A 57671-nucleotide genomic window follows, 5' to 3' on the forward strand; every position below is an offset into this window, starting at 1 on the left:
CGATTTCAATCTCAAAAGGACGGCTCATGAGTATTCAAATTTATCAAGTTTGCTTCCCTCTATTATATGCAGCTTCATATTAAATTGGTATAACAGATGAAGGTAAAACTATCCTGAACTGGAATTCCTATAAAGGCTATAATTTAGAGCATCCTTTTCATATTGACGATCCTGAAGTAGTAGAAAACTTTTTAAGGTAATTCAAAGTAAATTCTTAGAAATTTTTCACCCTTATTACACCACAGCTCGTTGCTATCGCAAGTGGATCTGATTTTAACTTATTTATCCTCACACATTTAGGTTTGCTTTTCAGCCAAAATACAAGTTGCGACGGGATAATCTGGATGATAAGCGTCTAATTCTTCAGCTGTCAGTTCTTCTACAGCTATTCCATGATAACTAGCTATTACAGTGGTAGGATTGCCATAGACATACAATTTCTGTTGAGAGAAATTTTTAAATATCCAGGCGAAAGCATCAGGTAAAGGTCGCCAATAATCAACGGGAGTAGCATGAACTCTAATCGCACTTGGTACCATCGCAAAACATTTACCACCAGGTTTTAGCCAAGTGTGGATGTTTTCTACTACTATCCAAGGGGCATAACAATGTTCTAAGACATTAAAAATTATCACTGAATCAAAAGATTCTGGTTTGATAACAGATACATCGTGAACATCCCCAACTATATCTACTCCTGGGCCTGCTTCTAAGTTGAGAATCTGATATGATGTGCCTGGATTAATTTGATAGAAATCTTTGTCTTTTGGTGTTCCTCCTATTTCCAAGATATTACCCCCAATTTGGGCTTGAATTTCCTGAAGAAATTTGCTGAGATAGTATCTATCGACGGGTTTACCTCTTGTCAATCCAAAGGCTTGACAAATGGGAACTTTTTTTTTCAAATCACCCCAATCTATTGAACCTGTCGCAGGGGATAGGAAACCAAGATTTTCTAGGCGTTCTACTAATTTACGAAAGTCTTCTATATTATCAATAGATTCTAGGTCATCTTCTAATTGATATTGAGAAAATAATTGTGGCAGGATTTGGTAAGTTTCTCTACTTAATGAACCAAGTTCAAACTGCATTTTCTTTTCGATAAAACTCCGAAAGCCTTTACCAAAAATTGTGAGGCTGCCATCTGCTAAAAAAACTATAGCATCTTGAAGGATTTGCTCATATTTATCTAGTTCTTGAATGACTTTATCGGCTATGGAAGCTGATTTAACTTTTTGAAATATTTGGTAAGCATTCTCTAATAAATGTTCATGAATAAATATTTCTAGTATTATTAACCACGATTTTGCTGGAATAATTTCTGCGGTTCGCTGACTCCAAGCAAAAATTGCATATAATTTTGAATCTTCAACTTTTAAAAAGGCGTTAGGTACATATTGTTTTGTCATACAATTAATCACTTAAAAGCTTTTAATAATGAGGATAACTTAGGTATTATAAGATATTTTTGAATTTATCTATAATGAAAGTTCACAGTTTATAGTGAGCAGTTACCTTGTGTAATGATACTGAAAGACTTCCTTGATATCACCGAAGATAGAATAATTTTCTATTTCGTATTCCATTAATTTTTCCAAACCACACTATAGTTCGTTGCTACCATGAATGAATCTGATTTTAACTTAATAAGGATGCGCGATCGCTAATATTCCCGCATCCCCATCTAAAGTTACCTCTACACCCACTGGTAAGGCTGCATTGGGATTATCATGGCCAAAAGGTAAATCGGAGACAATCGGAATCCCCAAATCGCCCAAGCGATCGCGCAATACTTCTTCTACACTAAAACTAGATATAGTTGGTGGCGCTTCACAACGAGTAAAACCGCCCAACGCAATACCGCAGACTTGAGACAAAGCACCACTCAAACGCCACTGCGTCAGCATCCTGTCAATCCGATAAGGTGCTTCGGTAACATCCTCCAACGCCAGAATTACACCATCCAGATGTGGCAAGATTGGTGTACCCAAAAGGTGAGTAGCCACCGTCAGATTACCTGGTAATAAAGTACCATGAACCACACCACCACCCCAACCACAACCTTTAAGAGGGGTAAAAGAACTACCTTCTACCCAATCGAATAATCGCTTAATAGACCAATCTGACTCATCTGCTAAAGTTGTCATTACAGGGCCGTGAACGCCGGAAATTCCTGCTGTATAAAGACTCCATAATAAAGCTGTGATATCAGAAAAGCCTATAAGCCACTTGGGAAGCCCTGAGTTTGGCCAATTCCAATTTTCTAAGATGCGGGTGCTGCCAAAACCACCTCTGGCACAGAGAATACCACGACAATCAGGATCTTGCCATGCTGCTGCTAGCTGTTGACGACGGGTTTCGTCTGTTCCAGCTAGATAACCCCATTTGTCATCTATCTGGGGACTGACTTTTAATTGATAACCACGCGATCGCCAAATTTCTAGACTCTGTTTAAATTCCTCGAATTCTCGTAAAGCACCACTAGGGGCAATTACTCGTAGTAAGTCTCCAGGTTTTAGGGGCGGTGGTAAGATTTTGGCTGGCATGAAACAAGTTAAGAGTGAAAAGTATAATAGACTTCTGGCAGAAGTGGGGAAAAGGTTAAGGGTTAAAGGGTAAAGGTATAGAATTTTCCTTTACCCTTTAACCTTTAACCTTTCCCCAATATCTTGGCATTTGTTACTTTTGCAAGATGTCTAATATTAACAATGCTGCAACTGTGTTAACAACACAACAACTTCATCAATTGCCTGCCGTATAACTGTTGCAGACTGATTTGACTGATTGACGATAATACTAAAAACTAGCGGCTCATATTTCGGCGCATTCATATATCCCGATAGAGAAACTACACCCGTTAACGTACCTGTTTTTGCTTGCACAATGCCCTCAGCAGGTGTACCTTGAAAGCGGCCTTTCAGAGTTCCACTTTTACCAGCCACCGGTAAAGATGCACGATATATATATGCAGTTGGAGTTTTTGCCATTCCCCGCAGAGTTTGGACAAAAGCTTCTGGTGTCACTAAGTCACGACGTGATAAACCTGAACCATCGACCAAAATGTAATTAGCTGGATCGACCCCCAATTTAGTTAAACTTGCTTTGACAACTTCTAAACCGACATCAGCACTAGTCTGATTTTTCAGTCTGGCCTTTTTCACAGCTAATACTCTCAGCAATGCTTCAGCATAAAGATTATTACTATTTAAATTAGTTTCTGCTAATAATTCAGCTAAAGGTGGCGACTCTACAAATGCTATTTCCCCTTGATTCACACCGCCATTTACTACTAATGTTTGTCCCAAGTTAATTTTTTCTGTTGCTAAGGCAGTACGGAAACGTCGTAAGAAGTAATAATTAGGGTCAACTACAGGCAAATCTATTAAAGATTCTTCAGAATTAGTTGCCAGTTGTCCTTGAATTCGTAATACTGTTCCTGATAATTCGCGGGTGACATTGACGTAGCTCGGTTGATTTTGGGGAACGGTTATTGACTGATTAATTATCCGCCACTGTTTCGCTTCGCCAGCATCAATCCACAGCACTTGTAAAGATTTACCTACAGCCTGTGGTACAAGTTTAAAGCTAAAAATATTTTTATTCAGAATAAAGCTGCTGACTGGTACGCCATCACTTGACTGCACATCTTCCCATTGCCAGGTGGGATTAACAATATCACCTTGAATATAACTATCATCAGCACTCAACTGCTGAATTTGGGTAATCCTTTTCTGTTTTAACTGCTGTGCCAATTTTTGCAGTTCAGTATCACTTAAGCTAGGATCTCCCCTGCCGACAACACGTAAAATACCATTGCCATTCTGATAAATAGAGGTGCGAATCCGAAAATTAGCACCCAATTCCTGCAACGCGGCTGCTGTTGTCAGCAATTTGAGGTTAGACGCAGGAGTAAAATATTTTTGAGCATCTCGACTGTAAAGAGTTGTCCCCGTTGATAGAGGTTGTATCAAAATTCCCCAGCGCCCCCGACTAAATAAGGGACGATTTATTACAGCATCTATCGCTGTTCCCAGTTGGCTAGAGCAAATTGATTTTGTGGTAGTTCTTGGTGCAACTGGGGTTTGTGCTTTTGCAACCCTAGAACTAAATCCTATCTGGCTAGTCAAAAATATTAATAAAATACCCAGTGGTTGATTTAAAGTCTTAAGTCTCACCAATTTTCCTTATCCCAAAGACAGATATTTTTACCTTGCAAACAATTTCTTTCCGGAGAGAGAAGAATTGGCTCAGTAAAGTTACTTAATTAGTATAAGGAAGATGTTCACATATTTCATACATAGGCGATTGCACAAACATAATTTATGGGACTACAAAATAGAAACCCAAGTCAACCTGCATATACAGAAATACGAAATCGAGGCAATGGTGTGAGTACATTTTTATCTGGTGTAGCTGTATTACTCTCTACTTTGGCTTTGGGATGTAGCGGCTATGTAGCTTATGAAGTTTTTACGTTACGGCAGACACTAAATGCTACTAGTACAGCCAGTAACACCATTCCCACTCAAGTCCCAAGTCTGACAGCTACAACTTCTCCACAAGCAACAGTATCACCATCCCCAGCTAGCGCTACAACATCAGCCATTAGTCCTGGTCAATTTGTGCAGCCTGCTTTTGGCAAAAAGGCAGAAGTTGAGTTGCTTTCAGCAAAACGAATTAAAGATCCAGAAACTGGAAACCGTGATGTGGTAAATCTGCAAATGCGGATTCGTCGCCTTGCCACAGACGGAGTTGTTGGTAACGATATTATCTCGGTGGCTAGTACAACAGCCCGCAATCCTGACACTAGCGTAACCTACAAAGGAGTTGCTCTTAATCGCTCAACAGGAAGCGTTTCTTTGTTCCAAGTACGTCCACAAGCCTCCGCAGATGCTTATATCTGGCTAAGAGTTCCCGATGGTATCAATAATTTGGACATTTTTGTGCCAGATACAGCTGCATTTAAAAATGTACCAATTTCATTTTAGCTAGCTAACTGATATAGCAGTCCTAAATCATTCGTGAAAATTATATCTCTCTTTCTTCTTTCTTTCCTTTGCGTCCTTGGCCTCCTTGGCGGTTCGTTTTCTAATCTAGATTTTTCACAACTAAAATAGGATTGCTATATCAAATAACTCCCCATCTAGGTGAGCTATTGTCGTTGATTGTACAAGATAATGCTTTACTTATCTAAACAGTAAGCCTGCAACTGTAAGCAGCAGTCTGAGAAATAACCAAATTTCCAAAACCCTTTTTAATTATTTTCTCTTTCACTACAAAAGCAATTTTGCTGACTGCCATTGATGCAGTTTTAGTATTGCTTATAACTGTGTTTTAAGTTTTTTATTAACCCTTGCTAAAAGCGTATTCTAAAATAATTTTAAATATAAATAATAATTCTAACATTACAAAGTTAACCAATAGATACAGCGGCTTCTAATTAATATCAATTGTCCAGTATAGAAAATAATCGGATGCGCTAATATCAGCAGTTTTGCAGCATAACTGTGATTTTCAGCATTAATTAGGGAAATATAAGTTTGATTAACTTTGCAATTATCGCAATGCTGATTCGGGGTGTTATCAGAAATGTTAACTCAAGGTTAAGGATTTAAAGTATGTTATCTATACATACCATGACGAATGCTAATAATCTGAACTTGCGATTAGAGTCTACTTTGCAAGAATTACCACTTTGGTCTGTTTACGTCGAAGCAGATAGTCCAGCAAATGATTTGAATACACTCTTTAAGCAAGAGCCTTTACTACCAGGTATTATCCTGGTGAAAAATCATGACTATCTGGGGATGATTTCTCGACAAAGATTTTTTGAACACATGAGTCGTCCCTATAGTTTTCCACTATTTTCTAAACGACCTGCAATCAATCTGATTAATTTTCTTCAGCCAGATGTATGTATAATTTCTGAGGATATGCTCATTGTAGAAGCAAATAAGGTAGCATTACAGCGAGAACCTCAATTTGTATATGAGCCGATTTTAATACAAACTCAGACAGGTAGTTATAAGCTACTCGATTTCCATCATTTACTTTTAGCGTACTCTCAAATTCATATTTTAACATTAGCTCAACTAGAGCAAGCACAAGAACAATCTAGAATCACCAAAATAGGTTTTCGTACCCTTAAGAATAACTATGCGCGATTAATTCAAAATGAAAAAATGTCTGCTTTAGGACAACTTGTTGCTGGTATTGCACACGAAATCAATAACCCTGTAAACTTTATCGCTGGCAACCTTGTTTATGCACTCAACTACACTCAAGATTTACTACAATTAATTAGCTTATACCAACACCATTATCCTGCACCAGTGGCAGAAATTAAAGCTGCGATCGCAGAAATGGAACTAGAATTTTTAACTGCTGATTACCTCAAGCTTCTTGATTCTATGAAGTTTGGTACTGAGCGTATCCAAGAGATAGTTCTTTCATTACGCAACTTCTCTCGCCTGGATGAATCTGATAAAAAGATAGTTGATATTCATGAAGGTATTGATAGTACTCTAATCATATTACAAAGCCGTCTCATAAATCAACAATCAGGTCAAATAATTACTATTGATAAAGAATATGGAAATCTGCCTTTAGTAGAATGCTATGCCGGGTTAATAAATCAAGTCTTTATGAATATTCTATCAAATGCAATTGATGCTATATTCGAGACTTTTGAATCAGCTGATTCAACTCTAAAATCACCTGTAATTCGTATTCGTACTGAAGTTACAGATAATCAGCAAGTAGTTATTCGCATTGCCGATAATGGTACTGGAATTCCCAAGGATATACAAAAGCGATTATTTGATCCATTTTTCACTACTAAACCCGTCGGTAAAGGCACTGGATTGGGGCTATCTATCAGCTATCAAATTGTTGTAGAAAAACATTGTGGTCAACTACAATGTATATCTACTGAAAAAGAAGGAACGGAGTTTATTATTACAATTCCTGTCGAACTTAATTCCTGACAAGTTAGTTAAAAAATCTCTATTTTGGGTAAATACTAATCGCTTTAGGCTTTTTTACGAGTACTTCGACGCGTAGGTGCTGGGGTAGCTGGTTCATAAGCCTTGAGTCCCCCATCGCCCGTAAAAATTTCTACTTGAAAGGTGCTACTGGTTTTGGCGTAATATTCGGCCACAGTCTTAATTGTCGCATCTCCGATAGAAATTTTTCTAGAAGCTAGAGTAGGCCATTCAGTAGCCAGTTGTTTCAATTGCTCTGAGTTCCAAAGTTCACCTACTTGAGTTTCAAAAACTCCCCAAGGTATAACTCCATCTGCTACTTTCACTAAAATATTACCGAAAGCTTGAGCAATTTCATATCGCTTAGAGTTAGCTTGGGCAATATGATTACCAGTTTCTATAATTGTTGCTATTGGTAGTATAAACTTTGCACCTTGTTTTTCTTCTTCCTGAAAACGGGCTTCAACTCTTTTTTTATCCCATTTATCCTTATCAGAACCACAAGTCTCTTTACCCGGTACACCTAAGTAAACGCAAAGTATCGATGTGTCAATAATCAAAACCTTTCTCATATTTAATTTTACTTATTATCAGAAAGGCTCTTTTCAATTGCACCTTTAGTTGCTAGTTTGCCTAAAGTACCTGATGCTAACAAAAGAGGAAGATTTTCAATATCTTCTAAAAGAGTAAGTTTGCTTTCTCCAGTTTCAGAATCGCGGTGTGCAACAACTACAAAAGGAACTATCTCCGGGCCTAAAGCATCGAGTAAAGCTGGGTTATGGGTAGTAATTAAAATATCAATTTTTCTTTTGCTGCCAATCTCTCGCAGTATTCTTACAAGTAATTCTGCACGCGAGGGATGAAGACCATTATCTATTTCTTCAATTACTAGTTGACTTCCTTCTGGCCGCGTAAGTAATGCTGTAAGAATTGCTATAAAACGGAGAGTTCCATCTGACATAGTTCTAGCATCAATTGATGTAATATGATCAGGTTTCCATTTTTCCTCACAGTAAAGCATGGCATCAGTGGCAAATTTGCCAACTTTTTCTGCCCATACTTTTTGAATATCGCCTTCTGGTAAATCTTTGATATATTTAGATAGATTTGATTCTACTTCTGTTTTGTCTTTTTCTGGTAATGTTGCTAATACACCGGCAATATTTGAAGCATCGCTTTCTAAACTATCAGATAGTGGTGAATAATTCCGCATATTAGAAGGAATAGGATTTAGGATTAAAATATTTTTTAGACTTGAAATTACAAAATCTTTAACTTGGTTTATACGAGGTAAATACTGATTATTTAATATATTTATAAAATCCACGTCTTTATATAGTGGTTTATTATTTTCACTTTGATTGAATTCCATTAATTCACGAATATCAATACGAGAATCTGTGGCTGTTAAACCACTTTTATTAGGGAAAAAAGAATTTTTAACAGTAAAGAAGCTTTCTTTGTCAATTTCAATATTTTCACTTGAATTTTGACGTGCGATATATTCTTCTATAACTTTAACTTCAGGGAGTATTTGTATTTGTATTACATATAAATAATCAGTTGTATCATCCTCTCCTTTAACTAATGTTTTCAATCTAAACTTAGTTTCCGGTTTAAAAGCTGCCCACTCTACACCGCCTCGAATAGATGTAAGTCTTTTATCGCCTCCTAACGCTGATTCAATATTTTCACCTTGTGCTATTCTTTGTAAAAATTCCAAAGCCTCAACCACATTAGACTTACCACTTGCATTTGTCCCAATCACAACAGTCAATGGGTCAAGTGGAAGCTCCGCATAACGGAAACTTTTCCAATTTTCCAGGATGAGTTGCTTAAGCATGATCAACTCCAAAACTCTACCTACTTAAATTTAGCTCCTAACAGTGGCGTTGGCAAAGCCCGCCGCAGGCATCGCACAATTTTTTTATCCTTCAACATCTCACCCAAAAAACAGCAAAGCCAGCAGACAAAGTAAAAAATTGCGTAATTACTCTATCTAACTGGCTACATCTCACTGTACTTTTGAAGACTTATTTTTCTGGCGGTAAATCTACACTGTAAACAGTCTTCCCAGCCAAGTTACGCAATGTTACCGTCATTACCTTTGTATTTCCATTAATTTTGACTCCTCCAAAGAATTGCAAACCTTCACTTGGTGGTCGATTTGCTTTTGTACCTGGAGGGAGGCTTTGAAATATCAATTGTGGCCCGAAGGTATTCTCTAACTCGTTTGGCCCAAATGTACCAGAGTTAAGCGGCCCGGCAACGAACTCCCAAAAAGGCTTAAAGTCAGTAAACTTTGCTTTAGCGGGGTCGTAATAGTGGGCTGCTGCGTAATGTACATCAGCAGTTAACCAAACAACATTCTTGATATTCTTGTTTTTGATAAATCGTAGTAAATCGGCAAGTTCTAATTCTCTTCCTAAAGCTGGGCCATTTCCATTAGCCCAAGCTTCAAAATCAGTGCTACCGTCTCTAACTATAAGTCCCAAAGGCATATCACTAGCAATCACTTTCCATGTTGCTTTTGATGACAGTAATTGCCTTTTCAACCATTGCACTTGTTTTTTGCTCAAAAAGTCTGTTTTTTTACTTGGTACTGGCTGATTATTAGGGGAATTTGGCCCTCGGTAGGTACGCTCATCCAGCATGAAAATGTCTAATAATGGGCCATAGTTGAAAGAGCGATAAATTTTCGCTTGCTCTGGATTATTGCTTTCATATCCAATAGGCAGATATTCTAAAAAGGCTTGTCTTGCCCTTTGAGCTAGCAAGTTAACATCCTTAACTGTATAACGGTCATCGCTTAGAAATTCACCAGGATACCAGTTATTTGTGGTTTCGTGGTCGTCCCACTGCGCCAATATGGGAACTTCAGCATTGAAACGCTTGATGTTTTCATCCAGCAAATTGTATATATAGTTGCCACGAAATTCTGTGAGGGTTTCTGCTACTTTGGATTTTTCTGGTGTAATGATGTTTTTCCAAATAGTGCCGTCATCTAAAGTCACTTCTGATTGGATGGGGCCATCAGCATAAATATTGTCGCCTGAATGGATGAAAAAATCGGGATGAAGTTGGCGCATAGTTTCGTAAATTTTCATTCCACCGAAATCAGGATTAATCCCCCATCCTTGACCGGCGGTGTCTCCACCCCAAACAAAGAATATATCTCGTCCAGATTTGGGAGGAGTTCGGAAACTACCATAAAAAGGAGCGCTGCAAGTACGTTGATAATCTAAATCTTGGAAAATCACCCGATAAAATAATTTTTGGTCTGGTGGTAGATTCTTCAGATAAAGTCGTGCTGTAAAGTCGCTATTCTTTAAAGCATTAGGCCCGACAACTCGCTGCACATTGCGAAAAGATTCGCTGGTAGAATATTCTACAATCATTTTGGCGGGGCGATCGCTCCGACTCCAAATCACGATGCTATCGTTAGATATATCTCCACTAGCTACACCATAAGGTATGCCAGGACGCATTTTATCAGAGGTGATAATTGCAGGTGCTTCGCCAAAAACTGGTGATTTAGCGACAAAATTTGTCGAAATAATTCCACCGGCTGTGATAGCTGAATGTAGCAAAAACTGACGCCGATTTAGCTTCAATGGGTGATGAGATTCCATACTAAATAACAGCAACCTTAAACTAAAGTATTACAGGATAAGTGTTTACCACACGTTGTTATGTCAACAAGTAAAGATTGAGTTATCTAAGGGTTAATAAAATATATTTAGTTTGATGTAATCAGAATGGTAGTCTTAATTAATAACTACTGTGAGCAAATTTATCCATGACCGAACAAAAAAGGATACAGAGCAACTAAATTTATTTATAGGACTAGTATTTGATTTCTGAAAAAACTCAGTACAACTAGGAAGGCTTCTTTCCCCTTGCCTATTGCCTATTGCCTATTGCCTACGCAAATCAGTTCAAAAATCAAATCGGATTCCTATATGAGCTGGTTAATTTTTAATTTTTAATTTTTAATTCGGAGCGAAGCGACGTGACTGCTGCTGTCTTTATAGAAAACGTCTACAAGTTTTACAACAATGTACCTGTAGTTAATGACCTGTCATTCCAAATTGAAGCGGGGGAGATATTTGCTCTACTTGGCCCGAACGGTGCGGGTAAATCAACCACAGTTAGGATGCTGACTACACTCACGAAACCGTCCCAAGGACGCATAGAAGTAGGTGGATATGATGTGATAAGGCAAGCAACGTTGGCAAAACAGAGTATTGGCGTAGTCTTGCAACAAGTCAGTGTGGATAACGATTTAACCGTCTGGGAAAATATGGAACTGCACGGGAGACTACATCACATTAGCAACCCGCAGCGACAAAAATTGATTAATCAATGGCTAGAGTATGTTGAGCTAGCAGAAAAACGTGATGATTTGGTAAAAACCCTGTCTGGGGGTATGAAACGACGGTTGCAGATTGCGAGAGCTTTATTGCATCAACCGCAAATTTTGTTTTTAGATGAACCAACGGTAGGACTAGACCCCCAGACTAGGCGACGCCTCTGGGAAATTATTCGGGATTTAAATAAACAAGGGATGACGATGCTACTGACGACCCACTATATGGATGAGGTCGAATTTTTGTGCGATGCCTTTGGTTCTACCAAGCCAGGACGCATCGGTATTATGGATAGCGGTAAGCTGATTTCTTTGGGAACTTTACAACAGCTGCGTTCTGCTCACGGTGAAGGTTTGGTGATGAAACAATTAGGTGTATCTAATGTGGGAAGTGATGGCGCTCGTAATTGGGAATATCTGTTTTTCCCATCCTTGGAAGCAGCAAATATCTACTTGAATGAACAGCCCGATAAAACCGGAATGATGGTGCGTCCCTCTAATCTGGAAGATATTTTTGTGGAATTAACGGGACGCCAGTTAGATTAACCTCATCCTCCTAACTGCCGCAGCATGGCTTCTACCCTTTCTACGCCATCTGAGTCATTGCGTCGTTTGTACAAGTCACGGGCTTTCTGAAGCAAGCTGTTTGCTTGTTTAGCTTGTCGTCGCTGTTTATACATCGAACCCATCAACTCATAAGTCTGGGCGTTGTTTTTATCCAAATCGATTGCTTGTTGGTATGCCCAGGTAGCGGCATTATAGTCTCCCATACGCGATTGGGTTACAGCCAATCCTAAATAGGCGTTGACGTTGTTACGGTTCAGCTGTATTGCACGACGATAACCTTCCTTTGCCCCACGTGTGTCGCCCAAATTGGCTTTGATGTAACCCACAGCGTAGTAAAAATCACTATTGTTAGGGTTGATACCGATCGCTTTACGATAAGCTGCCAATGCTGCCTGGTAATTTCCCTGTTGAGCGTATAAATACCCAATACCTGAATGGATTTTAGCATTCTTGGGGTCTATACTAGCTGCTTGCTGATAAACAGCGATCGCACCACCATAATCCCCAGCATTCACTAACCTCCGTCCTTCCTCCAGTAATTGCTTTAACTCTGGGTTTTTGGCTTGCGCCACTAATACCTGAGCTTGAGCTACTGAAGGTATGGTGAAAGTAAAACATCCTAGTAACACCACGCTAAACACGAATGATGTTGGCTTGTACACAGTAAATTTCCTGAAATTTTAGAGGACTTTTTTCTTGTACATTAAAACAAAAATATGGACTTTTGAAAACTGTATTTCTTCGTATTGATTCAGATGTTAATAGTTCATTTTCTTTTCCTTTACATTTAGCACTACATAACAGAGTTTTTACTGAAGGATGAAGTGTCAACGATCCAAGGCAGGTGAAGATACCCTACATATAAACCAGTACTATAGCAAAACTACACATTTTTTAATCAGTAGTTATACGTGTTACCCAGAAAAACTCAACAGGAATCTGACTTAATCCTAGATTCTAATACAGCAAGCTTATAGGCTTTGACATTTATTCCTATTTTTATTTCATTTAAAAGCTTGCTGACTCTGTGTCCAATTTTATGACATTTGTAATCCTTGATACTACCCTTTGAGAAGTTTTCATTCAGCCATTTACATCCTTTTTTGGTCATTCAAAGATAAGATAAATTTAAACTGTAAAATGTTGCATTAATCTGTTTAGGACAAGACTAACCCCAAAGCGCAATCTAAAATTGTATGAGAGGATGTTTATCAAACCTGTATTCTGTAATAATAGTTACAATTATTAAAGTGTTTATCAAAATACTTTAATAATAAATATTAAGATATATCCCAGATAGGAGGTTAATTTATGATTATAACTACCACAGATGTCATTCAAGGAGCCGTGATTGAATCATATTTAGGCATTGTGACAGCAGAAGTCGTCTATGGCAGCAATTTCTTACGAGATTTTTTGGCTGGGATTCGAGATATTATCGGTGGACGCACTGGTAGCTATGAGCGTCTATTTGAGCAGGGTCAACGCAAGGCACTAGAAGAATTAGAACAACGCGCACAACGTTTAGGAGCAAATGCTGTAATTGGGATTGAAATTGATACTGGCACAATAAATCTTGACCAGTCAGGAGTGCTTTTGCTAATTACTGCCACAGGCACTGCTGTGAGGATGCGTTAGTTTTTGATGATTTTTACTTTTGACAATCATTACAAAGTTTTAATTAGATTAAGTCCAGTTCATACATAGCTAAAGCTGGTCTATGATAGCTATCTAATAGATAATAGCTAGCTAATATTTGCAATTTTAAGTTAAGAATTTTTATTTTATTTATATAGAAAATTTAGAAAAAATTATTAATGCATAAATAAGTACTAAATTATATTAAAAGTTGTGAAAGCAAATCTATTTTTTCTCACTAAAGATAGACCTATTAAATCTTTCTATCGATAGAGATTAAAACGGAACATTTAGTTATTTAATTTGAAGCATAAAGATGAATATACCCGAGCAGGAACTTTGCTGAAACAGCACTGGAGAACATAAGCGATGTCATACGTAAATCGGACAGGCAATGACGTTATATCTACTGATACTGTGGTAGCAGGTCGAGTAGCTGAATATCACGACCGTGTTCGCTGGGGGCCAATTATTGCTGGTTTGTTGGTTTCTTTAGCTACACAATTAATTTTGAGTTCTATCATTGCTGCGGTTGCGGCAGGCACGGTTGCAGGTTCAGGTGCACCTAGAACAATTGCTCCTAACGCTGCGGGTAATGCGGGGCTTTGGTCAACTATCGCTTTACTAATTTCCCTGTTTACTGGTGGTTGGGTTACAGCCCGCGCTTGTGGACCGATGAACCGCAATACAGCTCTTCTTAACGGCGCAATTCTTTGGGCAACGACTTTGGCAGTTAGCTCATGGCTTTTAGCAAGTGGAGTATCTGGTGCTTTTGGTGTTGCTGCTTCTAACGCAGGAGAAGTCATAAACCAGGTACAACAGCAAGGTGGTGTTAATGTACCACAAGCAAACATAAGTGCCCAACAAGCTCGTGATACGGCAGCTAATATACGTTCGGGATTGTGGTGGTTTGTGTTTGGTTCTTTGTTGGGTTTAATAGCCTCAATGATTGGAGCCGTAACTGGCGCTCGTAGTCCTCGGACTAACACTTACAATGCTTAAATAATTGTTTGACAAATAAAATGTTATTTATTTTCAAATATAAGCACCTTTTTCAAGGTGCTTTTTATTTATTATTTAAGGTTGGCGTTTTTAATATCCGATTAATTCTTATATCGTAAAATTACTCTTTACTGATACCTTTAGTTGTATATCCAAAGTTAAGTATCAGTATCGAATGTTTCTTTCCAAAGAGTCATGAATATCGAATATTTGATTAGCTAATTTAAAAAGGTCAATTAATTGATGAAATAGAAAACCTAGACCAGGTTTTCGCTTGCTAAAAAAGTAAAAAATTTTAGTTACTTACAATGAGTACTATCATGGCAGACACAAGCCAACGTGGTTTTGCTTCAATGGATGATGACAAGCAACGCGAAATAGCAAGCAAGGGCGGACAAGCTGCCCATGAGAAGGGTACCGCTCACGAGTTTACATCTGAAGAAGCTCGTGAAGCTGGACAAAAAGGTGGTGAAGCCGTAAGTCAGGATAGAGAACACATGGCTGAAATCGGTCGTGAGGGAGGCAAGAGTTCTCACAGGGGCGGTCAAAATCAAGATAGTGATGATGGCGATAGTGAAGAAAAGGGTACTCAAGGAGGTACACGAGAACAACATGTTGAGGCAGGGCGGCAGAGTCACAAAAATCAATAAATAGACTCATCGTCGAGTATCTAATAGGTTCTCACTCTCAGATTGGACTTTAGGAAAAATTGCCAACATATATTATCTGTAAATATCGCGCTTTTAAGAAACATTTCTGTTCTTTAAAAGCGCGATATTTTGTATAGTTATTTCTTATAAAAAAATACAACTAAAACTTTACTACCGCAGATCACCATTTCAGATATGAACCTTCAATTCCCTGTTCGCGTCTAATTTTGCCATCTTTTTCAAACCAGGCAATTACTTGCTGCGCTGTCAAATCTTCAATAGCAACACCGTACTCTTGGGCAATATGCTTCAAAAGCTTCAGCGATGAAATTGTCAATCTTGTTAAAAACTTTTCTGGGGAAGACAACAACGCTGCGTCTACTTTTGCTGACTCTTCCAAAGTTAAAAATTGTGCTGATGGTTGCTGTGGTGGTACATCCATAAATGCTATCTCAAACTTAGTTGATTATTGATAATAGATAGTTGCTATTCAGCTATTATCCATTACCAGGGCTAGATGTAAACCGAGTTTATCTATGATAAATTTACTGACGAATTTGCACTAAATAACCACAACGGTGTTCGCCATCAATAATCCAGTGGGTGCGCTCTACGTTACAATCGGGTAAGACGGCTGCAAACATTTCTAATTCGTGACCACAGATGCTGGGGAAAGACTCGGCGACGTTGGAAATGGCGCAGTTATGCTCCATTAAGATAAAGCGATCGCTCTCAAAGGAGTCATTTACATCAACAGCGTGATACTCCGCCATGAAGCCTTCCGCTTTTCTTAACTCTACTAAGTTGGCTACACGTTCTCGCAGTGAACCGTTACCGACGCGATCGCGATATTCTTTAGCTTTGCGCTGCCACTGTTTCTCTAAAATCGATTTAAATTGGTCGTGTCCTACCGTTTCGGCTAAGGTGTCTAGTAACGAAACCGCAAAATTTCCGTGGCCATCACCAAAGCGATCGCTCATTGTTCGATGCAAGCGATCGCGTCCTTGACGACTCAGTTCATAAAGATGCTGCGGACGCCCCATCCCCGCCGCCTGCACTGATGTCGAATACAAAACTAGCTCCTCCGTCTCCAAATCTTTGAGATGGCGACGAATAGCTTGGGGGGTAACGTCTAAAACTTCAGCTAGCTCCAAAGCCGTTGCTTTTTCGTGTTTGTGCAGATATTCTAGGATATCTTGCTTGGTTGAGGACTGGTGGGTAGTCGCCATCTTCATATGGTGCGAGACGTTCAGCGAACGCCCCAAAAATTAATTTCTTTGAAAATTTGACCGTGCCGATTTTGGATTTTGGATTTTGGATTTTGGATTAAAAAAGTTTTCTGGTATATGCCCCGCTACGCTATCGTCAATCTAAAATCCTTGAGCCAAGCACCTTTGTGGTCTCTTTCAATCCAAAATTGCAAATCTAAAATCCAAAATTGTTTGACTTTGACAACATTGTTGTTGTTAATTTAGCGTAAAATGAAGATAGATTAAACAACATAGCTGTTGTTTTACTCTCCACCACTATTCTAGCAGCCGTGTAACCATTCCGTAACGGTAGATGGGAATCGGCTAAAGAAACCCCGTCTCCCATCCTTATAGAGAGATTCAAGTTCCGAACACGAGAGATTATTACTGATGAGTGCCACTGTCAAAACCTTAGTCAACCAACCCTACAAGTACGGCTTTGTCACGGACATTGAGGCCGACACTATTCCGCGTGGACTAGACGAGGACGTTATCCGCTTGATCTCCTCTAAGAAGAACGAGCCGCAGTTCATGCTGGACTTTCGCCTCAGAGCTTATCGCCAGTGGCAAAAAATGACGGAACCAACTTGGCCGAATGTCAAGTATCCGCCAATAAATTATCAGGATATCATTTACTACTCAGCGCCGAAACGTAAGAAAGAAAAACTAAACAGCTTGGATGAAGTCGATCCAACCCTTTTAGAAACCTTCGAGAAGTTAGGCATTTCTCTATCCGAACAGAAGCGGCTGGCAAATGTCGCCGTTGATGCAATTTTCGATAGCGTTTCTGTCGCCACTACATTTAAAGAAAAGCTAGCGGAAGATGGCGTTATTTTCTGTTCGTTTTCGGAAGCGTTGCAAGAACACCCAGAACTGATCAAAAAATATTTGGGTAGCGTTGTTCCTATAGCTGACAATTATTTTGCCGCCTTGAACGCCGCCGTATTTAGCGATGGTTCTTTTGTCTATATTCCTAAAGGCGTGAAATGCCCAATGGAACTGTCTACCTACTTCCGCATCAACTCTGGTGACACGGGACAATTTGAGCGGACTTTGATTGTCGCCGAAGAAGGTAGTTATGTTTCTTACCTTGAAGGTTGCACCGCACCGATGTATGACAGTAACCAATTGCACGCCGCAGTTGTGGAACTCGTCGCCCTCGACAATGCCGAAATTAAATACTCTACCGTACAAAACTGGTACGCTGGTGATGCTAACGGTAAAGGCGGTATTTACAACTTTGTCACCAAGCGCGGTTTGTGTCAGGGCGTAAATTCCAAGATTTCCTGGACTCAAGTAGAAACAGGTTCGGCAATTACTTGGAAATATCCTAGCTGTGTGTTGGTGGGTGATAACTCTGTGGGTGAGTTTTACTCCGTGGCGCTGACAAATCATCAGCAGCAAGCTGATACGGGTAGTAAGATGATTCACGTTGGGAAGAATACCCGCAGTACAATTATTTCTAAAGGAATCTCCGCAGGTAATTCTAGTAATAGCTATCGGGGTTTGGTGAAAGTCAATCCAACGGCGAAAGGGGCGAGAAATTATTCTCAGTGTGACTCAATGCTGATTGGGGATAATGCCCATGCCAACACTTTCCCTTATATTCAGGTGCAAAATAACGGTGCGAAGGTGGAGCATGAAGCTTCTACTTCTAAGATTGGGGAAGATCAGTTATTTTACTTTGCTCAACGGGGTATTTCTTCAGAAGATGCTATTTCGATGATGATTAGCGGCTTCTGTAAGGATGTTTTCAATCAGCTACCGATGGAGTTTGCTGTGGAAGCTGATAAGTTGTTGAGTTTGAAGTTGGAAGGCAGTGTTGGATAAGTGGAAGCAAGGATAAACACAGGGACATCGGCGTTCTGTGTTTATCTTTTGGAAGAATGACGAACCGCAGAGGCGCAGAGAGCGCAGAGAAAGAGAAGGGAGAGAAGATGATTATTGAAAATAGTGAAGTTGTGCTGTCAGTACGGAATCTGACGGCTAATGTTGATGGGACACCGATTTTGAAAGGTGTGAATCTGGAGGTGCGATCGGGTGAAATTCATGCGATTATGGGGCCGAATGGTTCTGGTAAGAGTACCTTTTCTAAGGTGTTGGCTGGACATCCGGCGTATGAGGTGACTGGCGGTGAGGTGATTTTCCAGGGGCAAAATCTGCTGGAATTGGAACCGGAAGAACGCGCAAGAAGTGGTGTATTTTTGGCGTTTCAGTATCCGTTAGAAATTCCGGGTGTGAGCAATTTAGATTTCTTGCGGGTGGCGTACAATTCCCGTCGCAAGGCGCAAGGTTTAGAGGAAATAGACGCTTTTGATTTTGACGATTTGATTGAGGAAAAGCTGGATGTGGTGAAGATGAATGCCAGTTTTCTCAGTCGGAGTTTGAATGAAGGGTTTTCTGGTGGTGAGAAGAAGCGGAATGAAATTCTGCAAATGGCGCTGCTAGAACCAAAGTTAGGAATTTTGGATGAAACTGATTCGGGTTTGGATATTGACGCGCTCCGAATTGTGGCGAATGGGGTAAATCAACTGGCAAGTCCAGACAATTCGACAATTTTGATTACTCACTACCAACGATTACTCGATTATATTGTGCCTGATTTTGTGCATGTGATGGCGCAGGGGCAGATTATTACGAGTGGTGGTAAAGAACTGGCGCTGGAATTAGAGTCTCGCGGTTATGACTGGGTGCTAGAAGAATTTGCAGCTGCTGAGGTGGGTGTGTAATGAATATTCAAGTATCTCCTAGTCCAATACCTAATTCAAATGCAGTCAGTTTGACATCAATGTTAGATAGAGATGATTATCTAACTGGGTTGTTAGATCAAGTAACAGCAACTAAGACAGAAGGTTGGTTGCAGGAATTACGCCAAAGTGCTGCAAATTGGGTACGTCACTCAGTTATCCCGACTACCCGCGAGGAAGAATGGCGATTTACTGATTTGTCGTCTCTACGAAAGGTGCAATTTAATGTAGAGACGCGAAATTTCGCGTCTGTCGCGTCTGTAGAATTTGATATTTTGCTAGAGGCGGCTAATAGTCGTCTGGTATTTGTTAATGGTGTTTTTGCACCGGAGTTATCCGCAGTTTCAGATTTGCCATCTGGAATTGTGGTAAGTAATTTGGCTGGTTTGTCTGGGGTTGAGCAACAAGCTGTACAGCAGTATTTAGCTCAAGCTGAGGGAGCGCAGGAAGTTTTTACGGCTCTCAATACGGCTGGAATAACTGATGCAGCTGTGGTGTGGGTGAAGAAGAATGTGGTAGTTGAAACGCCAATTCATTTGGTGTTTATTTCAGGTGAAACGGCAACGATTTCACAGCCGCGTTGTTTGGTGGTGGCGGAAAGTGGTTCGCAGGTGACGTTGGTTGAAGAGTATACGAACCGCAGAGGCGCAGAGAGCGCAGAGAACGGAGTTTATTTAACTAACGCGGTTACGGAAGTTTGGGTTGGTGACAATGCTGAGGTGAGTCACACTAGGGTTGAGTGGGAAGGTGCAGAGGCTTTTCATATTGGGAAAACTGCGATCGCACAGGCTCGTGATAGTCGATATACTTGTCATGCCATAACTTTAGGTGCAAAGTTGTCACGGCACAATTTGGAAATTTTGCAAACTGGTGAGCAGACACAAACTACTCTCAATGGTTTGACGATAATTTCTGGTAAGCAGTTGTCTGATACTCACAGTGCGATCGCACTCAATTATCCTCACGGTACAAGTGACCAATTGCATAAATGTATTGTAGGCGATCGCGCTCATGCGGTATTCAATGGTAAAGTTTTTGTACCCAAACCAGCGCAGTTAACAAATGCATCCCAGTTGAATCGCAATTTGCTGCTATCGTCTAAAGCCAGAGTTGATACCAAACCCCAATTGGAAATTACGGCGGATAATGTTAAATGCGCTCACGGTGCTACCGTTAGCCAATTAGAAGATGACGAAATATTCTATCTGCAAAGTCGGGGAATTGATGAAAACGATGCTCGGAAGTTGTTAATTAACGCCTTCGCTGCTGAAGTTATCAACAAAATACCAGTTCCTTCTCTGCGAGAAATCCTTTTAAACACAGTGAATAATCTCAAGTCCCTGACTAATGAGTAATAACGTAATCTACCAATGACTTTTACTCCTACCAAAACCCTTGCTGATAAAGTTCGCGCTGACTTCCCGATATTGCATCAGGAAGTCAACGAGAAACCCCTGGTTTATCTCGATAATGCTGCGACATCGCAAAAGCCCTTGTTCGTATTAAATACCCTGCGGGACTATTACGAGCAATATAATGCCAACGTGCATCGAGGTGCCCATTTTCTGAGTGCTAAAGCTACTGATGCTTATGAAGGTGCTAGAGATAAAGTTGCCAAATTCATCAATGCTGCATCCCGTCAGGAAATTGTCTACACGCGCAACGCCAGTGAAGCGATTAACCTAGTCGCTTATAGCTGGGGAATGAATAATTTGCAGCCTGGGGATGAAATTATTCTGTCCGTGATGGAACACCACAGTAATATTGTGCCTTGGCAATTGGTGGCACAAAAAACGGGTGCAGTACTGAAATTTGTAGAATTAACACCAGAAGAAACTTTTGATTTGGAACAGTTTAAAAAACTGATTTCCGAAAAAACAAAGTTAGTGTCGGTGGTGCATATTTCTAATGCTTTGGGTTGCATTAATCCAGTGGAAGAAATTGGTGCGATCGCTCACAGTTACGGTGCTAAATTTTTAGTTGATGCTTGCCAAAGTGTTCCCCACTTCCCTGTCGATGTACAGAAAATAGATTGTGATTGGTTAGTAGCATCCGGTCACAAAATGTGCGCCCCAACTGGGATAGGATTTCTGTATGGCAAGTTGGAATTGTTAGAATCAATGCCCCCATTCTTTGGTGGTGGTGAGATGATTGCAGAGGTATATTTAGACCATTCTACTTATGCAGAATTACCGCATAAATTTGAAGCTGGTACACCTGCAATTGGAGAAGCGATCGCACTTGGTGCTGCGATCGATTATCTTAGCAGTATCGGTATGGATAAAATCCACGCCTACGAAGCAGAATTAACGGCTTATTTGTTCCAACAATTAGAGCAAATTCCCCAAATTAGAATTTACGGCCCTAAACCAAATGTAAAAGGTGAAGGTAGAGCCGCTCTTGCGTCTTTCACAGCCGGAGAAGTCCACGCTAACGACTTATCTACATTATTAGATCAAGAAGGCGTTGCAATCCGTTCTGGACACCACTGTACTCAACCATTACACCGTTACTTAGGTCTTGCTGCAACCGCACGAGCAAGTCTATCTTTCTACAACACCCGCGAGGAAATTGATATTTTCATCAAAGCACTGAAAGAAACTCTGGACTTTTTTGCAGGTTTCCTTGCTTAAATTTACAAAATATTCAGATCCTAATTGTGCCAATTATCAACAATATAACTTGCTAATAATTGGCACAATTTAATTATTTGGCTTTTTTACAGGAGCGAACCTAGGGGCGCAAGGCCTTGCGCCCCTGGCAATGTACAAATAATTTGGGATAATTTATTTTTTATCAGTCACTTATATATAGTTAGATAAACCTTTAATTTAACAGAGTAAAAGATAAGATCGGCAAGAATTTTAATTGCTGCGTTGGGATGTGCAATAAGACACCAAGGGTCTTTCTTGAAAATTGCTGTAACTGTGGCTATGGCATTCACGGCATCCATACCATAATTCATAAAGAAATCTACCGTACCCCCATCAACAATTGAGTACCACTGAGAACCTATAAACCACTCATTTTGATAGTTACATCTAAACTGTAGTATTTGTAAATACCAGTGGCGTAGGCGCAGCCCGTGTAGACATCGCTTAGTAAAATCCACCATGTTCTGCTTGTGCTATCTAGTTTGTACTAAAGTTAACTTTATTCAACCGAGAGTTGTTAGTTGACAGTTGGTTGCTGTTAGTACAAGCAGCAATGACGCTGCTATTAATTCAGATAGAAGTGTATTGAATAAAATTATGGCGACTAAGGCGATGAATTGTTGTTGATGAGGATGATAACGGATTCATAAAACAGTATGATGCTTTCTCCTATCTGCCGTTGTAGCTGAATCTAAATGTACATTCTAGAATCAACTTTTGATTCACTAGAGAATAGGGCTGAATTTCTAAAGCACGTTGAAAAGCTCGGATAGCTTGACTATACTCTCCTAGTGCTGCATAACATAAGCCCATACCATGAAGCGCCCCAAAATGTATTGGATTTATCTGTATAACCATCTGACAATCTGCCAGAGATTTTTGATAATCGCCAATACTGTAATAGAGGAAAGCTCGACGATTCCAAGCTTCGGCAAAATCTGGCTGGTCTTTAATTAATGCCGTCAGCGATGTTTCAGCTTCAGCAATTTCACCTGCATCTAGTAACTTTTGACTGCGGTCAATTATTTCCAGCCCATAGATTCCCTTTTGCTGAAACCAGATCCGCCAGATTTTTCTGGTTGCCTTGTCGCGCACTGTGGCATCCGGGTTTTTCAACTCTTCAAGTAAGGAATTGATAAATAAAGAATCCATGAATTTGAGATCAGTGAATATACCTTTGTATTAACTTTCTCACAAAATATCTCGATTAAATCATTTTTAAAGTCATCTTTAAATTAACCGTGATTAATCGCTAATTATGAAATTTCTGTGTGATTTATTGTGTTCAACAATACGACTAATACCACACTAGATATTTAGAGTCATAAAAATAAAAACTGACTAGAGGTAGCTAACAGATCCCTTTGGTGCTATTACTCAAGCTCATATCAATATGCCAGAACTGCAAAATGCACTAGACAAAGGTTGTTTGCAGATAGATGGCAAGATACCGAAAAGTGTTGGAATCACAGTTGCTTCGACCGGACAGAATGTGTCGCCAGAGTGGAAGATATGGGCTTCTAAGAATTAATGCCAAATATGTTGTATTTGTTTTTCACAAATTGTCTCAGTGGCTAACACACTCTTTATTAAGCTGTTACGCATTTAAGTTACACATCAACTGGTGAGGTTGTCCTAAGTCAATTGTCCAAAGTCCAATTGGTAAACACAAATGACTAATGACTAATGACGGTCTACACGGAAAATAGTGCAATATGTAGGCGCGTTAGCTTAGAACCTAAGTTTGTCTGCTTATTCGCTGTACTGGAAGGTATAGAGAGTTTTGTAATGTACATTACACTCTGATGTGACGCTGTATGCAGCTGCCATTGATGACCATTTGGATTAACATGGCTATTATTCCTGGGTTCGGAGATGTAGGCATGGCGGGCTACGCGGGAGCTTATTTGGCACAAAATAAGCTAATTACCTATGAGCAAATGACGCTCAAATCCAGTTATTAGCTGAACACTGCATAAATCGTTAGTTAACAAATTTTACTTCGCCAAAATTGGAAATATTCTTAAATAAATGCATACTAAATACATCACATTGGTACACTAACTTCATATAAAATAGTGATTTATTTTATCAGACTATTCCATAATCATCTACTATAATATTGGATACTTCAATTTTCAGATTATAGCAATAAATATTACATAGTAGGTACTAATGGTACAACCGACTATTGGACAATTAGAAACAAAAATATCACAGCGGATTATAAATTTATATAATGATAGGCTAGGTAAGTCTCCTAGCCAAATCATTTGTCATTTTTTTGATACTGAAATCGTAATTTCTTTAGAAAACTCTGTTACCCAAGCTGAACAAACTTTACTCAATGGTGGTTATGATACTTTAGCTGAACAAGTACGATTATATTTAGAGAAAATAATTAAACCAGATTTAAAAAATTTGATTGAGGAAATTATTGGTCAACCTGTCCTTTACCTGATGACAAACACCAATTTAGCAACAGGCCGTACTGGGATTGTTGTAATTCTCAAGGAATTACCTGAACTTCGTAATCCCGAATCTATTCCTAAGATAAATGTTAGGAATTTAGCTGACTGATGTGGCGACTAATTACCACTTCTAATTGATTAAAATCATAGGGTTTAGTAATGCAATCATCAAATGCTGTGAGCATCGTGGAGCGATCGCCTTGTACCGTTCTTAGAGGTGTGACTGCAATGATTGGAATGGTAGCAGTTTTTGAGTCATGCTTGAGATCGTCAATGACTTGGTTCGCACTCAAGTTAGATAGCTTCATATCTAGCAAGATTAAATCTGGTTGATGAGTTTGTGCCAACATCACAGCCCTCACCCCTTGTTTAGTACAAATACATGAAAAATTTAATATTCCTAGATGAGAATTAAGTAGCTCTAAATCATGTAAACTCTGTTCAACAACCAAAATTAAAGGCTGTCCATTCATAAGCAGTTAGTCCTGTGCAAGAAAAGCTGTTCATAAAAACTCCACCCATCAGGAAAACCTGAAAGTCTTTGTTTCTAATAAGTCTTTAATTTAATGTACGAGAGTATCTTCAGGCAACCAACTAAAGCATAAAAATGAATAGGTTAGTGTATAATTCATTCGGTTGTCCATCGGCGCTAAATTTTAGGAAATAACATAGCAAAGCATTCCTAATATCAAGCAAATAGTAGCATAATTGATGTATGTAATTGCAAGAATTGACTATAAAGATCGATATTTTATGGTAAGTAGGGGATATTTAAAGTACTTGAAGTTGCAGATTTATTAGCCTTAGCCAGGAGTGCCAAAATCGCGTAGGCATAGCCTTTGGTACATTACCATAAATTAATTAAGTATATTTAACCATCAAGTAACTGACGTGCATAAGCGATCGCCTCTGCTGGTGTTGAAAGTTTCCCCTCAGCTTGTGCTACACCAATTTCAGTCAGCAGTTGGCCGATAATTGGCGAAGCTGGAATATCTAATGCTACAATCAACTCCTTCCCACTTACTAGGGGAGTGGGATGAGCGATCGCATCGTTAGGGTTGAGGTAGCGGTCGATCAAAGGTGCTAAGGCTTGGTAGCTCATTGCTTTAGTTTTCACTGCTGTGTGTAGTGGCTTGTCACCAGATATTGCCTCTACCAAATTATTAATTGCTACAGCTAGCACTGCCGTAGCGGGGAACACAATATCTGCGTTATGAAACAAAAAGTATTGTTCTCGTAATGACATATCAACTACTTGAAATTGCGGTAACAATTTCAGAGCAGTAGTTACACCTCGGATTTCGGCACGACTATAAGTTAGTTCCTGTAGCTCTATTTCTACTAATTCTGGATCTGGGTTGACAAGACAAGCAAGTTTGGCAATACCTAGCCAAGTAGTTTTAATACTATCGCGGACATATTCTTGCAGTTGCGATCCTAGTTGTTGCCACGTTTCTGTAAGTAAGGCGGCGGCTGTGTCAACTGCTGCTAGTTTGAGCAAGCTTTCACGGGTGGCATTTTTGAAGAAAGGGGCAAGTAAACCATCTTCCCAAGCTGTTGCGATCCAAGGAGTACCCTGAGAATTTGCCAGTAGATAGCCAATTTCTACCCTAACTCTTTCGGCTGCAACTTTGCTGATATGCGATGCCAAAGAACGAATTGCGGCTTGGGTAGCTGGCTCAATAGTAAATCCTAGTTGGGCGGCTTGGCGATAACCTCGCATTAACCGCAAAGGGTCATCTTCTAGGTTCGCGGGTGACACCATTCGCAAAATGCCCTGTTGTAAGTCTACATAACCTTGTAGAGGATCGATAATTTCTTGCGTATGGGGATTATAGGCGATCGCATTTACTGTAAAGTCCCGTCTGTGCAAATCAACTTCTAAACTATCTCCTTCCTGTTGGGCAAAATCAGCCGTGGCGTTGGGAAAAACCACACGCGCAATTTGTCGTTTTGCATCGAGTAACACAAAACCAGCTTTGTAATGATGAGCGATCGCTCTTGCTACCTTTACCGCCTTGGATGGTATAACAAAATCTAGATCCAGATATTCGCGAGTTCTGCCCAGGATCGCATCTCGGACAGCGCCACCTACCATATAAGCGGGTTGTGGCAAGAATTCCAAACTAAAAGGCCAATTTTCGGGAGCTAGGGTAGAAGGAATTGATTCGTGCATTGTAATAAAAATCAACCCAGTAACTCATGAATAACAGTTGGGCTTACGTTAGATTAACAATAAAGGCCCCTGGAGTTGGTTCTATTATGTGTATTTGCGTGAATTGCCACTATGTAGACAGCTGTGTTACCTATCATGCCGTAGAAGGGCAGCACCAACAGCCTCACTTGACTGAAACACCAGATTTTGATCCCAATGAACCTTCTATCAATGTCAACATTCGGACTAAAGATGATGTGATTGAAATGGAATGGGATGTTGTTGGTTGTCTGAGCTTCAAGCGAGAAATGGGTAAGTGGTCGAAATTGCGTCCTGGTGAATTAGTGCCGACTTGAAACGTCAAAAGTAGTATGTTATGTTTGTGCCCATTAATAACAGAACGTTGACAATTCAATCCCAAGTTTGCTATTGAAAGCAAAAGTATTTATTTTGACTTTACACACGTAAGTTTTTCGCGGGGGTATAGCGATCGCTAAAACCATTTTTCCTTCGTTAAACCCCACGAAATGCTTGCGGTGCAAGGAATTTGAGGAGCGTAGACTTTTATATTAACTTATTGCGAATAATTTAGGCTTACTGACAGATAAATTAGACCCAACACTAAAATGACCACTTCAAAATCATTCATAGTAAGGGTTCTAGAAGGGTAGAGTTTTTTAATTGCTTTCCCTTGTGAGAATGGAAACAAAGTGAAAATTCAGAACTATCATGTGCTTGAATAGATATATAAAGTCAACTATAGAAAAATCAATAAATATTTTAATTAATTTTGACCACAGAACTAAAATCTCTAACAACCACAAAATACGCTCTTTCCCTACACACCACCACTCCCGAATTAGGACTAGCAATTAGTAATTTTGCAGACGATACTCGCTCTCAAATTTGGAATTTGGGACGTGATTTATCTAGCTTAGTACATCAATATTTAATTGAATTTATCAAACCGCAAACTTGGACAGATTTGTCTTTTATTGCAGTTGCAAAAGGCCCTGGCGGCTTTACGGGAACTCGGATTGGTGTTGTTACTGCTCGGACTTTGGGACAACAGTTAGATATCCCTGTATTTGCGATTTCAACTTTGGCTGCGGTAGCTTGGTCAGAAGTAGGTAAAAGTCAAAATTTAAAAACTTTTGCTGTGGAAATGCCAGCACAACGAGGTCAAATTTTTGCTGCTATTTATCAGTTTGAGTCAGATACTTCTAAACTAAAAGTGTGTTTGTCAGATAGAGTGTTGACACCAGAAGTGTGGCAGAAAACTTTAGCGAATTGGAACACTAATTATCAGCTGATTCAAGCTAAATCTGGTCTAGCAGCGACAGTGACAAGTATTTTGGAACTAGCTAATCTCGATTGGCAAGAGGGCAAATTTCCTAATTGGTCAGAGGCTTTACCATATTATGGGCAACATCCAGTACAGGATACATAATGTTTGTAAACTAGTTATTTAATGACTAATTTACTGATTTTGAGCATGGTTTGAGCATTATGACTAACAGCGGTAAAACACTCAACAATAAAGCTAAGAAGGGTCAAGTAACAGTCAGATATAGTTACCACATGGTTATCAACATATTTTAAACCTCAAAAAATAATTTATCTAGCAATTGACCGCACAAATTGGGGTTGTATAAATCTATTCATGGTTAGTGTAATTTGGGATAAAAGAAGCTTCCCAATATATTTTTATGGCTCATTGTTGAGAATTAGTCATAGAATTAATACGATTGAATCCTAATAAGCGAAAGTGTTATCAACAAGGACAGAGAGCTATGAATCTTATTTTATCTTCATCCTAGCTATTTTTGTCGCCCCATCAGTGGTAGAACACCATCTCTAAGAAAAGCCCCGGCGATTGAAATCGCGGCTATACAGACAAAACCCACCTCCGTGGGTTTAAAAGCGTTGATTTTGTATTAGTCCACGGAGATGGACTTTGCTTGTGTAGCCGCGACTTCCAGTCGCCCAATCCTTTAAAACTCCACTTCTAAAGGAAAAATTGCGGTGAAAGTAGAACCAACGCCTACCTGTGAGGCTAGGTTAATTTGACCTTGCAATAGTTTTACTAAACGCGAGACGATCGCTAACCCCAATCCTGTACTATCAGGAAGATAGGGGCGATCGCTAGAACTCACGCGAAAGTAGGGTTCAAATATCTGGGCTTGGTTTTCGGGTGCAATGCCAACTCCAGTGTCAGAAACTGCGATAGCCCATCTCTGATTCTCCAACACCTGACACATGATAATAATAGTCCCCGACTCTGTATAACGAATCGCATTACTAATAAGATTTGTAATAATCTGTTGCAACTGAAAAGAATCTGTAATTAATTTTTCAGGGATGCGATCGCAATCGACTAGGATTTGTAAATTTTTTCCCGCAGCTAAAGGTTCCAACATTTGACAGACATTATCGATTAATTCCCGCACGTCGGTAGGCGCTAATTGGATTTTTATCTGTCCTGCCTCATAGCGCGAAAGTTCTAGTACATCATTGATTAAATGGAGTAACTGTCTACCATTACGTAGTACCCGCTCAATATGTTCTAAATTAGTATAGTTGTCTTTTATATCAGCCTTTCGTCGTTGTTGGCGTAAAAACAGATCCGAATAACCAATAATAGAAGTTAGAGGATGTTTTAATTCGTGGGCTAGTTGGGAAAGATACTCTTGATTGGCGCTAATTAACCGCGTGAGCTCCTCATTATGGAGCATTAGTGATGCTTGCAACTGCTGTAATTCCCGCAAGCGTTCCTCAACATAACTCTTGAAACATCGAGCGATCGCTTCGTCTAGGATAGCGTCAATCAAACGCATAGAACGAATTATCTCTACAGCTGTCCCCTCCAATAAATCTGCTTGTAGAGCATCAAATATTATTGTTCGCAGCAGATGATATTCTCTGGCGATTTCTGCTGGATCAAAGCCTTGTTCGGCTCGAATAGCTCCATGCTGAAAACTGGCTGTAACTATTGACTGAATATCATTATCCTGAAATGTTGAAAGCACCGTCACCATAGCTTTCAAAACATCAGGGACGTGATCCTTTACTGCTGTATAAGATAAGTCATCAGCACTTTCAATCCGTCTATCCTTGCGAACCGCTAAAATCCATTTATCGACGATGGTATCCGTTTTCTCAGCCAGTACTTGACTAAAATCCATTATGTTAAATTCAGCTAGGAGATAGATGAGTAAACTTCCATATCCAATTAGTTTAGCGAGTGCGGTGGTGTTTTACCAAATTTAACAATTTAGTTCACCTACCAAAAGGAATAGATTATACATGTTATTTTGTTTGCTGATTAAGTAGTCTGTATATAAAATTTTATCGGTATATTCTGTTTTGTATTAAAAAATATTAATCAAGCACGTAACATTTTTAATACTTTGCTTGACTATATTGTTTAGCTGTCTGTGCAAGGAGTTCACTCACAACACAACTAAAAATACGAGTATTATTTATTGCTCGCTAGTACTTGTTAACACTTAATTTAGGTATTAAAATAAACAATATTCGTCATAAGATAGATGGCTTTTACTGAGGATCGATGTTATATTGTGCATAATTTAGTATCCATTAGAGTAAGTCAGCCTAATTCAGCGTGTCACAGTGCATAACGCTGGAGCGGAGGAACCAAATTGTGGGGCGTATCTCATAGAAAGTCAGGAGTTGGGAGTGAGGAGTTGGTTTACTAAATACTTAACTCATAACTCATAATTCATAACCCCTAAACCATAACTTTCTTCAGAAGGGCATCTCTCAGCCCTAGCCCGTCAGCTAACTTCGTAGGCATTGAGAGGAGACTGAAGAGACGGCATTATTTATAATGTTCCGATCTCATCGGTGTCCAAGGCTGGTACTGCTCGGATTTTTTGTACCTGCACTTAAATCTGTTGAGGTCGTAAATGATATTTCAACTTAATTTGGCAGCGATCGCGGCGATCGCTGGACAAGCTGCTTGGAAAAAGGCAAAACCTGTCGTCGTTAGAGATGTTTTCTTTCTACCTGTGTTGGGGTTCTTGGGAATAATTGTGCTGTGGTGGATTGTTGCACTTGCAAACCATGAATTGATGCCCACTCCACCAGAAGCGCTAATCGCTAATCTAGACTACATCTTAAATCCTTTCTATCAGCGAGGCCCAGGCAACTTAGGAATTGGTTGGCTGTTGATCGCAAGTCTGCGCCGGGTATTAATAGGCTTTTTGTTGGGTGCGGTAGTAGCGATTCCTTTGGGGTTTCTAATTGGCATGTCCAGACCGGCAATGTTAGCGCTTAATCCGATCGTGCAAATTTTTAAACCTGTATCGCCCCTAGCTTGGCTACCCATCGCCTTAGCAATTTTCAACTTAGCAGATCCTTCAGCTATTTTTGTCATCTTTATTACCTCCTTATGGCCAACAATTATTAACACCGCCTTAGGAGTTTCTAGCGTTCCCCAAGATTATTTAGATGTGGCACGAGTTATAGAAATGCCACGTTGGCGACGGATTACAAAAATAATTTGGCCTGCAAGCTTGCCATATATTTTTACAGGTTTACGAATTAGCTTAGGGATAGCTTGGCTAGTAATTGTTGCCGTAGAAATGCTTACAGGCGGTATTGGCATCGGCTTTTTTGTTTGGGATGAATGGAGTCGGTTAAATTTGAGTTCAGTCTTTTTAGCTGTGTTCATAATTGGCTTAACTGGATTAATTCTGGATTACGCCGTGGGTAAAATTCAAGAATTAGTAACCCACCGACCTAAAACTTCCAACTAACAAAATATCGGCTGCGATCAAAACAGCAGAGACTCTGCGCCTGGAGCGCGAGCAATTAATCACCAATGGAGCTACAAGAATGGGTGATATTAACTGGACTCGACGAGATATTATTAAGGGAATAGGAGCAACAACGGCGGGAATGGCGCTGTCCTCCTGTGGGATTTCAGGAGATAGATCGGCCAAAGGACTAACTGAAGAAGCCTTAGCTGTGCAACCAGTAGTTAAAAGCGGCGACTTAGAAAAAGCCGATCTTACAGTTGGTTACGTTCCCGTTAATGATTGTGCGCCATTTGCGATCGCCTGGAAAAAAGGCTTCTTTCGCAAGTATGGTTTGAACGTTACACTCAACCGCGAAGCCAGTTGGGCCACCTCCCGTGACGGTGTAATTTTTGGTCGCTTGGATGCTTCACCCGTGGTATCTGGTGCAGTTACTAATGCCAGAATTGGTGCCGAAGGCGCACGCCATGCCCCCTTGTGTGCAGCCATGACCATACACCGTCACGGTAACGCCATGACAATGAACAAAGCCATGTGGGATTTTGGGCTGCGTCCGTGGTACGAGTATCAAGAAAAATATGGTGATGGTGCTTTAGAAGCCTTTGGGCGCGATTTCCGAGGTTACTTTGACAACCAACCGCCAGAAAACAGAGTTTGGGCAGTTGTTCTAAGTTCCTCCATTTACGAATACTTTATCCGTTACTTATCCGCCGCCGCTGGTGTCGATCCGCTTAAAGAGTTTCGCGTCATCATCGTTCCGCCACCCCAAATGGTAACAAACGTGCGGATTGGTGCCATGCAAGCTTACATGGTTGCAGAACCTTGGAACACAAGGGCAATAACAGGTAACGAAAACATCGGCTTTACCTTCGCACAAGGTAAAGAAGTCTGGCTAGGACACCCAGATCGTTTGTTGGGAGTGATGGAATCTTTTATTGAGAAATATCCCAAAACCTATCGTTCTCTAGTCAAGGCGATGATTGAAGCCTGTCAGTATTGCAGCAAAGCAGAAAATCGCCAAGAAGTAGCCGAACTGATTACAGACCGTTCTTTTACAGGTGCTAGACCCAAAAAGAAAGGTGCGCCAATTGCAAAGTTTACAAGTCCGGCAATTCTCGGCAATTACAACTATGGCGGCTTTGACGGCAAAGATCGCACCATTAAAGCTGCTGACACCACGATTTTCTTCGATATTCCTGACAACCTTCCCAAACAGCCAGGAGAACACTCGACATTCTTATGGAGATCGAGAAGTATCTGGTTGATGACACAAGCAGCACGATGGGGACAAATTAAGGAATTCCCCAAAAATGCAGAGAAGCTAGCCGGACAAGGCTGGAGAACAGATTTATATCGGGAGATAGCATCTGAAATGGGCATCCAATGTCCCAAGGATGATTACAAGGTCGAACCACCAGAGGTATTTATAGATAAGAAAGGCTTCGACCCCAGCGATCCGGTGGGTTATCTGAATAGTTTTGCCATCAGGGCTAACGCTCCCACTCGTTTTTTCATGTCTTAAATCCCAAGTTTAAATATTGATTGACTAAATTCTTCCCGGAGCCTTTGATGATGGAATATACCTCATTACCTGTTAATACCCAGACCGAAGTTCTGCCTCGCGCTGGATTTTTAGAAATTGAAAATTTAGTCAAGTCTTATCCGACACCTGATAAAGATAACTTTGTCGTTTTAGATGGAGTGAATCTAACGATTGGTGAAGATGAATATATTTCTGTAATTGGTCACTCAGGTTGTGGAAAATCAACTCTCATAAAGATAGTCGCTGGTTTAGAAAAAGCTACTTCCGGCTCAGTCAGGCTAGATGGGAAAGAAATTCGTCAGCCGGGAGCCGAAAGGATGATGGTATTTCAGAACTATTCACTGTTACCTTGGTTAACAGTACGAGAAAATATCCGTTTAGCCGTAGATGAAGTGTTAAAAAATGCTAATCGCTCTGAAAAAATTAGCATTGTAAATCAACACTTGGCAATGGTAAACTTGACGGCGGCGGCTGACAAATATCCCGATGAAATTTCTGGAGGTATGAAACAAAGAGTAGGTATTGCTAGAGCCTTAGCAATTCGTCCCAAAATGTTGCTGATGGATGAACCTTTTGGGGCACTAGATGCACTAACTCGTGGTAAATTACAGCGGCAGGTATTGGATATTTGGGAAAATAATCGTCAAGCAGTGATGATGATTACCCACGATGTAGACGAAGCAATTTATATGTCCGATCGCATCGTTTTGATGACCAATGGTCCAGCGGCTAATATCGGCGAGATTTTAGAAGTTCCTTTTGAGCATCCACGCGATCGCGCCGCCATGCGAAACTCAAAAGAGTATTTTGAACTCCGCAACCACGCCTTAAATTTCCTGGATCGATATTTTGCCCAAGACGAGTAAATTAGATTATCATTTTTTTAGTGGGTAGCCTAATTCAAATTCATGAAAGCTGGATTTGGAACGGAGGAACCAATGTTTGGGGCTAATCTTGCAGAGAGCAGCAATTTAAGAGTAAAAAGTTTTAACTCAGCACGGGCTAAACGCCCCGCTTACGCTAACAGCACTCCTAAGAGAGAGACACCTTCCAGTCTTAGCCCGTCAGCTAACTCCGTAGGCAATGGAAGGAACCCCCAAGACTTTGGCTGTAATACAGTTATTATTGGGGTTTCCTTGACTGATTTAAGATTTGAAATTTTGGTTATCGTCACTCAATCTAAAATCCAAAATCCTTTGACTGAGCGACTTGTGCCGAGCGTCTTGCCCTGAGCGCAGTCGTTGGCGCAGCCTCTCGTAGAGAAGGGAGCCGAGGTAAGCCGAAATCCAAAATCTAAAATTGGTCGCCCTGCTTCTCATTGCTAATTCATTTCATTAGGAGAAGTAAAGCTGTGCAAATTAAGCCAATGCTAGCACGTCTGCAAAGTGCCACAGGCCGAGATGACTTAATTGAACAAATGGTACTGTTGCCAGAACCAAACAAGCCTTTTTCTAAAAAACCTCAAAAGGCGAAAGCAGTTAATCTAATTGTTGCTTATGACGCATCTCCCAACAGTCATACGGCATTAGATATTGCCTTTTGGATTGCCCATCAAACGCGTTTGGCCACCAATACAGAAGTTACAGTTCAAGCCGTTTATGTAGTAGAAGATAATCAAAGGAATCAGTATCCAAATATCTTAAGCTTTCCCCAACAACAATCGTCCTTAGAATGTGAAGTCAGTGAAGTATCAAAGTCTGTCACACAGGTATTAACTCAACCTAAATTACAGACGTTAATAACTCCCCTACAACAAGCAGATATAATTCTCTGGCAAGCCCGAAGTCTGGCTGAAGAATGGCAGGGTTGTTTTAAATCTCATTTACGGTTTGGCTCCATTTCTACAGAACTTAACAAAGTTGTTGAATCAGAAAGTGCCGATATTCTATTTTTAGGTTGCAATTCTGTCAATCATCCAATGATTGAAGCTCTAGGTTCTAATTTTCCTTGTGCCGTTTTAGGTATTCCCAGTTGTATTGATGAATAATCGCTGTTTAAAATTTCAGTAATTTTTATCAAATTGTGGTCAGAAAAAAGTCACCTATAACTAGGTGACTTTTTTCGCTAGGAAGTAAACAATTCAACTTTGGGAGATTAAAGTGTGGAAAACTGGCAAGCAATCCTCAGTATAGTTACATTTATTGGTGTTATTGTCTTAGTCATGACGGAATGGGTACATCTCACCATTGCGGCATTACTGGGAGCATTGTTATTAGTTTTTAGCAACGTCATGACTTTACAAGAAGCTGTTGGTTACATCGGCAACAGTCATGGAACACTCGGTTTATTCTTTGGAGTTATGGTGTTAGTACGGGCTTTTGAACCTACCAAGATATTTGATTATTTAGCTACTCAAATAGTACTCATAGCTAGAGGACAAGGCAAACGTCTACTACTTGGTATTGTGGCTATTGTGACACCCATCTGTGCAGTCTTACCAAATGCCACAACAGTCATGTTGTTAGCACCTTTAATTCCACCAATAGCGCAGGAAGTTGGGATAAATTTCGTACCATTGTTGATTTTAATGGTATTTGTTGCTAATAGTGCTGGATTGCTAACTTTAGTTGGAGATCCCGCGACATTTATTGTTGGTGATGCTGTGAATATCAGCTTTACAGATTATTTATTGGAATTAAGTTTAGGAGGAGTAATTGCCATTGCCATAGTGATTACAACACTACCATTTTTATTCCGTAAAATTTGGAATACACAGTTAGATAATCTTGAAGAACTGCCACACCCACAAATAAATCATCCACGAGCTTTAAGCCTTGGTGCAGTTATTGTATTTTTCGTTCTGATATTTTTTGTGATTGGAGAATCTTTACCTATTCCCATCTCGCCTGCTGCCGCAGCTTTATTAGGAGCAGCTTTAGCTTTGCTTTTATCTCACCATAGCAATATAGATTCAGTTAACAACATTTTACGAGATGTAGACTGGAGTACATTGATATTTTTTATGAGCATTTTTGTGCTAATTGGGGGGCTAGAAAAAACAGGTGTAATTAATGGTTTATCAGGCATATTAGCAGCAATTTTAGGAAAAAATATTATGCTAGGTTCCCTAGTTTTATTATTTTTTGTGGGTCTATTGTCCAGCGTAGTGCCAAATATTCCTTTAGTGGTAGGGATGGTGCCTTTACTCAAACAATACATTGTTACTGTCGGATTAGCACCCGCCGAAGTTCTTGCACAAGATTTTCAAGGACAGTTTCCGCCAGAAGTATTACCACTGTTTTATGCAATGATGTTTGGTGCAACTTTGGGAGGTAATGGCACACTTGTGGGTGCATCATCTAACATCGTAGCCGCCGGAATTTCTGAGCAGCATGGACGGCGCATCTCGTTTAAAACTTTTCTACAATACGGTATTCCGGTGATGCTATTACAACTAGTAGCTTCGGCTTTGTACATATTGGTTCGCTTTTTGCTCTAAGTCTAATTTATGTCGATCGGAAAGTACCACGAGACACAAGGTGTCCAATATCAATCCCAGGTTAAAAACGTGGGTTTCCTTCTGCTTTCTACCTCCTGCTTTAAATTTTCCTTCATATTACCACTTGTCATGCTGAGAAATAAGTTAGTGTGGCATCTGGAAAAATATTATTTAGGATTTCATTTTACAAATAATATAAATATAGTTCAAATAAAGTTACATCATTAAACAAGCAATTAATAATTAAAAATGAGCGGTATATAATTAATCTTATGTGCCAATTAAATTATTTTTTTCATCAATAGACAGTAAAAGTTATATCTTCCGCTGTATAGAGCTTTCAGCCCTTGGAGAGATGCTTTAAATAGCTAAATTCTACGATTCTGATCTAAAGAGTTAGGTATTGCCAATAGGTACAAACATAATAAATACTAAGAGTTGCTTTCTCAAGAAATTCTTAATTCCCCCCAAATTTAAACTTAGTAGGTAGAAGGAAATCCAATGTTCCAAAGTACGGAAATCATGGTGGGACTCTATAAACCACTATTGTGGTTAGCACAGGTTCCAGTAGAACCCTCAAACGTCACGCCAGAACAGGCATCAGTTCTCATTTCTGGGCCGCGCTTTTTTGTGGCTTTAATCTCCGGCGTGATTCTTGCCTTTGCTTTCCAATTAGTTCTAACTAATCTCTCCCTTGCAGCCGGTATTTCCTACCTGGGGCACTCATCTGATTCGGATTCAGATAATGGGGAAGTTGGAAGTTTGGGCGGCAGCATTCGCAAAATCGGCACAGCAGTAGGGATTTGGACATTATTTACTGTGACTGTCGCCTTATTAATCGCTTCTTATCTAGCAGTAAAATTGAGCCTTGTGATCTCAGACCGAGGATTGGGAGCAATTCTCGGTTTGGTGATTTGGGGTGCTTATTTTTTGCTCCTAGTTTGGGTAAGTTCCACCACCGTAGGCTCCCTAATTGGCTCAGTTGTCAATACGGCAACATCTGGCTTTCAGGCAATTATGGGAACTGCTACCGCCGCACTAGGTGCGAAAGCTGTGAATAGCCAAGTGGTAGCCACAGCTGAAGCCGCCGCCGCCGCTGTCCGTCGAGAACTAGGAAGTGCCATCGACCCCGTAAGTATCCGAGAAAACATTGAAGATTACTTAGAAAAGATCCGTCCTCCAGAACTCGATGTATCGAAGATTCGGAGTGATTTTGAAAATTTACTCAACGATCCGCAATTAAAAGCGATCGCAGGGACTCCAGATATTCGCAACATCGACCGCCAAAAGTTTATTGAGTTAGTCAGCAGCCGCACCGATCTTTCCAAGAAAGATGTTACCCGCATTGCTGATACCTTGTATAAAGTTTGGCAGCAAGTGGTAAGTCAGCAACCACCCACCGAAGACCGTTTGGGTGAGTTGATGGATTATCTGAAATCACTCCCACCAGGACAAAGCAAAACAGACGAACTCAACGCCAAGCTAGATCGGTTACTAGCAGAAAAGCGTGGTTCCAAAGAATCTGACCAAAAAGCTGCTACCGGGCCAATTCAAGGTACACTCCAGCAAGGATTATCTGCCTTAACCGGCATTGTGTTGGGACGCACAGATTTGTCTGATTTGGATGTGGAAAAAATCTTGGGTAGTCTTACTAGCGCTAAAGATAAAGTCACAGAACAAGCAGATAAGTTAGGCTTGCCAACACCATCACAACCCTATAGCCCAATTCGAGCTGATGTCGAAAACTACCTGTACAATACTTATGCTTGGCAACTGAGTCCAGAAAGAATTGCTCAGGAATTTCATGATGTCATCTACGATCCAGCAGCTGACCCTGGAATCGTCCGTAGGGAACTAGAACGACTATCCCGCAATGATTTCGTCAAAATTCTGCAACAACGAGGATTGCTGACTCAAGGTCAAATTCAGCGCATTGCAAATCAGCTAGAAACTGTCCGCCAAGAAGTGCTAGTAACAGTGAGAGCTATTGAAGAAAGAGATATAGTCCGAGACTTGCAACGCGCAGTAGAAAGTTATCTACTCGTTACTCCGAAGGCAGATTTGACAAGCGAAGGCATTGAGCAGAATTTTAAACCACTGTTGGAAGACTCAGAAGCAGATTATGAAACCCTGACATTGCGACTAGCACACCTTGACCGCCAAGAAATTCGGCAGATATTGTTACAACGTAATGATGTCCAGTTATATGAAGTAGATAGCATTGTCGATGAGTTGGAAAAACAACGCGATCGCGTCTTGGTAGAATCCAAAGGATTGGCAGAACAGGCACAGTATCAAGCAGAAACCCTGTGGCTGAATGTAGAATCATATCTGCGTAACACAGGCAAATCAGAACTGAATCCTGATGGCATCCGCGCCGACTTCAAAAAGCTACTAGAAGATCCCCAAGCTGGAATTAGCTCAATTCGGGCGCGCTTGTCTCGCTTTGACCGCGATACCTTAGTGCAATTGTTGAGTCAACGGGAAGACTTGAGTGAAGATCAAGTTAATCAAATCATCAATGCTACTGAAGAGTCGTGGTACAGTATTCGCCACACACCTCAAGCTGTGGTCGATAAAGCTAAAGAGCAATACGACTCTGTGACGACAACGATCGCAGATTATCTACGGAATACTGGCAAACAAGAACTGAATCCAGAAGGTATTCAGCGAGATTTGACTAGATTGTTTGAAAATCCCAAAGAGGGAGCCGTCGCACTGCGCCGTCGGTTGTCGCAGGTAGACCGGGATACACTGGTGAAATTGCTCAGTCAACGCCAAGACTTGAGTGAAGAACAAGTCAATGAAATCATTGATTCCACCCAAACTTCGATTCGTAACTTTGTGCGTGCGCCTCGTCGCCTAGCGAGCCGTACACAACAAAGAGCAGAAACATTCAAAGCTTATCTAGAAGAGTATCTGCGCCAAACTGGTAAAGAAGAACTCAATCCTGAAGGTATCAAACGCGACTTGCAATTATTGTTGCACGATCCGCGAGTTGGAGTGGAAAGTTTTGGCGATCGCCTTTCCCAGTTTGACCGTGATACTATCATTGCTCTGCTGAAAATTCGAGAAGATATTTCTGATGAAGAAGCAGCACGGATTGCCGATAATATGGTGTCCGTAAGGGATCAATTTGTCGAACAAGTACGCAGCATTCAACGGGGCATTCAAGATGCAATTGATGGGGTTTTCGCCCGCATTCGTAACTATCTCAACTCCCTGGATCGCCCAGAACTTAACTATGATAGTATTAAGCGCGATATTCGCACAGTTTTTGACGATCCCCAGGCGGGTTTTGATGCCCTGCGCGATCGCTTGTCCTCCTTTGACCGCGATACCCTAGTGGCAATTATGAGTTCTCGTGAGGACATCTCCGAAGAAGATGCCAACCGAATCATCGACCAAATTGAACGGGCGCGCAACACAGTATTGCAACGTGCAGAACGCATACAGCACGAAGCCCAACGCCGCCTAGAACAGGTAAAACATCAAGCACAGCGGCAAGCAGAAGAAACCCGCAAAGCCGCAGCTACAGCAGCGTGGTGGCTGTTTGCCACAGCATTCGTCTCCGCCATTTTCTCTGCATTAGGAGGAGCGATCGCTGTAGTTTAACAAGTTGTCTCCGCTAACTTTTCAGCCTCCCATTATGGGAGGCTTTTCTATTTTAAGTGCGTTGAGAAGAAATAAAAATTATGTCTTTCAATATAGTCATATATGAATATCCTTTACTGCTCTAATCTCAGCAATTAGATGGGTGAAAATAGAATTGGTTTAATGTTTTAATTTTATTAAATAACTTGCAATTTAATCTCAGCCTATTATCAATAAATTACTCTGTAATTTTTGCAAGTTAATAATTTTACCTAAGTAGCAATTTCAAACAATGGAAAACACGTTAGTTGATAAAACCTTCCGTGACAGCAGTGGCAAAATTGTTTTGGCTCAAATGCCAAATCCACCACTTATTCTTTGGATAGTAGCTAGTTTACTCACTCTAGTTTTTACAAGTGGTAAAATCAATACAGTGTTAGATTTTGTGGCAAATGGCGCATTGTTTACTTGGGCGTGGATGGAGCTATTTCAAGGCGTTAATTATTTTCGCAGAGCGCTAGGTCTTGCCGTATTGATTGGAATGATCGCATACAGAATCCTGTAAATATACATAATTAAGTAAAAAATAATACTAAAGGAGTAATTCTAAACTCCTTTTTTTTGTCTAAAGTTTAAAATGTGAATAAAGTCATACTGACATTATGACTTTATTACACTGTGTTTTCTTATTCAGCATTTTAAACTGAGAGCAATACAGCAAATCAATTAAGTCGTGTAACAAACAGAACTTACTGTAAAGTTAATGAGTAAGAATATCTGTTCGCGAATTATTGATAAATGCTGTATAAAACTCAAGCAAATTAATTGATGGAGATTTGAATATGAAACGTATTTTATTAGGTACATTACTTGCTCTCCCATTTGCAATTTCCTCCTTACCGTCACAAGCATCAGCAGCAGAAATCATTGTCAGACCCAATGTTCATAGAGCTGCTATTGTGCGTAAACCTGTTGTCGTCCGATATCAACGGAAGTTAATTCCTGCACATTGGGAAACAGTACGACGCGGTAACAGGTGGGTCAAAGTTAGAGTTCCTGCTCGTTATGTAAATGTCAGAGTTTAATATCTAAATAGAGGCTAACAACTAAAGTTGTTAGCCTCTATTAGTTAAAATTTTGTTGCTGAATAAGACTTAGAAGTAAATACAAGTAGCTGACATAAGTCAATTTAATCAACATGAATATATATCAAAATTCTCAGTTTTTTAAAAAACTTTTGATATTTATACTAGGAATTAGTTTAGTAACAGCCTGTGATTCCATTCAGGCTGACGAAAAACATATAACTAAAGAAAAAATCTTGATTGGTGATAATTATGGAGAATTATACGATCAAGGTAAATTACGTACTTACTATTTTTACACTCCAAAATCTTATAGCCTAGACCGTCCGATACCATTAGTTTTAGTGTTTCATGGAGATGATGGTAATGGTCGGTCTATCAGTAACGTGACTCACTTCAATAAATTAGCAGAGCAAAAAGGATTTATTGTAGTTTATCCAGATGGAATTGACCAAAAATGGAGTCTTAGAGGTAACGCTCAAGGAAAGGTAGATGATGTTTTATTTGTCAGTGCTTTGATTAATCATCTTCAGCAGCAACTTAATATTGATAGTCATAAAGTTTATGCTACCGGTTTTTCTAGAGGTGGCATACTTACCCAAGCACTAGCTTGTAAGTTACCTGATAAAATTGCTGGCTTTGCATCAGTAGCTGGTTCGCTCCCAGTTAGACTCAAACCTAGTTGCCAGCCTCAAACTCCCATATCGATGTTAACGATCAACGGTACAAACGATCGCGATGTCCTTTATGAAGGTGATGACCACACTCAACGAGGAGCGCTGGTTTCGATCTCAGACATGGTAGAGTTTTGGCGATCGCACGATCGATGTACTTTATCAAATGAATCTTTGAATTTTTCTGAAGATAAAGTGAAAACCGCTATCTACACGGGTTGTAGTGGCAACTCCGAAGTCTGGCAGCTAGCGGTAGTAAACGGTGGACATTTCTGGCCTGGTGGTTCTTCAACTGACGAGAACCTAAACAAATTCAACGCCAAGCTGGGGCTGAACGCCAGTGAAACAATTTGGGACTTTTTTCAGCGTCACAGTTCATGAGTAGCTAATTTTTTAAACACCATTTTCTTTAAACCATGCCAAGAGGCGTTTCCAACCATCCTGAGCTTCTTGCTCGCGGTAGGAGGGGCGATAATCGGCAAAAAATGCGTGGGGTGCATTGGGATAGACAATAATTTTAGATTTGCTGCTGCTGGACTTTAAGCGATCGCGCATCTGCTCTACTGTATCAAGAGTAATACCTGTATCCTTGCCACCATAGAGTCCGAGAATCGGGACTGTCAGTTTTGATGCAATATCGACGGGATACTTGGGCTGAAGTTCGGTAGCATCGCCCACAAGTTTCCCATACCAAGCTACACCTGCCTTCACCTGGGGATTATGTGCTGCATATAACCAGGTAATACGACCGCCCCAACAGAAGCCTGTAATTCCCAATTTCTCGCCATTGCCCTTAGCTGACTTCTTTGCCCACTCTACCGTCGCATCAAGATCGGATAACACTTGGGCATCTGGTACTTTGGCGACAATTGGACGAATTTCGTCTATATTGTTTAACTTCGAGACATCGCCTTGACGCACAAATAATTCGGGTGCGATCGCTAAATATCCCAACCGAGCAAAGCGACGAGTGATATCCTGGATATGCTCGTGTACACCAAAGATTTCCTGGATTACCAGAACAATTGGGAAATTATCACCAGTAGCTGGTGCTGCTCTATAGGCAGGAATTTCGCCATCTTTGACAGGAATTTTCACTGCACCAGTTACTAACCCCTTGGCATCAGTAGTGATGACTCCGGCAGAAATGGGTTGTACTGCGAGGGCAAAACCTGTCGCCACTGTCGCTGTTGCAATAAATTTGCGGCGCGTTATTTCTTTCATCATCTCTACGTTGAATTACTAAGTTCCCTTATATTTAGGTTACTGTATGGTCAAATAGCGCGGAGAGGTAGGTGTACAAATTTCACAACCTAAAAAAAGTGCTTCTATCTCAACACCAGCAAGCGTTTCACCCCACTTATTGTCCAAATTCATCCGCGCAATCCCTGAAATGCTTACAATAACTGAGTTTCAGCTTTCAACCTTTCCCGACACTCTTCCCAAAGAAATTCTCTAATGCTATGATTGCTCTAGAATCGCGCAACCGCACCTTGAAAACTAAATATAGCTTGGCTTTCAGGCTCCTGCTATTGCAATTAATCAAAATCCCTATTAGGGATTGAAACAAGCAGGGGATTGGAAGACTTAGGGCAAGTAGGCGATTGCAATTAATCAAAATCCCTATTAGGGATTGAAACTCTGTACCATCTGCTTGTGTCCCAAATGGAGAGGAATTGCAATTAATCAAAATCCCTATTAGGGATTGAAACATAAATTCCCTAGTCCCTGCCCCAATTCGCAACACAAATTGCAATTAATCAAAATCCCTATTAGGGATTGAAACTTAAGTGCCGCGATCGCGGCAAAAACTATGAATTAATTGCAATTAATCAAAATCCCTATTAGGGATTGAAACAAAATGATTTGGCTTGTTCAATCTTTTCATATTTCTCAAATATTGCAATTAATCAAAATCCCTATTAGGGATTGAAACAGTAACTTCAACAACCCCAGCATTTCTTGGCACTGCATTGCAATTAATCAAAATCCCTATTAGGGATTGAAACGCCGCCGCCAGAGTGTCTTAAAATCCTGCTTCTTTGGCTTATTGCAATTACTCAAATCCCTATTAGGGATTAAAATATTTTTTTATCGCTTACCTGTTTTCCAATCTTCTCCACCAGATAACTGAGTTAAATTTTCAGCCAAAACTGCGGGTAACTCCTTAGCTGAATAGGAATAAGTTAGCGCCAAAAACTTCAATGCAGTCTGAATAATTTGGTCTCTATCCACTATTTCAGACAGTTGGAATTGATTATATACTCCATTCATTACTTCATCGCTGGCATCAGCGATCGCATCTTCAATCACTTCTTCTTCTATCAAGTTCTCCCACTCACCTAAATTAATATAGTAAGATTTTTTCTTATCTTTGATATTAAGACTTTTAATTTCTCGGATTGAATTACGAATAGAATTTGCCCATAAACCAGTTAATCTTTGTTCTACTTGGTTCTTAATCAAATGAATCAGCAGAATCCTTAAATAAGCTTGGATATTCCGCAGAATAGCTTGTTTACTCATGCCTTCTAATTCGTCTACAATCGCTAAGGCATCTGCATAACGTCCTTCCAAAATACTCTTTTTTAGGTCTATTAGTTCCTGCGTCATTTTTTCTCTGCCTACCTGCTTAAGTACTATATAAAAACAACCTATACTTTATTAATAGCAGAGTCTTTTAGCTGCCATTAATAAAGTAGTATTGTTCATTTATTCGCCTGTATCACTTGCAAACTCCCACCTGCATATAAAGTTGACTTACTCACTTCAAAGCCAGTCTTAGCTAACAACTCAGCTAAATCAGTTTTCAGTAATTCCCAAGCTGTTTCCGTCTCAAACAACAACAAAAACACCGATATCCCAGGCCAAAATATCGGATTTGTCGGAGCGTGAAAATCCACCAGCGTAAATACTCCTCCTGGCTTCAGCACCCGATAAACTTCATTAATAATTTTTCGTAATTGCTGAGGCTGCATCTCGTGTAATGCAACGCTGGTATGCACCACATCAAACAGATTGTCTGCAAATGGCATCTCCTCGGCAAAAGCTTCTATGTATGAAGCTTTCGGTACATTTAGCCGCGCCCGTTGCAAAGACTTGGGTGAAGCATCCAATCCTGTTACGTTTTGTGAAGTTTTTACTAAAAACTCTGTTGTTTGACCACTCCCACAACATAAATCTAAAACCTGAGAATCTGAGTGAATTGTTAAGCCTTGCAAAGCAAGTTGCCGAAAACGGGCTTCACCACCTACACTTAAGGCTGCTAAACGAGAGATACCATCATATAACCACTGATAACGGTAACTCCAATCTCTTAAAATTGTTGCCATTGCATATTTCCTTGCTATTAAGCTTTATATTTAATAAAGATATATTGTTAACATTAGTAAAAAACCTGAAAAGATTGGGGGAAAGTAACTGCTATGGGTCGTGTAGGCGTCTTATTACTCAATCTCGGTGGCCCTGATAAGCTAGAAGATGTTGGGCCGTTTTTGTACAATCTATTTTCCGATCCGGAAATTATTCGCCTACCATTTCGCTGGTTGCAAAAGCCCCTAGCCTGGTTTATTGCCACGCGCCGAACCAGAACATCTCAAGAAAATTATAAGCAAATCGGTGGTGGTTCCCCATTGCGGCGGATTACAGAAGCCCAAGGGGAAGCTTTAAAAGAACAGTTAGGTTTTTTGGGGCAAGAAGTTAATATTTACGTGGGAATGCGTTATTGGCATCCCTATACAGAAGAGGCGATCGCACAGATTACCCAAGATAAAATAGAACACCTGGTAATATTACCACTATATCCCCAGTTTTCTATCAGTACCAGTGGTTCCAGCTTCCGGCTTTTAGACAAGCTTTGGCAAGAAGATCCAAAACTTCAACCGATTGATTACACCGTCATTCCTTCTTGGTATAAACAACCAGGCTATCTTCAAGCAATGGCGCAACTCATAGCCCAGGAGCTTGAGCAATTTCCCAACCCGGATGATGTTCATATATTTTTCAGCGCTCACGGCGTTCCGAAAAGCTACGTTGAAGAAGCAGGCGACCCTTACCAGGCGGAAATTGAAGAATGTACTGCGTTGATTATGCAGACTCTCAATCGACCCAATGCCCACACTTTAGCTTACCAAAGTCGTGTCGGCCCAGTAGAATGGCTGCAACCCTATACTGAAGATGCCCTCAAAGAACTAGGCGCAGAAGGTGTGAAAGATTTGGTTGTGGTGCCAATCAGTTTTGTCTCAGAGCATATTGAGACACTACAAGAAATTGATATTGAGTATCGAGAAGTAGCCGAAGAATCAGGAATTCACAACTTCCGCCGCGTACCGGCTCCTAATACCCATCCAGTATTTATTAATGCACTAGCCGAATTAGTGATTGATGCGCTGAAAAACCCCAGTTTCAAGCTTTCGCAAGCTGCCCAAATGAAAAAGATGGTAAAGATGTACCCTCAAGAGCGTTGGGAGTGGGGTCTGACAACTAGTGCTGAAGTATGGAATGGTCGGATTGCGATGCTGGGTTTTATTGCCTTAATCGTAGAGCTGATTACCGGTCACGGCTTCTTGCACATGATTGGGCTTTTGCAGTAAATGAAAAGAGTTAGAAGTTAGGAGTTAGGAGTTGGGAGTTAGGAGTTTTAAATTTTTCTCGCTAACTTTTCACTTTTAACTTCTATCTTCATTCCTAACTTTTCTGCCGATACCAGTCATACCATTGCTTCGCACTACGAACTGCAAACCAGAGCAGTATTAAAGCAATTACTCCTCCTTGCCAAGGAGCATCAAAGGCAAATAGTACTAGAGCAATGCACAAGGTATCTTGAAGAAAGACTGCCCACAACGGTAAGCCACGTAATCGATAGAACCAACCAATTTGGACGAGTTGGAGTACCAAAGCTAATAAACCTCCAATTATGGCAATCAGCCAGTTTGGGGTTGCTGTTGCTGTAGCTACTCCTAACCCCATAATTGCACCCACAAGGGGAGACATGAATAGCTGAACCACTTGGAGCAATCTTTGCCCCCAGAGCTTTTTTGAGGCTAATAATTCAATTAATGACCAACTGGTGAGGCAACATAATAATATTGGTGGAGAAATATGAGATAAAATTGGAACTTGCGACCATAAGTTGCTACCCTGCAATAATCCAATAATTAGCAAAGGTATGCCTATTCTCATTCCTGCTGCCGCAGAGGCAGAAAGTGTGGCTAGGATTTCAATCATCAAAGCACTCGTAATATTAATAAATAAGTAAGTATTTGTTATGTATACTACCCAGTGTAGGCAATAATTACAGCATCAAATAGATTCCAGTATTAAATGTTGTTGGTATCTTTATATATATTTTTTGATAATATCTGCGTATTTTTTGGGTAACAGGTTTGTAGTAAGCGCTTAAGCGCTTACTACAAGCAAATTAATCCTAAATACTTAATCGTTGGTAAACTTCTTCTAAATGCCGCAGATGTTGCTGGGGGTCGAAACAAACCTCTAGTTCCGCCGAAGACAATTTTTGGGTAACACGCGGATCTTTACTAATCAAGTCTTGGAAGTTTCCTTCTGGCTGATTCCAAGCGGCGTGAGCGCTTTCTTGAACGATCGCATAAGCCTCTTCTCGGCTGCTTCCCTTGTCTATCAAAGCCAGTAAAACTTTTTGGCTAAACACAACGCCGCCATAACAGTTGAGATTCCGTTTCATGTTCTCAGGATAGACCAACAGGTTTTTGACCAAATCGGTTATTTCTGACAACATAAAGTGGGTCAAAGTACAAGCATCTGGCAAAATTACCCGTTCTACAGAACTGTGAGAAATGTCTCGCTCATGCCATAAAGCAACGTTTTCTAAAGCTGCACCAGCATGACTTCTGACGAGTCGTGCCATTCCCGTCAGTCGTTCCGAACGGATGGGGTTGCGCTTGTGTGGCATGGCTGAGGAGCCTTTTTGACCCTTGGCGAAGAATTCTTCAACTTCCAAAACGTCTGTTTTTTGGAGATTGCGAATTTCTACAGCAAAACGTTCAATGGTTGCGGCTACCAAAGCTAATTGTTGCACGTAGTCAGCGTGGCGATCGCGGGAAATAACTTGAGTTGAGGCCGTATCGGGTTCGAGTCCGAGTTTTTGACAAGCGATCGCTTCTACACGCGGTTCAATATTGGCATAGGTTCCCACCGCACCGGAAATCTTACCCACAGCGATCGTTTTGCGGAGTATTCTCAGGCGTTCTTGGTGTCGCAACACCTCTGCTAACCAACCAGCTAATTTAAAACCGAAAGTAATCGGTTCAGCGTGAATACCGTGCGATCGGCCAGCCATCACTGTATGACGATGTTCCCGTGCTTTTTGGCGAATTGCCTCAATCAAATCTTCCAGACGTTGCAATAATAGATCCAGGCTGGCAACTAATTGCACTGCTAAAGCTGTATCCAAAACATCCGAACTAGTTAAACCCAGGTGAATATAGCGTCCGGCATCACCAACATATTCATTGACATTTGTCAAGAAAGCAATGACATCGTGGCGGACTACAGCCTCAATTTCCAGCACCCGCTTTGGATCGAAATCTGCCTTGGCTTTAATTTCCTCAACCGCCTCAGATGGAATGTAACCAAGTTCAGCTTGAGCCTCACAAACAGCAATTTCCACTTGCAGCCAAGTTTTTAGTTTATAGGCTTCACTCCACAGATTAGCCATTTCGGGCAAAGTATAACGCTCAATCACAGTTCGGCACAGAATACAACCGTCATATTTTACAGTCTAATTAATGTCTAATTAATGTAGATCGCTTTTTAACGCTACTTTTTGCTCAGGGACGATACTAGTTTTTGAATCCGACATGATAATACTAATCCTGCCGTCAGCCTCTATATACGCGAACTTCACATCAGCTAAAAATTCTACACCTTGCTGACGTAACTTGCTCATCAATTCATCATCTGTAATTAACTCTCGTTGCAGATGGCGTTCAATCATCCGACCGTTTTTTACTAGGAGCAACGGTGGCGGATTCAGGAAACGTTGGAACTGGGGAAGTTTGTAACCCAACCAGTTCAGCAAGTAACTCCAAAAAATCACTGTTCCTACCAGGATAGCCCCTTCAGTAATTGATGTGTAATTACTTGCCATAGCATTTTGAGCAGCTTCCGCAAATAGCACAACTACAAGTAAATCAGTAATTCCTAATGTTCCTAATTGTCGGCTAGGAAGTAGTCTTAGCACTGAGAACAACGCTAAGTAGACTAGCGATCCGCGGATAATCAACTCAAAGATGCTGATGCTAGGAATAAAAATTGCTTGCCAATTGATAAAAAACCATTTTTCCATTAGCACTGATTTTCTTCCTTGTTCAATAGACTTCTGGAAAAAATCCAGTATAAAAAAGAGTCAGAATTCAGAATTGCTGAATACTCTACGCATCAACTGTAGCAAGAAAAACGAGTTCGCTTGACTGGATATTAGATACTTAAATATCTATTAGATTTATATTTATAAATCTTCAGTAATTAAGAATTAAAAACGCTGATTTTTTCTTCTCTGCTTTAAGCGTTTAGGCTTCCTAAAATACTGAAAGAAGCGATTAATAAAGCGAGAAGATGGCTTTTTCTGACTCGATGTTTGTTCTCTTGGAGCCTTGCCATTATAGTTTGTGTTATCAGATATGTGTACAGCATTTTTAGTTGGAACTATGCCGCTGCCATGCCTTCGGGAATAAACTTGAGTAAATTCTGCACCGAAGAAAAGAATTTGTGCGGCGTAGTTAACCCAAGCTAAAATCACCACCAGTGAACCAGCAGCACCATAGGTCGATCCAAAACTGCCATTACCTAAATATTGTCCTAATAAAAATTTTCCAATCGAGAACAAAACTGAGGTGAGAGCAGCTCCAACTAAAACATCACTCCATGCAATTTTGACATCTGGTAGAACTTTAAATATTAGTCCAAACAGTACTGTCGTGATTGCAAAAGAGATGATTAAATTGGCAATCTGCCAGATAAAATCGAAACCTGGCAATAAGTTACTAAAGTATGTTACTAAGGTTGCTAATATCGTACTAATTACTAGAGAAACTAAAAGTAAAAAGCCAATTCCGATCACCATTGCAAAGGACAAAACGCGGAGGCGAATCATGTTATTTATGCCACGTCCAGGTTTGGGTTTCACTTCCCAAATCGTGTTCATGGCATCTTGCAACTCAGTAAATAAGCCTGTAGCACCCACTAGTAGAACTAGGACACTAATAATCGAAGCGATCGCTCCTGTCTTTGGTTGGTTAGCATTTTGGATGGCTGTTTCGAGAAACTTTGCGCCATCTACCCCAACTAAACCTTGAATTTGTCCGACAATTTGACCTCTTGCCGCTTCCTCTCCAAATACTGCTCCTGCGATCGCAATTACAATAATTAGCAATGGTGCAATGGAAAAAATCGTGTAATAAGCTAACGCCGCCGCTAACCGCGAGGCTTTATCGTCACTCCATTCTTTGAATGTCTCTTGTAATAACTTCCAAATTTCTTGCAAATTCATCCAATCAGTCTCCTTCTAGGGAATGTTGCTTAGTCCCTGATATATTGGATACTGATTTACTGAGTTGTGACATCCTCCCAAGGGTATTTGTAAAACGTTCTTGGGGAGGAATTTAGAATTTTGTAGTGACATGACAATGCGACCGCGCCAATTGGCGATAATAAAAATGCGCTGATGTTGATATAGCAAAGCAATTTTTACCTAGAAGCAATGACACAGACCGCAGCAATTACAGAAGCGATTACCACTCTTGAAGATGCAGAAAATCGATTTGGTTTTGTTCGTGTTGAAAACGAGCAATTTTTCCCAGAGTGGTATGAAGGATTGTCTGAAATTACGGAAGCGGAAAAAGCTTCTGTGGATGTCGTGCGGCGGAGGTATCTTTATCACCGTGCCGGAGGTGATTTACTAGAAGGGACAGTCATCTTGTTGTTGGTGTCACCAATACTTGCCCTCTCTGGATTTTACGATCCTCCTTTCAGAATTAAGGCTGAATCATCTGTGGAACTCATGGTGAATGATGACGAGGAGATACTGCGTGGACGAATTGATGTTTTAGTTTTACAAGATCAGTTATGGGTGATGGTGTTGGAGTCGAAAAAAACCACACTCTCAGTTTGGTCTGCTGTACCGCAAGCCCTAGCTTATATGATGGCTAACCCCAATTCCAGTAAACCTGTGTTTGGGATGGTGACGAATGGAGACGATATTTTATTTGTCAAAGTGACGCAAACAAATACACCACAGTACGATTTGTCAAGAGTTTTTGCTCCATTTGCATCCGCGAGAGAACTGTACGCAGTTTTGCAAATTCTCAAGCGTATTGGTGAGTTAATTTCTCCTACGTCTTAGCGTTACCTTTTCCCTTTTATTGCATTCTATCGATTGTGCGATACTGAATTGCTTCCGCTACATGATTAGTTTTTAGCTCATCTTCTCCTGCTAAATCTGCAATAGTCCGTGCTACTTTGAGAATGCGATCGCTTGCTCTTGCCGATAAGCCTAATTTTCTAATTGCTGCTTCTAATAAATTGCGGCTAGCATCATCTAACTTGCACCATCTTTGAAGATGGCGACTTTGCAAATGAGCATTGCAACGCAGATTTGCTTCTCCTTGGAAACGGGTAATTGCGCGATCGCTTGCTTGTTGCACTCGTTCGCGTACTGATATTGATGTTTCTCCCGTCGGTTGTTGGGTAATTTCTTCTGGTTTCAAGCGATTCACTGCAACTTGTAAATCAATTCGATCCATCAACGGCCCAGAAAGTTTTGCCCAATATTGCTCGCGTTGACGGGGAGAGCAAGTACATTGTTGGATGGTATCGCCATAGTAGCCGCAAGGACAGGGATTGGTACTCGCCACCAAAGTAAACTGCGCGGGAAACATTACCGATAATTTGGTGCGGGAAATTGTGACGTAGCCATCTTCTAGAGGTTGACGCAAAAATTCTAAAACATCTCGTTTAAATTCCGTAAGTTCATCAAGAAATAGCACACCTCTGTGAGATAATGATATTTCTCCAGGACGAGGGAAGCTACCACCGCCAACTAGAGAAGGCCCGGATGCTGAGTGGTGGGGACTGCGAAAAGGGCGATCGCGTACCAATGAACCACGATTTTTCAATAAACCAGCTACCGAATGAATACGAGTCACTTCTAAAGATTCGGCAAAACTCAACGGCGGTAAAATTCCTGGTAAGCGCCTTGCTAGCATGGTTTTCCCACTACCAGGCGGCCCAACAAAAATGAGATTATGCCCACCAGCCGCAGCAATTTCTAAAGCACGACGCCCATGAGCTTGTCCTTTCACATCATGCAAATCTGCGCCAGGGTAGGACACTATTGTTGTCTGTGTTGTACTATCTATCTGCACAGGTTTGTAACGCCCTGGATTATTTAAAAAATCCACCACCTCAGACAAATGCTTGCAGCCATAAACAGCCAAATCTTCAACCACTGCCGCTTCTTGGGCATTATCAACAGGAAGAACTAAACCTGCAATTCCCATCTTTTGGGCTGCTGCTGCGATCGGTAAGACACCAGCTACCGGACGTAAACTGCCATCCAAAGAGACTTCGCCCAAAAATAGATAATCCCCTAACAAATCAGCGCTAACTTGCTCAGAAGCCGCCAAAATTCCCACACTAATAGGCAAATCGAAACAGGGGCCTTCTTTGCGTAAATCTGCCGGAGTTAAATTAATTACTATCTTTCGCATCGGAAAGGCAAAGCCAGTATTTTTCAGAGTTGCTTTGACTCTTTCTCTTGATTCTTGAATCGCTGAATCTGGCAGTCCCAAGACAACAATTCCCGGTAATCCCCCTGACACATCGACTTCCACGCCTACTTTGACGGCATCGATGCCCACAATTGATGCACTCCAGACTCTAGCAAGCATTGCTTATATAACGGTAAACCTTTAAAATCTCTAGCAGATGAGTTGGTAAATTGGCATTAGTAAAACCACATAGACGATTTTTTGGAATTAAGGCTAGTAATCTGTCAATTTGAAATTGATGGGTAAGCAAGTTCGTAGTAAGGACTTTAGTCCTTATTCTCTAAGCAATAAAGTGCTTACTACAAACCCTTAAAACTACAGAGAAGTCTTTACAGCAATTCGAGAGGTAAAATAACTATTGGAAAAATTATTAAAAATATCAAATATTATTGATAATTGCACTGAACGCATTGGTCGATTTACCAGTTGGCTGGTACTAGTAATGATTGTACTTGGCGTATGGAATGTTATCGGGCGATATCTTGGAAGAATTAGCGGTAACAACTTCACCTCCAACGCCTACATAGAATCTCAATGGTATATTTTTGATTTAGTTTTCTTATTGGGAGCAGCTTACACCCTCAAGCACAACGAACACGTGCGGGTTGATATTTTTTACAGTAATTGGCCGCCTCGACGAAAAGCACTTGCAGACTTAGTAGGGACTATATTTTTCCTCATTCCATTCTGTATCATTACGATCGCTTTTTCTTGGGATGCGGTTGTGGCTTCATGGCTAATTAAGGAAGCCTCATCCGATCCTGGAGGATTGCCTCGTTACCCTATTAAAGCGATGATTATTGTCGGCTTTGTGCTGCTGATTTTCCAGGGAATTTCTCAGGCGATCAAAAACTTGGTAATTCTTCAAAGCAAGGAGGAAAATCATGACACTGGCTTATGAATGGTTGGGGCCAGTGATGTTTGCTGGTGCTTTGGTGCTGCTGTCGCTGGGGTATCCGGTGGCTTTTTCTTTGGGTGGTGTGGCAATTTTATTTGGAATATTGGGAATTAGCTTAGGTGTATTTGACCCAGTGTTTCTGACTGCCATGCCACAACGGATTTTTGGCATCATGGCAAACTATACGTTATTAGCTATCCCTTACTTCATCTTCATGGGGGCAATGCTGGAGAAATCGGGGATAGCGGAAAGACTCTTAGAAACGATGGGAATTTTGTTGGGACGCTTGCGTGGCGGACTGGCTTTAGCTGTGATTTTGGTGGGGGCGCTGTTAGCAGCAACTACTGGGGTAGTGGCGGCGACTGTGGTGGCGATGGGTTTGATTTCTCTGCCAATTATGCTCCGCTATGGTTACAGCAAAGAATTAGCTACTGGTGTGATAGCTGCATCAGGAACCTTGGGGCAAATTATCCCGCCGAGTGTGGTGTTGGTAGTGCTGGGCGACCAATTGGGTGTATCGGTAGGCGATTTGTTCATCGGTTCGGTGATTCCCGGTTTGATGATGGCTGGTGCATTTGCCCTACACGTGCTGATTGTGGCATTTTTGAAGCCAGATTTAGCACCAGCTTTACCTGCTGAGGTGAGAGAAATTGGTGGTAAAGCTTTGGGAAGGCGGGTAGTTCAGGTGATGATACCGCCTTTGATACTAATTTTGTTGGTGCTGGGGAGTATATTTTTTGGCATTGCTACGCCGACAGAAGCGGGTGCAGTGGGTTGTGGTGGTGCGATCGCACTGGCAGCTGCAAATCGTAAACTTACCTTAGAATCTCTGCGTCAAGTTTGTGATGCTACTTTGCGAATCACCAGCATGGTAGTTTTTATCCTATTTGGCTCCACAGCTTTTAGTTTAGTCTTTCGAGGGTTAAATGGCGATCGCTTCATGTTTGATGTTCTCGCCAATCTCCCAGGTGGTAAAACTGGCTTTTTGGTTGTCAGTATGGCGGTGGTATTTATCCTCGGCTTTTTCATTGATTTTTTCGAGATTGCCTTTATTGTCGTGCCGTTGTTTGTACCAGTTGCCCAAAACTTAGGTATTGACTTGATTTGGTATGGTGTAGTTTTGGGAGCAAATTTGCAAACATCTTTCCTCACCCCTCCCTTTGGCTTTGCACTGTTTTACCTGCGGGGTGTCGCCCCACCAGAAGTTACGACAAAAGATATCTATCGCGGTGTAATACCGTTTATTTTGTTGCAACTATTGGTGGTGGTGTTAATTATTCTTTTCCCCGGAATTGTCAGTTTCTTACCTTCTTTGGGAAACTAGCGCTCTCCTAGAAACAAGACAGGAGGCAGTGTTTCGACTACGATCAACAACCAAAGAGGATTTGATTTGTTTCTTCCATCCATAACGGAAGCGAGCGCGTTCGTAAACAGCTTTCATCACTCTCAGCATCATCTGACCAAGTTTTAGTGAGTAGAGCATTGGTTATCGCTTTTTGCTGGTTTCTTCATAAACGTATTTAACCGCTTTTTCTAATTCTTCTTGACTCTTTTTTATTTCAACTTGTAATCTTAAGACCATCACTCTTAAACCAAATTTACTGTTGTTGATAATTTAGCGCAGCTTCATACAGAAATGGTATTAGTGTAATAGTTGATTTTTTGTTTACATCTAGTTGTTAAATTGATTATCATAATGATCGGATTTCAAACTAAATCTAATTTATTTGGACAGGAAAGAACACTGATAGATTTGCTCTGCCAAAGGGTGAAAAACCAGCCGCATCAACCAGCTTACATATTTCTTCAAGATGGTGAAATAGAAACTAACCGTCTAACCTACCAGGAATTGGAAAATAAAGTAAAGGCGATCGCGGCTCATCTCCAATCGTTCTCTTCACCAGGAGATAGAGCTTTGCTACTTTACCCACCAGGATTAGACTTTATCACAGGCTTCTTCGCCTGTCTCTATGCAGGCATTATTGGCGTTCCTGCCTATCCACCCAAACGCAATCAAAAACTATCTCGATTGCAGGCGATCGTTCGAGATGCTGACGCTACCTTGTTATTAACTACCGCAGATATCTCCCAACTTATTGAGCAAAATGGAGTGGAAGAACCCGCATTCACACAATTACATTGGGTTTTCACTGATAGCGTAGCAACAACACCTGATGACTTCACCCCTCTAGTAGTGGAACACAATACCCTGGCATTATTACAGTACACCTCTGGATCAACAGGCACACCCAAAGGGGTAAAGGTTTCCCACGGCAATTTGATCCACAACTGTACTGTCATCCGAGAATGTTTTGAAGAAACGAGTGAAAGTCTTGGTTTATCTTGGTTGCCGCCTTACCATGATATGGGATTAGTCGGAGGGATACTCCAACCTCTATCTGCGGGATTTCCTGTAATCTTCATGCCACCAATGGCATTTCTGCAAAACCCGATTCGTTGGTTAAAGGGAATTTCAAATTACAAAGTAACGGTTAGTGGAGGACCTAGCTTTGCTTATGAACTCTGCACCCAAAACCTTAAGCCAGAACAATTAGAGAACCTCGATCTCAGCAGTTGGGAAATTGCCCTCAATGGTGGCGAACCCATTCAAGCAGAAACTATAGAGTCTTTTAACAAGCTGTTTTCGCCCTACGGATTTCGCCCTAGAACCTTTCAAACCTGCTATGGAATGGCAGAGACAACCCTGCTAGTAACTGGAGTGAAGAAAGCAGAAGTACCGACCATCAAGGTTTGCGATGCCAAGGCTTTAGAGCAAAACCAAGTAGTTAGCTGCGATAGCGATCGCCTTTATCGGAAATTAGTTAGTTGCGGTCATCCTTGGTTAAATCAAATTGTAGCGATCGCCAATCCAGTTTCATTAACTAAATGCGAAGCAGGACAAGTGGGAGAAATCTGGGTTGCTGGTGAGAGTGTCACACAAGGATATTGGAATCGATCTGAGGAAACTCAGAAAACATTTGGTGCTTATCTGGCTGATACGGGAGAAGGGCCGTTTTTGCGAACCGGAGATTTAGGTTTTTGGGAAGATGAAGCTGGGTTATTTATTACGGGTCGTCTCAAGGATTTGTTGGTAATTCGAGGACGAAATCATTATCCTCAAGACATTGAACAAACAGTGGAAATTAGTCATCCAGGGTTAGCCTTTCACAGTAGTGCCGCCTTTACTGTGGAAATGGATGGAAGCGATTGCCTGATTGTTGTTTCTGAAGTGAAGCGAACTTATCTGCGGAATCTCAATGTTGACGAGGTTGTGAAAGCCATTAGGAAAGAAGTCTTAAGGGAACACGATCTACAAGTTTATCGAATTTTGCTGCTCAAACCGGGAACTCTCCCCAAAACATCCAGTGGTAAGATTCAGCGCCTTATCTGTCGGGAGAATTTCTTGGCGGGTAATTTGTCATCAATAAACTCAGAATTGACAGATATTCCTCTTCACCTCAACAAGTATGCCCAGCCGTATAGTGTGGAGTCAATTCAAAATTGGATATCCCAGTGGCTAGCTGCAAAATTGAATATTCCCATACAATCCATTTACCCAAAGGAATCTTTTGAAACCTATGGTTTGGATTCTATTCAAGTAGCAAAATTTATTCAAGACTTGGAGGCTTGGTCAGGTTATTTACTCAACATTTCTACACTGCAAACATTTGGAGCGATCGCCACTTTAGCCCAATATCTCACTCAAGAACTAGCTCACCATAATGACCAGCCTTTAACTCAAATTCCACCTGAACATTATCAATTTGAGTGCTTTCCAGAATATGCACAACTCCAACAACGATTAACCCAGATTCAAACTCTGGAAATCCCCAATCCTTATTTTCAGATGCAGGAATCCCTAACTAGGGATTGCACTCAAGTTCAGGGACGTACACTGATTAATTATTCCACTTACAACTATTTGGGCTTGTCAGGAGATCCGACAGTTTCCGCAGCAGCTAAAGATGCGATCGATCGCTATGGTACATCGGTTGGTGCTAGCCGTTTAGCATCAGGCGAACGTCTTCTACATCAAGAACTAGAACAAGAAATTACAGAGTTTCTTGGCGTAGAAGACTGCATTGTTTACGTTAGCGGTCATGCAACCAACGTTACTACCATTGGACACCTGTTTAATTCCCAGGATTTAATCTTTTATGATGCCCTGAGTCACAATAGTATTTTGCAAGGCTGTGCTTTGTCCGGTGCCAAGACTGTGCCTTTTCCCCACAATGATTGTCAAGCTCTAGATGAGATGTTGCAAGACCAACGTCAACACTATCGGCGAGTTCTGATTGTCATTGAAGGCATTTACAGCATGGATGGGGATATCCCGGACTTGCCCCGGTTTATTGAACTGAAGCAA

General features: G+C 40.7%; 51 protein-coding genes, 1 CRISPR repeat array and 2 riboswitches (1 of these 54 running past the window's edge). Of the genes, 29 read left to right on the top strand and 22 right to left on the bottom strand.

Going from position 1 to position 57671, the window contains the following annotated elements; all coding sequences use genetic code 11:
• Positions 1-296 precede the first annotated feature (296 nt).
• The 3 genes from V7K53_RS26935 to dacB all read right to left on the bottom strand — a co-directional run bounded on the left by V7K53_RS26935 (position 297) and on the right by dacB (position 4175).
• Positions 297-1409: a methyltransferase domain-containing protein gene (locus V7K53_RS26935; protein ID WP_335200570.1), complete on the bottom strand. Its 1113-nt coding sequence runs from the start codon at positions 1407-1409 to the stop codon at positions 297-299.
• Positions 1410-1643: 234 nt separating this feature from the next.
• Positions 1644-2546, bottom strand: a complete 903-nt coding sequence (locus V7K53_RS26940) for a S66 peptidase family protein (RefSeq protein ID WP_335200571.1) — start codon at positions 2544-2546, stop codon at positions 1644-1646.
• A 156-nt stretch (positions 2547-2702) separates the two neighbouring features.
• A complete protein-coding gene (dacB, locus tag V7K53_RS26945) occupies positions 2703-4175 on the bottom strand; it encodes a D-alanyl-D-alanine carboxypeptidase/D-alanyl-D-alanine endopeptidase (RefSeq protein ID WP_335200572.1) in 1473 nt (490 codons plus the stop codon).
• Positions 4176-4388: 213 nt separating this feature from the next.
• On the opposite strand from dacB, the gene V7K53_RS26950 reads away from it, so the two are divergent.
• Positions 4389-4988, top strand: a complete 600-nt coding sequence (locus V7K53_RS26950) for a hypothetical protein (RefSeq protein WP_335200611.1) — start codon at positions 4389-4391, stop codon at positions 4986-4988.
• 630 nt (positions 4989-5618) lie between these two features.
• Complete coding sequence (locus V7K53_RS26955; protein ID WP_335200573.1) at positions 5619-6986, top strand: ATP-binding protein; 1368 nt, start codon at positions 5619-5621, stop codon at positions 6984-6986.
• Between the two features lie 44 nt (positions 6987-7030).
• On the opposite strand, the gene V7K53_RS26960 is transcribed toward V7K53_RS26955, so the two are convergent.
• From V7K53_RS26960 to V7K53_RS26970, 3 genes are all read right to left on the bottom strand, one after another.
• Positions 7031-7555, bottom strand: coding sequence for a hypothetical protein (locus V7K53_RS26960; RefSeq protein WP_335186475.1), 525 nt, complete (start codon positions 7553-7555; stop codon positions 7031-7033).
• Positions 7556-7563: 8 nt separating this feature from the next.
• Positions 7564-8826, bottom strand: coding sequence for an AAA family ATPase (locus V7K53_RS26965; protein WP_335200574.1), 1263 nt, complete (start codon positions 8824-8826; stop codon positions 7564-7566).
• Positions 8827-9016: 190 nt separating this feature from the next.
• Positions 9017-10615: an alkaline phosphatase D family protein gene (locus tag V7K53_RS26970; RefSeq protein WP_335200575.1), complete on the bottom strand. Its 1599-nt coding sequence runs from the start codon at positions 10613-10615 to the stop codon at positions 9017-9019.
• Positions 10616-10995: 380 nt separating this feature from the next.
• Between V7K53_RS26970 and V7K53_RS26975 the strand changes: the two genes are divergently transcribed.
• Complete coding sequence (locus tag V7K53_RS26975; protein WP_335200576.1) at positions 10996-11898, top strand: ABC transporter ATP-binding protein; 903 nt, start codon at positions 10996-10998, stop codon at positions 11896-11898.
• Between the two features lie 2 nt (positions 11899-11900).
• On the opposite strand, the gene V7K53_RS26980 is transcribed toward V7K53_RS26975, so the two are convergent.
• Entirely contained in the window at positions 11901-12581 is a 681-nt protein-coding gene (locus tag V7K53_RS26980; protein ID WP_335200577.1) for a tetratricopeptide repeat protein, read from the bottom strand.
• A 649-nt stretch (positions 12582-13230) separates the two neighbouring features.
• On the opposite strand from V7K53_RS26980, the gene V7K53_RS26985 reads away from it, so the two are divergent.
• From V7K53_RS26985 to V7K53_RS26995, 3 genes are all read left to right on the top strand, one after another.
• Positions 13231-13557 carry a YbjQ family protein gene (locus tag V7K53_RS26985; protein WP_100900674.1) on the top strand — a complete coding sequence of 109 codons (327 nt, stop codon included), beginning with the start codon at positions 13231-13233 and terminating at the stop codon, positions 13555-13557.
• A gap of 369 nt (positions 13558-13926) precedes the next feature.
• Entirely contained in the window at positions 13927-14559 is a 633-nt protein-coding gene (locus V7K53_RS26990) for a hypothetical protein (protein WP_335200578.1), read from the top strand.
• A 320-nt stretch (positions 14560-14879) separates the two neighbouring features.
• The gene (locus V7K53_RS26995) at positions 14880-15209 is read left to right on the top strand and encodes a KGG domain-containing protein (protein WP_335200579.1); all 330 of its coding nucleotides are present in this window, start codon (positions 14880-14882) and stop codon (positions 15207-15209) included.
• Between the two features lie 181 nt (positions 15210-15390).
• Here V7K53_RS26995 and V7K53_RS27000 read toward each other — a convergent pair whose 3' ends face one another.
• Positions 15391-15651, bottom strand: coding sequence for a hypothetical protein (locus V7K53_RS27000; RefSeq protein WP_334841924.1), 261 nt, complete (start codon positions 15649-15651; stop codon positions 15391-15393).
• A 103-nt stretch (positions 15652-15754) separates the two neighbouring features.
• On the bottom strand, positions 15755-16438 hold the full coding sequence (gene sufR / locus V7K53_RS27005; protein ID WP_335200580.1) for an iron-sulfur cluster biosynthesis transcriptional regulator SufR: 684 nt from the start codon (positions 16436-16438) through the stop codon (positions 15755-15757).
• Positions 16439-16849: 411 nt separating this feature from the next.
• Here sufR and sufB point away from each other — a divergent pair, with 411 nt between their 5' ends.
• From sufB to V7K53_RS27025, 4 genes are all read left to right on the top strand, one after another.
• Positions 16850-18289 carry a Fe-S cluster assembly protein SufB gene (gene sufB, locus V7K53_RS27010; protein WP_109009508.1) on the top strand — a complete coding sequence of 480 codons (1440 nt, stop codon included), beginning with the start codon at positions 16850-16852 and terminating at the stop codon, positions 18287-18289.
• A 107-nt stretch (positions 18290-18396) separates the two neighbouring features.
• Complete coding sequence (gene sufC / locus V7K53_RS27015) at positions 18397-19188, top strand: Fe-S cluster assembly ATPase SufC (protein ID WP_335200612.1); 792 nt, start codon at positions 18397-18399, stop codon at positions 19186-19188.
• Complete coding sequence (sufD, locus tag V7K53_RS27020) at positions 19188-20561, top strand: Fe-S cluster assembly protein SufD (protein WP_335200581.1); 1374 nt, start codon at positions 19188-19190, stop codon at positions 20559-20561. The genes sufC and sufD overlap by 1 nt, the downstream gene beginning before the upstream one ends.
• A gap of 15 nt (positions 20562-20576) precedes the next feature.
• Positions 20577-21839 carry a cysteine desulfurase gene (locus V7K53_RS27025; RefSeq protein WP_335200582.1) on the top strand — a complete coding sequence of 421 codons (1263 nt, stop codon included), beginning with the start codon at positions 20577-20579 and terminating at the stop codon, positions 21837-21839.
• 167 nt (positions 21840-22006) lie between these two features.
• Here V7K53_RS27025 and V7K53_RS27030 read toward each other — a convergent pair whose 3' ends face one another.
• Together V7K53_RS27030 and V7K53_RS27035 are read right to left on the bottom strand one after the other, a co-directional pair.
• Positions 22007-22321 (bottom strand): hypothetical protein, encoded by a 315-nt coding sequence (locus V7K53_RS27030; protein ID WP_335200583.1) that lies wholly within the window; start codon positions 22319-22321, stop codon positions 22007-22009.
• A gap of 208 nt (positions 22322-22529) precedes the next feature.
• On the bottom strand, positions 22530-23012 hold the full coding sequence (locus tag V7K53_RS27035; protein WP_289795655.1) for a tetratricopeptide repeat protein: 483 nt from the start codon (positions 23010-23012) through the stop codon (positions 22530-22532).
• Between the two features lie 220 nt (positions 23013-23232).
• On the opposite strand from V7K53_RS27035, the gene V7K53_RS27040 reads away from it, so the two are divergent.
• From V7K53_RS27040 to V7K53_RS27050, 3 genes are all read left to right on the top strand, one after another.
• Complete coding sequence (locus V7K53_RS27040; protein WP_442940516.1) at positions 23233-23391, top strand: hypothetical protein; 159 nt, start codon at positions 23233-23235, stop codon at positions 23389-23391.
• 301 nt (positions 23392-23692) lie between these two features.
• Positions 23693-23824: a hypothetical protein gene (locus V7K53_RS27045; protein WP_335200584.1), complete on the top strand. Its 132-nt coding sequence runs from the start codon at positions 23693-23695 to the stop codon at positions 23822-23824.
• Positions 23825-24035: 211 nt separating this feature from the next.
• Positions 24036-24440 (top strand): DUF2294 domain-containing protein, encoded by a 405-nt coding sequence (locus V7K53_RS27050; protein ID WP_335200585.1) that lies wholly within the window; start codon positions 24036-24038, stop codon positions 24438-24440.
• Here the strand turns inward: V7K53_RS27050 and V7K53_RS27055 are convergent.
• Together V7K53_RS27055 and V7K53_RS27060 are read right to left on the bottom strand one after the other, a co-directional pair.
• Complete coding sequence (locus V7K53_RS27055; protein ID WP_335200586.1) at positions 24421-24804, bottom strand: response regulator; 384 nt, start codon at positions 24802-24804, stop codon at positions 24421-24423. The two genes, V7K53_RS27050 and V7K53_RS27055, sit on opposite strands and share 20 nt — an antisense overlap.
• Before the next feature lie 398 nt (positions 24805-25202).
• Positions 25203-26507: a CCA tRNA nucleotidyltransferase gene (locus V7K53_RS27060; protein WP_335200587.1), complete on the bottom strand. Its 1305-nt coding sequence runs from the start codon at positions 26505-26507 to the stop codon at positions 25203-25205.
• Positions 26508-26593: 86 nt separating this feature from the next.
• Here V7K53_RS27060 and V7K53_RS27065 point away from each other — a divergent pair, with 86 nt between their 5' ends.
• Both V7K53_RS27065 and tsaB read left to right on the top strand, forming a co-directional pair.
• Positions 26594-26842: a Ycf34 family protein gene (locus V7K53_RS27065; protein WP_335200588.1), complete on the top strand. Its 249-nt coding sequence runs from the start codon at positions 26594-26596 to the stop codon at positions 26840-26842.
• A gap of 434 nt (positions 26843-27276) precedes the next feature.
• Positions 27277-27936, top strand: coding sequence for a tRNA (adenosine(37)-N6)-threonylcarbamoyltransferase complex dimerization subunit type 1 TsaB (gene tsaB / locus V7K53_RS27070; RefSeq protein ID WP_335200589.1), 660 nt, complete (start codon positions 27277-27279; stop codon positions 27934-27936).
• A 544-nt stretch (positions 27937-28480) separates the two neighbouring features.
• Here the strand turns inward: tsaB and V7K53_RS27075 are convergent.
• Positions 28481-29671, bottom strand: a complete 1191-nt coding sequence (locus V7K53_RS27075; RefSeq protein WP_335200590.1) for a sensor histidine kinase — start codon at positions 29669-29671, stop codon at positions 28481-28483.
• Between the two features lie 417 nt (positions 29672-30088).
• A riboswitch (cyclic di-AMP (ydaO/yuaA leader) is annotated at positions 30089-30317 on the top strand.
• A 98-nt stretch (positions 30318-30415) separates the two neighbouring features.
• On the opposite strand from V7K53_RS27075, the gene ntrB reads away from it, so the two are divergent.
• The 9 genes from ntrB to V7K53_RS27120 all read left to right on the top strand — a co-directional run bounded on the left by ntrB (position 30416) and on the right by V7K53_RS27120 (position 41983).
• Positions 30416-31267: a nitrate ABC transporter permease gene (gene ntrB, locus V7K53_RS27080; RefSeq protein ID WP_335200591.1), complete on the top strand. Its 852-nt coding sequence runs from the start codon at positions 30416-30418 to the stop codon at positions 31265-31267.
• Positions 31268-31346: 79 nt separating this feature from the next.
• Positions 31347-32789: an ABC transporter substrate-binding protein gene (locus V7K53_RS27085; protein ID WP_335200592.1), complete on the top strand. Its 1443-nt coding sequence runs from the start codon at positions 31347-31349 to the stop codon at positions 32787-32789.
• Between the two features lie 50 nt (positions 32790-32839).
• A complete protein-coding gene (locus V7K53_RS27090) occupies positions 32840-33676 on the top strand; it encodes an ABC transporter ATP-binding protein (protein ID WP_335200613.1) in 837 nt (278 codons plus the stop codon).
• A 16-nt stretch (positions 33677-33692) separates the two neighbouring features.
• A riboswitch (cyclic di-AMP (ydaO/yuaA leader) is annotated at positions 33693-33908 on the top strand.
• Positions 33909-34176: 268 nt separating this feature from the next.
• Positions 34177-34797 carry a universal stress protein gene (locus V7K53_RS27095; RefSeq protein ID WP_335200614.1) on the top strand — a complete coding sequence of 207 codons (621 nt, stop codon included), beginning with the start codon at positions 34177-34179 and terminating at the stop codon, positions 34795-34797.
• Between the two features lie 114 nt (positions 34798-34911).
• Positions 34912-36249: an SLC13 family permease gene (locus V7K53_RS27100; RefSeq protein ID WP_335200593.1), complete on the top strand. Its 1338-nt coding sequence runs from the start codon at positions 34912-34914 to the stop codon at positions 36247-36249.
• 501 nt (positions 36250-36750) lie between these two features.
• Positions 36751-39864, top strand: a complete 3114-nt coding sequence (locus V7K53_RS27105) for an MFS transporter (protein WP_335200594.1) — start codon at positions 36751-36753, stop codon at positions 39862-39864.
• Between the two features lie 271 nt (positions 39865-40135).
• Positions 40136-40408, top strand: coding sequence for a hypothetical protein (locus tag V7K53_RS27110; RefSeq protein WP_335200595.1), 273 nt, complete (start codon positions 40136-40138; stop codon positions 40406-40408).
• A 277-nt stretch (positions 40409-40685) separates the two neighbouring features.
• Positions 40686-40928, top strand: a complete 243-nt coding sequence (locus V7K53_RS27115; RefSeq protein ID WP_094350423.1) for a hypothetical protein — start codon at positions 40686-40688, stop codon at positions 40926-40928.
• 113 nt (positions 40929-41041) lie between these two features.
• On the top strand, positions 41042-41983 hold the full coding sequence (locus V7K53_RS27120) for an extracellular catalytic domain type 1 short-chain-length polyhydroxyalkanoate depolymerase (protein ID WP_335200596.1): 942 nt from the start codon (positions 41042-41044) through the stop codon (positions 41981-41983).
• Between the two features lie 12 nt (positions 41984-41995).
• On the opposite strand, the gene V7K53_RS27125 is transcribed toward V7K53_RS27120, so the two are convergent.
• From V7K53_RS27125 to V7K53_RS27135, 3 genes are all read right to left on the bottom strand, one after another.
• Positions 41996-42826 carry a dienelactone hydrolase family protein gene (locus V7K53_RS27125; RefSeq protein ID WP_335200615.1) on the bottom strand — a complete coding sequence of 277 codons (831 nt, stop codon included), beginning with the start codon at positions 42824-42826 and terminating at the stop codon, positions 41996-41998.
• A gap of 307 nt (positions 42827-43133) precedes the next feature.
• Positions 43134-43611: direct repeats of the CRISPR family, unit length 37 nt; unit sequence ATTGCAATTAATCAAAATCCCTATTAGGGATTGAAAC.
• Between the two features lie 82 nt (positions 43612-43693).
• Entirely contained in the window at positions 43694-44215 is a 522-nt protein-coding gene (locus tag V7K53_RS27130) for a hypothetical protein (RefSeq protein WP_335200597.1), read from the bottom strand.
• Between the two features lie 95 nt (positions 44216-44310).
• Positions 44311-44934 carry a class I SAM-dependent methyltransferase gene (locus V7K53_RS27135; protein WP_335200598.1) on the bottom strand — a complete coding sequence of 208 codons (624 nt, stop codon included), beginning with the start codon at positions 44932-44934 and terminating at the stop codon, positions 44311-44313.
• A gap of 93 nt (positions 44935-45027) precedes the next feature.
• Here V7K53_RS27135 and hemH point away from each other — a divergent pair, with 93 nt between their 5' ends.
• On the top strand, positions 45028-46194 hold the full coding sequence (gene hemH / locus V7K53_RS27140; RefSeq protein ID WP_335200599.1) for a ferrochelatase: 1167 nt from the start codon (positions 45028-45030) through the stop codon (positions 46192-46194).
• 94 nt (positions 46195-46288) lie between these two features.
• Here hemH and V7K53_RS27145 read toward each other — a convergent pair whose 3' ends face one another.
• The 4 genes from V7K53_RS27145 to V7K53_RS27160 all read right to left on the bottom strand — a co-directional run bounded on the left by V7K53_RS27145 (position 46289) and on the right by V7K53_RS27160 (position 50129).
• The gene (locus tag V7K53_RS27145; protein WP_335000279.1) at positions 46289-46828 is read right to left on the bottom strand and encodes a DUF4126 domain-containing protein; all 540 of its coding nucleotides are present in this window, start codon (positions 46826-46828) and stop codon (positions 46289-46291) included.
• A 199-nt stretch (positions 46829-47027) separates the two neighbouring features.
• Positions 47028-48323 (bottom strand): adenylosuccinate lyase, encoded by a 1296-nt coding sequence (purB, locus tag V7K53_RS27150; protein ID WP_335200600.1) that lies wholly within the window; start codon positions 48321-48323, stop codon positions 47028-47030.
• Between the two features lie 51 nt (positions 48324-48374).
• Positions 48375-48926: a DUF421 domain-containing protein gene (locus V7K53_RS27155; protein WP_292737422.1), complete on the bottom strand. Its 552-nt coding sequence runs from the start codon at positions 48924-48926 to the stop codon at positions 48375-48377.
• Positions 48927-49112: 186 nt separating this feature from the next.
• The gene (locus V7K53_RS27160) at positions 49113-50129 is read right to left on the bottom strand and encodes a YihY/virulence factor BrkB family protein (RefSeq protein WP_335200601.1); all 1017 of its coding nucleotides are present in this window, start codon (positions 50127-50129) and stop codon (positions 49113-49115) included.
• 210 nt (positions 50130-50339) lie between these two features.
• On the opposite strand from V7K53_RS27160, the gene V7K53_RS27165 reads away from it, so the two are divergent.
• Positions 50340-50981, top strand: coding sequence for a type I restriction endonuclease (locus V7K53_RS27165; RefSeq protein ID WP_335200602.1), 642 nt, complete (start codon positions 50340-50342; stop codon positions 50979-50981).
• A 16-nt stretch (positions 50982-50997) separates the two neighbouring features.
• Here V7K53_RS27165 and V7K53_RS27170 read toward each other — a convergent pair whose 3' ends face one another.
• Positions 50998-52527 (bottom strand): YifB family Mg chelatase-like AAA ATPase, encoded by a 1530-nt coding sequence (locus V7K53_RS27170; protein ID WP_335200603.1) that lies wholly within the window; start codon positions 52525-52527, stop codon positions 50998-51000.
• A 238-nt stretch (positions 52528-52765) separates the two neighbouring features.
• Here V7K53_RS27170 and V7K53_RS27175 point away from each other — a divergent pair, with 238 nt between their 5' ends.
• The 3 genes from V7K53_RS27175 to V7K53_RS27185 form a co-directional block, all read left to right on the top strand.
• Positions 52766-53308, top strand: coding sequence for a TRAP transporter small permease subunit (locus V7K53_RS27175; RefSeq protein ID WP_335200604.1), 543 nt, complete (start codon positions 52766-52768; stop codon positions 53306-53308).
• Entirely contained in the window at positions 53292-54629 is a 1338-nt protein-coding gene (locus V7K53_RS27180) for a TRAP transporter large permease (protein WP_335200605.1), read from the top strand. The genes V7K53_RS27175 and V7K53_RS27180 overlap by 17 nt, the downstream gene beginning before the upstream one ends.
• A 372-nt stretch (positions 54630-55001) precedes the next feature.
• On the top strand, positions 55002-57671 hold the 5' portion of the coding sequence (locus V7K53_RS27185) for an aminotransferase class I/II-fold pyridoxal phosphate-dependent enzyme (protein ID WP_335200606.1). It continues 606 nt past the right edge of the window; the window shows 2670 of its 3276 coding nt (coding positions 1-2670); it begins with the start codon at positions 55002-55004; its stop codon lies beyond the right edge, outside the window.

It is taken from the genome of Nostoc sp. (assembly GCF_036917355.1).
In the GTDB taxonomy this organism is placed as follows: Bacteria; Cyanobacteriota; Cyanobacteriia; order Cyanobacteriales; family Nostocaceae; genus Nostoc.

Bases quoted from the DNA above. Each gene is read 5' to 3' on its own strand.
- V7K53_RS26935 (WP_335200570.1), bottom strand. From the start codon at position 1,409: ATGACAAAACAATATGTACCTAACGCCTTTTTAAAAGTTGAAGATTCA.
- V7K53_RS26940 (WP_335200571.1), bottom strand. From the start codon at position 2,546: ATGCCAGCCAAAATCTTACCACCGCCCCTAAAACCTGGAGACTTACTA.
- V7K53_RS26955 (WP_335200573.1), top strand. From the start codon at position 5,619: ATGTTATCTATACATACCATGACGAATGCTAATAATCTGAACTTGCGA.
- V7K53_RS26960 (WP_335186475.1), bottom strand. From the start codon at position 7,555: ATGAGAAAGGTTTTGATTATTGACACATCGATACTTTGCGTTTACTTA.
- V7K53_RS26965 (WP_335200574.1), bottom strand. From the start codon at position 8,826: ATGCTTAAGCAACTCATCCTGGAAAATTGGAAAAGTTTCCGTTATGCG.
- V7K53_RS26970 (WP_335200575.1), bottom strand. From the start codon at position 10,615: ATGGAATCTCATCACCCATTGAAGCTAAATCGGCGTCAGTTTTTGCTA.
- V7K53_RS26985 (WP_100900674.1), top strand. From the start codon at position 13,231: ATGATTATAACTACCACAGATGTCATTCAAGGAGCCGTGATTGAATCA.
- V7K53_RS26990 (WP_335200578.1), top strand. From the start codon at position 13,927: ATGTCATACGTAAATCGGACAGGCAATGACGTTATATCTACTGATACT.
- V7K53_RS26995 (WP_335200579.1), top strand. From the start codon at position 14,880: ATGGCAGACACAAGCCAACGTGGTTTTGCTTCAATGGATGATGACAAG.
- V7K53_RS27000 (WP_334841924.1), bottom strand. From the start codon at position 15,651: ATGGATGTACCACCACAGCAACCATCAGCACAATTTTTAACTTTGGAA.
- sufR (WP_335200580.1), bottom strand. From the start codon at position 16,438: ATGGCGACTACCCACCAGTCCTCAACCAAGCAAGATATCCTAGAATAT.
- sufB (WP_109009508.1), top strand. From the start codon at position 16,850: ATGAGTGCCACTGTCAAAACCTTAGTCAACCAACCCTACAAGTACGGC.
- sufC (WP_335200612.1), top strand. From the start codon at position 18,397: ATGATTATTGAAAATAGTGAAGTTGTGCTGTCAGTACGGAATCTGACG.
- sufD (WP_335200581.1), top strand. From the start codon at position 19,188: ATGAATATTCAAGTATCTCCTAGTCCAATACCTAATTCAAATGCAGTC.
- V7K53_RS27025 (WP_335200582.1), top strand. From the start codon at position 20,577: ATGACTTTTACTCCTACCAAAACCCTTGCTGATAAAGTTCGCGCTGAC.
- V7K53_RS27030 (WP_335200583.1), bottom strand. From the start codon at position 22,321: ATGGTGGATTTTACTAAGCGATGTCTACACGGGCTGCGCCTACGCCAC.
- V7K53_RS27035 (WP_289795655.1), bottom strand. From the start codon at position 23,012: ATGGATTCTTTATTTATCAATTCCTTACTTGAAGAGTTGAAAAACCCG.
- V7K53_RS27045 (WP_335200584.1), top strand. From the start codon at position 23,693: ATGACCATTTGGATTAACATGGCTATTATTCCTGGGTTCGGAGATGTA.
- V7K53_RS27050 (WP_335200585.1), top strand. From the start codon at position 24,036: ATGGTACAACCGACTATTGGACAATTAGAAACAAAAATATCACAGCGG.
- V7K53_RS27055 (WP_335200586.1), bottom strand. From the start codon at position 24,804: ATGAATGGACAGCCTTTAATTTTGGTTGTTGAACAGAGTTTACATGAT.
- V7K53_RS27060 (WP_335200587.1), bottom strand. From the start codon at position 26,507: ATGCACGAATCAATTCCTTCTACCCTAGCTCCCGAAAATTGGCCTTTT.
- V7K53_RS27065 (WP_335200588.1), top strand. From the start codon at position 26,594: ATGTGTATTTGCGTGAATTGCCACTATGTAGACAGCTGTGTTACCTAT.
- V7K53_RS27075 (WP_335200590.1), bottom strand. From the start codon at position 29,671: ATGGATTTTAGTCAAGTACTGGCTGAGAAAACGGATACCATCGTCGAT.
- ntrB (WP_335200591.1), top strand. From the start codon at position 30,416: ATGATATTTCAACTTAATTTGGCAGCGATCGCGGCGATCGCTGGACAA.
- V7K53_RS27085 (WP_335200592.1), top strand. From the start codon at position 31,347: ATGGGTGATATTAACTGGACTCGACGAGATATTATTAAGGGAATAGGA.
- V7K53_RS27090 (WP_335200613.1), top strand. From the start codon at position 32,840: ATGGAATATACCTCATTACCTGTTAATACCCAGACCGAAGTTCTGCCT.
- V7K53_RS27095 (WP_335200614.1), top strand. From the start codon at position 34,177: ATGCTAGCACGTCTGCAAAGTGCCACAGGCCGAGATGACTTAATTGAA.
- V7K53_RS27105 (WP_335200594.1), top strand. From the start codon at position 36,751: ATGTTCCAAAGTACGGAAATCATGGTGGGACTCTATAAACCACTATTG.
- V7K53_RS27110 (WP_335200595.1), top strand. From the start codon at position 40,136: ATGGAAAACACGTTAGTTGATAAAACCTTCCGTGACAGCAGTGGCAAA.
- V7K53_RS27115 (WP_094350423.1), top strand. From the start codon at position 40,686: ATGAAACGTATTTTATTAGGTACATTACTTGCTCTCCCATTTGCAATT.
- V7K53_RS27120 (WP_335200596.1), top strand. From the start codon at position 41,042: ATGAATATATATCAAAATTCTCAGTTTTTTAAAAAACTTTTGATATTT.
- V7K53_RS27125 (WP_335200615.1), bottom strand. From the start codon at position 42,826: ATGAAAGAAATAACGCGCCGCAAATTTATTGCAACAGCGACAGTGGCG.
- V7K53_RS27130 (WP_335200597.1), bottom strand. From the start codon at position 44,215: ATGACGCAGGAACTAATAGACCTAAAAAAGAGTATTTTGGAAGGACGT.
- V7K53_RS27135 (WP_335200598.1), bottom strand. From the start codon at position 44,934: ATGGCAACAATTTTAAGAGATTGGAGTTACCGTTATCAGTGGTTATAT.
- hemH (WP_335200599.1), top strand. From the start codon at position 45,028: ATGGGTCGTGTAGGCGTCTTATTACTCAATCTCGGTGGCCCTGATAAG.
- V7K53_RS27145 (WP_335000279.1), bottom strand. From the start codon at position 46,828: ATGATTGAAATCCTAGCCACACTTTCTGCCTCTGCGGCAGCAGGAATG.
- V7K53_RS27155 (WP_292737422.1), bottom strand. From the start codon at position 48,926: ATGGAAAAATGGTTTTTTATCAATTGGCAAGCAATTTTTATTCCTAGC.
- V7K53_RS27160 (WP_335200601.1), bottom strand. From the start codon at position 50,129: ATGAATTTGCAAGAAATTTGGAAGTTATTACAAGAGACATTCAAAGAA.
- V7K53_RS27165 (WP_335200602.1), top strand. From the start codon at position 50,340: ATGACACAGACCGCAGCAATTACAGAAGCGATTACCACTCTTGAAGAT.
- V7K53_RS27170 (WP_335200603.1), bottom strand. From the start codon at position 52,527: ATGCTTGCTAGAGTCTGGAGTGCATCAATTGTGGGCATCGATGCCGTC.
- V7K53_RS27180 (WP_335200605.1), top strand. From the start codon at position 53,292: ATGACACTGGCTTATGAATGGTTGGGGCCAGTGATGTTTGCTGGTGCT.